The sequence below is a fragment of the Serratia sp. T13T92 genome (genome assembly GCF_047530105.1).
Classification (GTDB): domain Bacteria; phylum Pseudomonadota; class Gammaproteobacteria; order Enterobacterales; family Enterobacteriaceae; genus Chania; species Chania fonticola.
This window is the reverse complement of the sequence record NZ_JBLJAK010000033.1, coordinates 1-52,532: the sequence shown is the minus strand read 5'-3', so window position 1 is coordinate 52,532 and position 52,532 is coordinate 1. Positions and strand designations below refer to the sequence as shown.

General features: G+C 55.3%; 47 protein-coding genes and 1 pseudogene. 32 read left to right on the top strand and 16 right to left on the bottom strand.

From position 1 onward, the window contains the following. Positions 1-426: 426 nt before the first annotated feature. The 4 genes from ACMV5I_RS22385 to nagB all read right to left on the bottom strand — a co-directional run bounded on the left by ACMV5I_RS22385 (position 427) and on the right by nagB (position 4,452). Positions 427-1,179 carry an HAD-IIA family hydrolase gene (locus ACMV5I_RS22385; RefSeq protein WP_024483189.1) on the bottom strand — a complete coding sequence of 251 codons (753 nt, stop codon included), beginning with the start codon at positions 1,177-1,179 and terminating at the stop codon, positions 427-429. Positions 1,180-1,246: 67 nt separating this feature from the next. Continuing rightward, positions 1,247-2,467 carry a DNA-binding transcriptional regulator NagC gene (nagC, locus tag ACMV5I_RS22380; protein WP_065686412.1) on the bottom strand — a complete coding sequence of 407 codons (1,221 nt, stop codon included), beginning with the start codon at positions 2,465-2,467 and terminating at the stop codon, positions 1,247-1,249. Between the two features lie 26 nt (positions 2,468-2,493). Next, complete coding sequence (gene nagA / locus ACMV5I_RS22375; RefSeq protein WP_021805318.1) at positions 2,494-3,633, bottom strand: N-acetylglucosamine-6-phosphate deacetylase; 1,140 nt, start codon at positions 3,631-3,633, stop codon at positions 2,494-2,496. A gap of 18 nt (positions 3,634-3,651) precedes the next feature. Then, positions 3,652-4,452: a glucosamine-6-phosphate deaminase gene (gene nagB, locus ACMV5I_RS22370; RefSeq protein ID WP_021805317.1), complete on the bottom strand. Its 801-nt coding sequence runs from the start codon at positions 4,450-4,452 to the stop codon at positions 3,652-3,654. Between the two features lie 336 nt (positions 4,453-4,788). On the opposite strand from nagB, the gene nagE reads away from it, so the two are divergent. The 16 genes from nagE (at position 4,789) to ACMV5I_RS22290 (ending at position 25,981) form a co-directional block, all read left to right on the top strand. Beyond that, on the top strand, positions 4,789-6,822 hold the full coding sequence (gene nagE, locus ACMV5I_RS22365; RefSeq protein WP_414825289.1) for an N-acetylglucosamine-specific PTS transporter subunit IIBC: 2,034 nt from the start codon (positions 4,789-4,791) through the stop codon (positions 6,820-6,822). A 192-nt stretch (positions 6,823-7,014) separates the two neighbouring features. Continuing rightward, on the top strand, positions 7,015-8,679 hold the full coding sequence (glnS, locus tag ACMV5I_RS22360; RefSeq protein WP_121606192.1) for a glutamine--tRNA ligase: 1,665 nt from the start codon (positions 7,015-7,017) through the stop codon (positions 8,677-8,679). 517 nt (positions 8,680-9,196) lie between these two features. Then, positions 9,197-9,385 (top strand): DUF4762 family protein, encoded by a 189-nt coding sequence (locus ACMV5I_RS22355; RefSeq protein ID WP_024483185.1) that lies wholly within the window; start codon positions 9,197-9,199, stop codon positions 9,383-9,385. Positions 9,386-9,599: 214 nt separating this feature from the next. Next, positions 9,600-10,268: a thiol:disulfide interchange protein gene (locus ACMV5I_RS22350; protein ID WP_414825288.1), complete on the top strand. Its 669-nt coding sequence runs from the start codon at positions 9,600-9,602 to the stop codon at positions 10,266-10,268. Next, entirely contained in the window at positions 10,268-11,215 is a 948-nt protein-coding gene (locus ACMV5I_RS22345) for an ABC transporter (RefSeq protein ID WP_414825287.1), read from the top strand. The genes ACMV5I_RS22350 and ACMV5I_RS22345 overlap by 1 nt, the downstream gene beginning before the upstream one ends. A 24-nt stretch (positions 11,216-11,239) precedes the next feature. After that, the gene (locus ACMV5I_RS22340; RefSeq protein WP_414825286.1) at positions 11,240-13,378 is read left to right on the top strand and encodes a peptidase domain-containing ABC transporter; all 2,139 of its coding nucleotides are present in this window, start codon (positions 11,240-11,242) and stop codon (positions 13,376-13,378) included. After that, on the top strand, positions 13,375-14,538 hold the full coding sequence (locus tag ACMV5I_RS22335; RefSeq protein WP_414825285.1) for an efflux RND transporter periplasmic adaptor subunit: 1,164 nt from the start codon (positions 13,375-13,377) through the stop codon (positions 14,536-14,538). Before ACMV5I_RS22340 ends, ACMV5I_RS22335 begins: the two co-directional genes overlap by 4 nt. Beyond that, positions 14,531-16,486, top strand: a complete 1,956-nt coding sequence (locus tag ACMV5I_RS22330) for an ABC transporter permease (RefSeq protein ID WP_414825284.1) — start codon at positions 14,531-14,533, stop codon at positions 16,484-16,486. Before ACMV5I_RS22335 ends, ACMV5I_RS22330 begins: the two co-directional genes overlap by 8 nt. Then, positions 16,486-17,889 (top strand): efflux transporter outer membrane subunit, encoded by a 1,404-nt coding sequence (locus tag ACMV5I_RS22325; protein ID WP_414825291.1) that lies wholly within the window; start codon positions 16,486-16,488, stop codon positions 17,887-17,889. The genes ACMV5I_RS22330 and ACMV5I_RS22325 overlap by 1 nt, the downstream gene beginning before the upstream one ends. Further along, a complete protein-coding gene (locus ACMV5I_RS22320; RefSeq protein ID WP_202670860.1) occupies positions 17,882-19,132 on the top strand; it encodes a beta-ketoacyl-[acyl-carrier-protein] synthase family protein in 1,251 nt (416 codons plus the stop codon). Before ACMV5I_RS22325 ends, ACMV5I_RS22320 begins: the two co-directional genes overlap by 8 nt. 2 nt (positions 19,133-19,134) lie before the next feature. Continuing rightward, a complete protein-coding gene (locus ACMV5I_RS22315; protein WP_174333100.1) occupies positions 19,135-19,935 on the top strand; it encodes a MaoC/PaaZ C-terminal domain-containing protein in 801 nt (266 codons plus the stop codon). Positions 19,936-19,952: 17 nt separating this feature from the next. Next, complete coding sequence (locus ACMV5I_RS22310; RefSeq protein WP_024529318.1) at positions 19,953-20,201, top strand: acyl carrier protein; 249 nt, start codon at positions 19,953-19,955, stop codon at positions 20,199-20,201. A 4-nt stretch (positions 20,202-20,205) separates the two neighbouring features. Next, the gene (locus tag ACMV5I_RS22305) at positions 20,206-20,940 is read left to right on the top strand and encodes an SDR family oxidoreductase (protein ID WP_414825283.1); all 735 of its coding nucleotides are present in this window, start codon (positions 20,206-20,208) and stop codon (positions 20,938-20,940) included. A 593-nt stretch (positions 20,941-21,533) separates the two neighbouring features. Then, positions 21,534-22,922, top strand: coding sequence for a chitoporin ChiP (gene chiP / locus ACMV5I_RS22300; RefSeq protein WP_024483174.1), 1,389 nt, complete (start codon positions 21,534-21,536; stop codon positions 22,920-22,922). A gap of 50 nt (positions 22,923-22,972) precedes the next feature. Continuing rightward, entirely contained in the window at positions 22,973-23,299 is a 327-nt protein-coding gene (gene chiQ, locus ACMV5I_RS22295; protein WP_121606201.1) for a ChiQ/YbfN family lipoprotein, read from the top strand. Between the two features lie 18 nt (positions 23,300-23,317). Continuing rightward, positions 23,318-25,981 carry a beta-N-acetylhexosaminidase gene (locus ACMV5I_RS22290; protein WP_024483172.1) on the top strand — a complete coding sequence of 888 codons (2,664 nt, stop codon included), beginning with the start codon at positions 23,318-23,320 and terminating at the stop codon, positions 25,979-25,981. A gap of 181 nt (positions 25,982-26,162) precedes the next feature. On the opposite strand, the gene fur is transcribed toward ACMV5I_RS22290, so the two are convergent. From fur to ybfF, 4 genes are all read right to left on the bottom strand, one after another. Continuing rightward, on the bottom strand, positions 26,163-26,609 hold the full coding sequence (gene fur / locus ACMV5I_RS22285; RefSeq protein ID WP_021805300.1) for a ferric iron uptake transcriptional regulator: 447 nt from the start codon (positions 26,607-26,609) through the stop codon (positions 26,163-26,165). 325 nt (positions 26,610-26,934) lie between these two features. Then, positions 26,935-27,474, bottom strand: coding sequence for a flavodoxin FldA (gene fldA / locus ACMV5I_RS22280; protein WP_024483171.1), 540 nt, complete (start codon positions 27,472-27,474; stop codon positions 26,935-26,937). A gap of 203 nt (positions 27,475-27,677) precedes the next feature. Further along, on the bottom strand, positions 27,678-27,965 hold the full coding sequence (gene ybfE / locus ACMV5I_RS22275) for a LexA regulated protein (RefSeq protein ID WP_021805298.1): 288 nt from the start codon (positions 27,963-27,965) through the stop codon (positions 27,678-27,680). Between the two features lie 247 nt (positions 27,966-28,212). After that, positions 28,213-28,995, bottom strand: coding sequence for an esterase (gene ybfF, locus ACMV5I_RS22270; protein ID WP_024483170.1), 783 nt, complete (start codon positions 28,993-28,995; stop codon positions 28,213-28,215). A 240-nt stretch (positions 28,996-29,235) separates the two neighbouring features. Here ybfF and seqA point away from each other — a divergent pair, with 240 nt between their 5' ends. From seqA to ACMV5I_RS22250, 4 genes are all read left to right on the top strand, one after another. Next, positions 29,236-29,778, top strand: a complete 543-nt coding sequence (seqA, locus tag ACMV5I_RS22265) for a replication initiation negative regulator SeqA (protein WP_121606204.1) — start codon at positions 29,236-29,238, stop codon at positions 29,776-29,778. A 77-nt stretch (positions 29,779-29,855) separates the two neighbouring features. After that, a complete protein-coding gene (gene pgm, locus ACMV5I_RS22260; protein WP_024483168.1) occupies positions 29,856-31,499 on the top strand; it encodes a phosphoglucomutase (alpha-D-glucose-1,6-bisphosphate-dependent) in 1,644 nt (547 codons plus the stop codon). Positions 31,500-31,688: 189 nt separating this feature from the next. After that, positions 31,689-32,327 (top strand): PadR family transcriptional regulator, encoded by a 639-nt coding sequence (locus ACMV5I_RS22255; protein ID WP_024483167.1) that lies wholly within the window; start codon positions 31,689-31,691, stop codon positions 32,325-32,327. Beyond that, a complete protein-coding gene (locus tag ACMV5I_RS22250) occupies positions 32,327-32,635 on the top strand; it encodes a DUF3861 domain-containing protein (protein ID WP_284121052.1) in 309 nt (102 codons plus the stop codon). Before ACMV5I_RS22255 ends, ACMV5I_RS22250 begins: the two co-directional genes overlap by 1 nt. Here ACMV5I_RS22250 and kdpE read toward each other — a convergent pair. From kdpE to ACMV5I_RS22220, 6 genes are all read right to left on the bottom strand, one after another. Beyond that, a complete protein-coding gene (kdpE, locus tag ACMV5I_RS22245; protein ID WP_024483165.1) occupies positions 32,632-33,321 on the bottom strand; it encodes a two-component system response regulator KdpE in 690 nt (229 codons plus the stop codon). The genes ACMV5I_RS22250 and kdpE overlap by 4 nt on opposite strands. An 18-nt stretch (positions 33,322-33,339) precedes the next feature. Further along, entirely contained in the window at positions 33,340-36,033 is a 2,694-nt protein-coding gene (gene kdpD, locus ACMV5I_RS22240; protein ID WP_414825282.1) for a two-component system sensor histidine kinase KdpD, read from the bottom strand. An 80-nt stretch (positions 36,034-36,113) separates the two neighbouring features. Continuing rightward, positions 36,114-36,683 (bottom strand): potassium-transporting ATPase subunit KdpC, encoded by a 570-nt coding sequence (gene kdpC, locus ACMV5I_RS22235; protein ID WP_121606206.1) that lies wholly within the window; start codon positions 36,681-36,683, stop codon positions 36,114-36,116. Between the two features lie 18 nt (positions 36,684-36,701). Next, the gene (kdpB, locus tag ACMV5I_RS22230) at positions 36,702-38,771 is read right to left on the bottom strand and encodes a potassium-transporting ATPase subunit KdpB (RefSeq protein ID WP_121606207.1); all 2,070 of its coding nucleotides are present in this window, start codon (positions 38,769-38,771) and stop codon (positions 36,702-36,704) included. Between the two features lie 25 nt (positions 38,772-38,796). Continuing rightward, positions 38,797-40,485, bottom strand: coding sequence for a potassium-transporting ATPase subunit KdpA (gene kdpA / locus ACMV5I_RS22225; RefSeq protein ID WP_024483161.1), 1,689 nt, complete (start codon positions 40,483-40,485; stop codon positions 38,797-38,799). Then, on the bottom strand, positions 40,485-40,574 hold the full coding sequence (locus ACMV5I_RS22220) for a K(+)-transporting ATPase subunit F (RefSeq protein ID WP_037375124.1): 90 nt from the start codon (positions 40,572-40,574) through the stop codon (positions 40,485-40,487). The genes kdpA and ACMV5I_RS22220 overlap by 1 nt, the downstream gene beginning before the upstream one ends. Positions 40,575-41,006: 432 nt before the next feature. Between ACMV5I_RS22220 and ACMV5I_RS22215 the strand changes: the two genes are divergently transcribed. From ACMV5I_RS22215 to nei, 12 genes and pseudogenes are all read left to right on the top strand, one after another. Next, positions 41,007-41,213, top strand: a complete 207-nt coding sequence (locus ACMV5I_RS22215) for a YbfA family protein (RefSeq protein WP_024529334.1) — start codon at positions 41,007-41,009, stop codon at positions 41,211-41,213. A gap of 122 nt (positions 41,214-41,335) precedes the next feature. After that, the gene (locus ACMV5I_RS22210; protein WP_414825281.1) at positions 41,336-42,289 is read left to right on the top strand and encodes a YbgA family protein; all 954 of its coding nucleotides are present in this window, start codon (positions 41,336-41,338) and stop codon (positions 42,287-42,289) included. Positions 42,290-42,304: 15 nt separating this feature from the next. Next, positions 42,305-43,729 (top strand): deoxyribodipyrimidine photo-lyase, encoded by a 1,425-nt coding sequence (gene phrB, locus ACMV5I_RS22205; protein ID WP_414825280.1) that lies wholly within the window; start codon positions 42,305-42,307, stop codon positions 43,727-43,729. A 22-nt stretch (positions 43,730-43,751) separates the two neighbouring features. Continuing rightward, positions 43,752-44,732: pseudogene (locus tag ACMV5I_RS22200) on the top strand (MBL fold metallo-hydrolase). A gap of 17 nt (positions 44,733-44,749) precedes the next feature. Beyond that, positions 44,750-45,493: a type 2 GTP cyclohydrolase I gene (locus ACMV5I_RS22195; protein ID WP_414825290.1), complete on the top strand. Its 744-nt coding sequence runs from the start codon at positions 44,750-44,752 to the stop codon at positions 45,491-45,493. Between the two features lie 224 nt (positions 45,494-45,717). Beyond that, positions 45,718-46,374, top strand: a complete 657-nt coding sequence (gene pxpB / locus ACMV5I_RS22190; RefSeq protein ID WP_024483155.1) for a 5-oxoprolinase subunit PxpB — start codon at positions 45,718-45,720, stop codon at positions 46,372-46,374. Beyond that, on the top strand, positions 46,368-47,294 hold the full coding sequence (gene pxpC / locus ACMV5I_RS22185; RefSeq protein ID WP_024483154.1) for a 5-oxoprolinase subunit PxpC: 927 nt from the start codon (positions 46,368-46,370) through the stop codon (positions 47,292-47,294). Before pxpB ends, pxpC begins: the two co-directional genes overlap by 7 nt. After that, positions 47,291-48,028, top strand: a complete 738-nt coding sequence (pxpA, locus tag ACMV5I_RS22180; protein ID WP_248944951.1) for a 5-oxoprolinase subunit PxpA — start codon at positions 47,291-47,293, stop codon at positions 48,026-48,028. Before pxpC ends, pxpA begins: the two co-directional genes overlap by 4 nt. Positions 48,029-48,093: 65 nt before the next feature. Next, positions 48,094-48,825 (top strand): DUF969 domain-containing protein, encoded by a 732-nt coding sequence (locus ACMV5I_RS22175; RefSeq protein ID WP_021805279.1) that lies wholly within the window; start codon positions 48,094-48,096, stop codon positions 48,823-48,825. Further along, positions 48,822-49,829, top strand: coding sequence for a DUF979 domain-containing protein (locus ACMV5I_RS22170; RefSeq protein WP_024483152.1), 1,008 nt, complete (start codon positions 48,822-48,824; stop codon positions 49,827-49,829). Before ACMV5I_RS22175 ends, ACMV5I_RS22170 begins: the two co-directional genes overlap by 4 nt. Before the next feature lie 8 nt (positions 49,830-49,837). Further along, the gene (gene pcp, locus ACMV5I_RS22165; RefSeq protein WP_414825279.1) at positions 49,838-50,482 is read left to right on the top strand and encodes a pyroglutamyl-peptidase I; all 645 of its coding nucleotides are present in this window, start codon (positions 49,838-49,840) and stop codon (positions 50,480-50,482) included. Between the two features lie 73 nt (positions 50,483-50,555). Continuing rightward, positions 50,556-51,347 carry an endonuclease VIII gene (gene nei / locus ACMV5I_RS22160; RefSeq protein ID WP_260512743.1) on the top strand — a complete coding sequence of 264 codons (792 nt, stop codon included), beginning with the start codon at positions 50,556-50,558 and terminating at the stop codon, positions 51,345-51,347. Positions 51,348-51,370: 23 nt separating this feature from the next. On the opposite strand, the gene ACMV5I_RS22155 is transcribed toward nei, so the two are convergent. Both ACMV5I_RS22155 and ACMV5I_RS22150 read right to left on the bottom strand, forming a co-directional pair. Continuing rightward, positions 51,371-51,853: a GNAT family N-acetyltransferase gene (locus ACMV5I_RS22155; protein ID WP_414825278.1), complete on the bottom strand. Its 483-nt coding sequence runs from the start codon at positions 51,851-51,853 to the stop codon at positions 51,371-51,373. Then, positions 51,844-52,128, bottom strand: coding sequence for a DUF1778 domain-containing protein (locus ACMV5I_RS22150; protein WP_071683113.1), 285 nt, complete (start codon positions 52,126-52,128; stop codon positions 51,844-51,846). The genes ACMV5I_RS22155 and ACMV5I_RS22150 overlap by 10 nt, the downstream gene beginning before the upstream one ends. Positions 52,129-52,532: the final 404 nt, after the last annotated feature.

Sequence of the window (52,532 nt, the reverse complement as noted above, 5' to 3'; positions counted from 1 at the left end):
ACAGACCGGGAATAGTGAGACGGATGAATATAGTTAACATGCTGAAAAAGTTAGGGAATGAGTACAGTAATATGGTCATGGGATGCTGACCATATTACTGGGGATCACTCAGCCCACAGGGAGAGGGAGCTGGTAGACTCTGCACTTTTGGAAGTAAGGAGCTGATCAAGCAACTCGATCGTCACTTTAACCAGGATGAGCAGGTTCAATCAGCCGGTGCTTATGAAGAATCACTACACTTTCAATCTAACTGGATCGGTCCCCATAGGGAGAGGGAGCTGTCCGGAGATCTTGATTAGCTTGTGCGACTTCGGAAAGTAGAGTGTAAGAACAGAAAGGTAAGGTATTACGTCAAGCGATCAACGAGCTGGATCGGTCCCCTCTCCCTGTGGGAGAGGGTTAGGGTGAGGGGCCATTGCTTGCGGCTTAAAAAATGGTGATATCCGCCACGGAAGGGAAGATATAGCTCGGGCGGAACGGCATGGATTCAACATCGTTCAGGTTTGAGACGCCAGACAGCACCAGCACGGTTTCCAGCCCGGCCTGGAAGCCAGCGAGGATATCGGTGCGCAGGTTGTCCCCGACAATCACCGTTTCTTCCGAATGTCCCTGCATCTTGTTCAGTGCGGCTCGGATAATCCACGGGCTAGGCTTGCCGACATAAAACGGCTTACGGCCAGTGATCTTCTCGATCGGCGCGCACAGAGCCCCACAGGCCGGTGTGAAACCATGGCCATGGGTATCCGGGTTGGTGGCAATAAACCGTGCCCCGTTGTTCACGAAGAAGGCCGCTTTATGCATCATGTCCCAGTTGTAGGAACGGGTTTCACCCACGATCACGAAATCCGGGTTGATATCTGTGATGGTAAAGCCGGCTTTGTAGAGTTCGTGGATCAGTGCGCCTTCGCCCACCACATAGGCTTTTTTACCTTCCTGGCGGCGTAGGAAATCGGCCGTCGCCATCGCTGAGGTATAAAACGCGCTTTCTGGCACGTCCAGGCCTGCGGCGGCAAAGCGGTTGGCCAGATCCTGGGCGGTTTGTGAAGGGTAGTTGGTTAGCACCACCAGCGGCATCCCCTGCTCCTGAATACGAGCCAGGAACAGATCGGCTCCAGGGATCGGGGTATTGTCATGCAGCAGCACGCCGTCGATGTCACATATCACGTTTTTGATAGTCATTGTTGCTGGTCTCATGATAAACGGCAGGGCAAAAAAGCCAGAAGTGCATCCCTGCCAAACAGGCAGTTTAACTTTCTAGCAGCCGTTGGAGAAGTACACCGTTGAGCATTGCCCGTTTAGCCAGGGCAAAAGCACCGATCGCTGAACGATGGTTGAGTTCGGAAGTGACCACCGGCAGGTTTCTGCGGAAATCCTTCAGTACCTGGGTGTTGATGCAGCTTTGGATGGCGGGTAACAGCACTTTGTCCGCTTCGGTGATTTCACCGGCGATCACCACTTTTTGCGGGTTGAACAGGTTGATGGCGATGGCTACCGCCTTGCCCAGATAGCGGCCAACGTGTTCGATCACTTCGCTGGCCAGCAAATCTCCGCGATTGGCGGCTTTGCAGATGGCGGCAATGCTACAGTCGTCCAGCGTCATTTTGCTTGGGTAGCCCTGACTCAGCAGGTGGCGTACGCGTTGTTCGATAGCAGCGTTGGCTGCCACGGTTTCCAGACAGCCGAAGTTACCGCAGTGGCAGCGCTCGCCGAGGGGATCGATTTGAATATGACCAATCTCCCCCACGTTGCCGTTATTACCGAGGAAGATTTTGCCGTTGACGATGATCCCGGCGCCGGTGCCCCGGTGCAGGCGCACCAGAATGGAGTCTTCACAATCCCGGGTAGCCCCGAAGTAGTGCTCCGCCAAGGCCAGGCTGCGGATATCGTGGCCGACAAAACTGGTGACGTTGAAGCGTTGCTGAAGATGGTCGACTAACGCCCAGTTATCGACGCTGATGTGCGGCATGTAGCGCACTACGCCTAAAGCCGGATCGACCAGGCCAGGCAGGATCACGGCAATGGCGATCAGTTCGCGCAGTTTGCGCTGGTAGCTTTCGATAAACTGCGCAATGGCGTTGAGCAGTGCGTTTTCCAGTGTCTCCTGGGTGCGTTCCGGCAGAGGATAGTGCTCCTCTCCGAGCGACTTACCGCCCATATCGTACAGGGTGATAGTGGCATCATGGCGGCCGAGGCGGACGGCAACGGTGTGGAAATTGCGGGTTTCACTGACAATGGAAATGGCACGGCGGCCACCGGTGGAGGCTTGCTGATCGACCTCTTTGATCAGCCCGCGCTCCAACAGTTGGCGAGTAATTTTAGTGACGCTGGCGGGGGCAAGCTGGCTGAGTTCGGCAATCTGAATGCGCGAGATCGGGCCTTGCTGGTCGATCAGGCGATACACTGCTGCGCCGTTAAGTTGTTTAACTAAGTCAACATTCCCTATTTGTGCTTGTCCGCCAGTGCTCATCAATAATTCTACTCGCTGTTCATGGATTAAACCTCGTTGCCGTTAACGAGGGTCTTGGTGATTTGGTAATCACGGGTAAAGGCGGTCAGGTTGGCGACCTTGCCGGCTTCGATGGTGCCTAAACGTTGTTCGACACCGATAGCGCGAGCCGGGTAGAGCGTTGCCATACGCAGCGCTTCGTCCAGTGCGATACCGACATGCTCTACGCTGTTCTGCACCGCTTCGATCATGGTCAGTGCGGAGCCGCTCAGAGTGCCGTTTTCGTCAACGCACAGGCCGTCACGATAATAAATGGTTTTACCCGCAAAAATAAACTGATCGATATCCGCGCCTGCTGGTGCAGTAGCATCGGTAACCAGCACCAATTTATCACCTTTTACCCGCTTGGCGTTACGGATACTCGCCCAGGCCACGTGGTGCCCATCGGCAATGATGCCGGTATACACTTCTGGCGTGTCGAAGATCGCGCCCATCAGGCCCGGTTCGCGGCCACTGATGTACGGCATGGCATTGTACAGATGGGTGGCGAAGGTAATGCCTGCGGCGAAACCAACGCGTGCCTGATCGTAAGTGGCGTTGGAGTGGCCAGCGGACACTACGATACCGGCGTCGCTCAGCTGTTTGATAAAGTGTGGTTCCACCATTTCTGGCGCCAGGGTCACTTTGCTGATCACGTCGGCGTTGGCACACAGGTAGTCGATCATCTCGCTGGTAGGCTTGCGGATAAACGCCGGGTTGTGGGTGCCTTTCTTCTCCAGGCTCAGGTACGGCCCTTCCAGATGCAGGCCAAGGGCCTGATTGGGATGGTTCTTCAGATAAGCGCGCATCACGTTGATGCCGTGCTTCATATAATCGTCGCTGCAGGTGATCAGCGTTGGCAGATAGCTGGTACAGCCAGATTTCTCGTTGGCGCGCTGCATGATTTCCAGCGTGGTTTCCGAGATGGCTTCCAGTGAGTCGTTAAATTGCACGCCGCCGCAGCCGTTAAGCTGCACGTCGATAAAACCGGGGGCTAGGATGGCGCCACCCAGATCGCGCGTTTCGATGCCTGCTGGCAGCTCGGCCAGTGGGCAGACTCGTTCAATCAGGCCATCAGCAATCACTACCGCATGGTCATCAAGCACGTCGTGGCCGGTAAAAATCCGGCATTGGGTTAAAGCGAACATGTAGCCCCCTGCAAAAAATTAAAGACTATTAACGCTTTCCGCTTCCAACTCGCGGAAATACTTAACGGTTTTCACCTTCAGTTCCATGGTGGACGGTTCGTCACAAACCACCACGGCTTTGGCATGCAGCTGCAGGCAGCTAATGGTCCACAGATGGTTGATGCTGCCTTCCACTGCGGCTTCCAGCGCCTGTGCCTTGCCACGGCCAGTGACCAGGATCATCACTTCTTCCGCATCCAGCAGGGTACCTACGCCGACGGTCAGGGCATATTTTGGCACCTGGCTCACGTCACCGTCGAAGAAGCGGGAGTTGGCGATGCGGGTTTCTTCGGTCAGCGTTTTGATACGGGTGCGTGAAGCCAGGGAAGACGCTGGTTCGTTGAACGCAATGTGGCCATCGAAGCCTACGCCGCCCATGAACAGGTTAACTTTGCCGTAGGATTTCATCTTGGCTTCGTACTGACGGCACTCTTCGTCAACGTCTGGTGCGTTGCCGTTCAGCAGGTTGATATTTTCACGTGGGATATCAACGTGGTCGAAGAAGTTACGGTACATGAAGGTGTGGTAGCTTTCCGGGTGTTCCTGCGGCAGGCCAACATATTCATCCATGTTGAAGGTCACGACGTGCTTGAAGCTGACTTCACCGGCTTTATGCATCGCGATCAGGTGTTTGTAGGCTTCCAGCGGGGTGCCACCGGTTGGCAGGCCAAGGACGAACGGGCGATCTGCGGTCGGTTTGAAGGCGTTGATACGCTGAACGATATGGCGTGCGGCCCATTTGCCGACTTGAGTAGTGTCTTGTAGTGGGATAAGTCTCATCGTACACCTCTAGGTAGAATAAACTGTGTCTATACTGGTACGGGCAACAACCGTAGCTTAAAGCGTAACTCAGCTTTGTGAAGCTGGTATTCGGGATTACTGCCCGTTGATTTTTTGAATGATAAAATAAGTTTTGTGCGATGGCTAGCAATGTGGCAGTTTAACACTACTTTTTGGTGACATTTGTCACAAAAAAGGAGGTTTTAATTTGCGATACGAAATAATTTTTTTACACTCCGCATGAGTGATACGTGCCAAGCGTTATTTCTAAAAAGGTAGTGAGTTATCTCAATAAACTGCCAATAGGGTCCGGCATCGGACGAATAGGGGGAAAAGGTGAACATTCTTAGTTATTTACAAAAGGTGGGTCGGGCCTTGATGGTTCCGGTAGCCACACTGCCTGCCGCGGCCATCCTGATGGGTGTCGGCTACTGGATTGACCCGGTTAGCTGGGGTGGGGACAATGCTCTGGCAGCCTTGTTCATCAAATCTGGTTCGGCCATTATCGATCATATGTCGGTCCTGTTCGCCATTGGTGTGGCTTACGGTATGTCCAAAGACAAAGACGGTGCTGCTGCACTGACCGGTTTTGTCGGCTTCCTGGTAGTGACCACGCTGTGTTCACCTGCCGCCGTGTCAATGATTCAGAAGATCCCTCTCGATCAGGTTCCAGCCGCCTTTGGCAAAATCGAGAACCAGTTCGTGGGTATCCTGGTGGGTATCATTTCTGCCGAAGTCTACAACCGTTTCAGCGGTGTTGAACTGCCGAAAGCGCTGTCATTCTTCAGCGGCCGCCGTCTGGTGCCAATCCTGATCTCCTTCCTGATGATCCTGGTTGCCTTCATCCTGATGTACATCTGGCCGGTCGTGTTCAACGGTCTGGTCAGCTTCGGTGAGCAGATCCAAAAGCTCGGCTCTGCCGGTGCCGGTATCTACGCCTTCTTCAACCGTCTGTTGATTCCGGTCGGTCTGCACCATGCGCTGAACTCGGTATTCTGGTTTGACGTTGCCGGTATTAACGATATTCCTAACTTCCTGGGTGGTTCGCAGTCTATCGAAGCGGGTAAAGCGACTATCGGTATCACCGGTCGTTACCAGGCAGGCTTCTTCCCAATCATGATGTTCGGTCTGCCGGGTGCAGCACTGGCCATCTACCACTGCGCACGTCCAGAGAACAAAGCGAAAGTGCTGGGTATCATGATGGCGGGGGCGTTCGCTGCCTTCTTCACCGGGATCACCGAGCCGCTGGAATTCTCCTTCATGTTCGTTGCTCCTGTGCTGTATGTGATCCACGCTATTCTGACGGGTATCTCCGTGTACATCGCGGCCAGCATGCAGTGGATTGCCGGTTTTGGCTTCAGTGCCGGTCTGGTGGATATGGCGTTGTCAACGCGTAACCCACTGGCGACCCACTGGTTCATGCTGATCCCGCAAGGCCTGGTGTTCTTCGCTATCTACTACGTGGTCTTCCGCTTCACCATCAAAAAATTCAACCTGATGACCCCAGGCCGTGAACTGGCGGTTGCCGGTGACGAAACCGACGGTTATGACGTGGATACCGCTGCTAGTAAGAACGAAGATGAAACCACTACCCTGGCTCGTCGCTATGTGAGCGCCATCGGGGGTTCTGACAACCTGACCGGGATCGATGCCTGTATCACCCGTCTGCGTCTGAACGTTAAAGATTCTGCGTTGGTGAACGATGCTCTGGCTAAACGCCTGGGTGCTTCTGGCGTGATCCGTCTGAACAAACAAAGCGTGCAGGTGATTGTCGGGACTCGTGCCGAACTGATTGCCAGTGCGATGACTAAAGTGGTTGCAGCAGGCCCGGTAGCGGCAGCCTCTGCTCCAGCCGCCGCAGCCGCTGCGGCAGAAGTTAAACCGCAGGCCGTACCTAACGTCGCTAAAACCGTGTTGGAAGCGCTGGTGGCGCCGGTAACCGGTGAAGTGGTTGCTCTGGATCAGGTGCCGGACGAAGCCTTCGCCAGCAAAGCGGTCGGTGACGGTGTGGCGATTCGCCCAACCGATAAAACCGTCGTGGCGCCAGCTGATGGCACCGTGGTGAAGATCTTCAATACCAACCACGCTTTCTGCCTGGAAACAGACAAGGGCGCGGAGATCGTCGTGCACATGGGTATCGACACCGTGGCGCTGAACGGTCAGGGCTTCAAACGCCTGGTGGAAGAGGGTGCTGAGGTGAAAGCAGGTCAACCTATCCTGGAAATGGATCTGGAATACCTGAACGCCAATGCGCGCTCGATGATCAGCCCGGTAGTGGTCAGCAATGCTGATGACTATGCTGGCCTGACGGCGCTGGCAACCGGCAATGTCGTTGCTGGCCAGACCAAGCTGTTCGAGATCCAGAAATAAGTTGGGTTTAACCCTGGCTCCGCCCGGGCGTTAAACGGGCGGTAAGCAGTATCAGCGGGAAAAGAGCGATCTTTTCCCGCTTTTTTTGTTTTTGCACCATGGGAACTTGACGAATAACGGTTGTTTCTGGGCGCGGCTTATTGGAACATAGAAGGTTATATGTGTAGCGCTTTGCATTTGAGGAATAGTGACATGAGTGAGGCAGAAGCCCGCCCAACCAATTTTATCCGTCAGATCATTGATGAAGATCTGGCATCAGGGAAGCATACGTCGGTTCATACACGTTTCCCACCGGAGCCTAATGGCTATCTGCATATCGGCCATGCCAAGTCCATTTGCCTGAACTTTGGTATCGCCAAGGATTATCAGGGCCAATGTAACCTGCGCTTCGATGACACCAACCCGGTAAAAGAAGACATCGAATTTGTCGACTCCATCAAGCACGATGTGGAGTGGTTAGGCTTTACCTGGAGCGGCGACGTTCGTTATTCCTCGGACTATTTCGATCAACTGCACCAGTATGCGGTTGAGCTGATCAACAAAGGCCTGGCCTATGTTGACGAGCTTTCTCCCGAGCAGATCCGTGAATATCGTGGCTCGCTGACGGCTCCGGGCAAAGACAGCCCGTACCGTACCCGCACGGTTGAAGAGAACCTGGCGCTGTTTGAGAAGATGCGTAACGGCGAGTTTGCCGAGGGCACTGCTTGCCTGCGCGCCAAGATCGATATGGCCTCGCCGTTTATCGTGATGCGCGATCCGGTGATCTACCGCATCAAGTTTGCGGAACACCATCAGACTGGCAACAAATGGTGCATCTACCCGATGTACGATTTCACCCACTGCATTTCCGATGCGCTGGAAGGGATCACCCATTCGCTGTGTACCCTGGAGTTCCAGGATAACCGCCGCCTGTACGACTGGGTGCTGGATAACATCACCATCCCTTGCCATCCGCGTCAGTACGAGTTCTCACGCCTGAATCTCGAATACGCCATCATGTCCAAGCGCAAGCTGAGCCAGCTGGTCACCGAGAAGATTGTTGAAGGTTGGGATGACCCACGTATGCCAACCGTGTCCGGCCTGCGTCGTCGTGGCTATACGGCCGCCTCCATTCGCGAATTCTGCCTGCGTATCGGCGTCACCAAACAGGACAATAACGTCGAGATGATGGCGCTGGAGTCCTGTATTCGTGACGATCTGAATGAGCACGCACCGCGTGCCATGGCCGTGCTGGATCCGGTAAAGGTGATCATCGAGAACATGTCGCAAGACGTGGAAATGGTGACCATGCCTAACCACCCGAACCAGCCGGAAATGGGCAGCCGTGAAGTGCCGTTCAGCCGCGAAGTGTACATCGACCGTGCAGACTTCCGCGAAGAAGCCAACAAGCAGTACAAACGCCTGGTGCTGGGCAAAGAAGTGCGCCTGCGTAATGCGTATGTGATCAAGGCGGAACGTGTGGAGAAGGATGCGGAGGGTGAAATCACCACCATTTTCTGCACCTACGATCCAGATACACTGAGTAAAGATCCTGCCGATGGCCGCAAGGTGAAAGGCGTGATCCACTGGGTGTCTGCGGCACACGCCTTACCGGCAGAAATTCGCCTGTACGATCGTCTGTTCAGCGTGGCTAACCCGGCGGCGGCAGAGGACTTCCTCGCCACCATCAACCCGGAATCGCTGATTATCAAGCAAGGCTTTGTCGAGCCAAGCCTGGTAGCTGCCCAGCCGGAAAAAGCCTATCAGTTCGAACGTGAAGGTTATTTCTGCGCCGACAGCCGCTATTCTACAGCCGAGCGCTTGGTGTTTAACCGCACCGTAGGCCTGCGTGATACCTGGGCCAAGATTGGCGCTTAAGCTTAGCCAAGCCTAGCGCGTTTCCTTGCCTGTTTGTCTCTTGATCGGATCTTCTGGTCAAGAGACATCTCCAGTTTTGCTCTGAATACTACCCTCATGTCACTTCCCCTCCCGCTTACTGTCCCTGATTTTGGTTATTTAGCCCGCGTTTTTACCTGCAACCATAAGACCATAAGACAAATGTGGTAATAAATTCGTCGGATTTATCTGGCCTGCACTTAATATTGCGTAAATTCTGAGTCGTTCACCTTGGCTTATTCCTATTACTAAATATCGAAATGACGGGAGGTTGCGACCACTTATACTTATATTTTTTCGCTCTGCGTATTAGCCACAAATTTATTGATCTGCGTTAGTTGTTCGGCTATTCTTGCCAGAAATACAGGATGGTAAATAATAAAAATCAGCATGCTTTAATAAAGGCATAGTTTATTGTGCCTTTATACTAAGCATGGCTTTTTTCTATCGGATAGATATTGCCAAGGCTGATTTATACTCACTATATAAGGATTATGTTGTGAAAAAGCTTACTGTTTCTCAAGCCAACTCAATTGTCGGCGGTACCTGCAAAACCTGTTCTACCAAATATATCGCCTCTGGTTTCAAGTGCAATATGGTAACGACCTGTACCGATAAAACCGGTAAAGTCATCAGCCAGGACTCTAAACCTACCGCATTGGCCAATTGCGGTATCATTGAGAAGTAATACTGAGTAACGGTATCCTGTTGCCACCGTCCTTACTACCCTTGAGTAGATGGTTATTGAGCCAGAGTCACGCTCAACCCTGTGTCCAGTAAGGGCGGGTAAGGCATGGATCATTATTCAGCGTTTATTTCAGTGCTGATGCGAGGTTTTTTTCGTGTCAGCCTGTTTCGCAACAATAAAGCTCATTGCCAGGCCTTTTTAGGACGCGTTTTTTATGTTCAGAACCCCTCTGTTTATTACCCTGTATACGTTAGTGGTTATTATTGTCTCATCCCTCGTGACGACAGCCTATTTTCACTATTTTGTATTGAACACTAATGACGAACAGCAAAGCCTGGTCGCTTTCGATAATAACAATGCTAACAATAGTCCGATCAACGAAGACAATACCCTTATCGAGCTCTTCTCTTATGGCTGCCACTACTGCGCCCTGAATGAAGAAAATATCGATAAGCTGGAAGCGCGGATGCCTGCCGGGAGCAAGTTGATCCGTTTGCATATCAATAACGAGCAGATGAATGGTTTGGCCAGTTTTTCCTCATTGTTTGCGACGCTAACGGTGATGGGCATTGAACCGCAGCACCGTCAGAGCGCCTATGACGCGATTATCCGGGACAAGGTCGATCTGAGTAACCCTAAAAATCGTGATATCTGGCTTCAGGAACAAAACATCGATCTCGCGGAGTACAGCCGAGTTAGCCAGACCCCACAGGTTAAAGCTTTGCTGAGCTATATGACCGATGTCACCCGCTATTACAACATAGACGCAACGCCGAGCTTTATCGTCAACAGGAAATGGCTGGCATTACAGGATCGTGAGTTCCCCGAGTTTGCTGACCACCTGTTGTCGTTGTTACAGCATGATAAACCGCTGGAGCCCTAATGCGTTTCTTTGCTGTGTGGGCCTATCTGGCATGGCGAAATAGCCTGGCAACGCTGACGCGTAGTATGGCGCCCTTGCGCAAAGCGCAGAGGAGCACCGCCTGTTGGTTATTGCAGCACGGTGATTATCGTTGGTTTCTTGCGCTGGCGGCGTGGGGCAGAAGGTTGCGGCTGAGCGATCGAGGGGAGCGTAGGCGTGCTTTTGTAGCCGCCGCCAATAAGCAGTGCTTGCTTGGCGATGGCCGTAAATTGGATTTTGCCGGGGTGAGCTATCGTCGGCGGCTATTGGATCTGGCCGCTACCTATGGGCAAAGTCCACAGATACAGGATCAGATGGAGCGTTGTAAAGCACAGTTGAATGCCGTGGTGGAGCCTTTGCATCAAGCCGGTTCGCCGGTGGTGCTAGCTCCGTTGCATATGGTGTCCGATGTGTTGGCCGGGATGGTTGGGGGCGCGGCTTTCCCTGGCCAGGCAACGGTGATCGTTTCCAGCAGTGTGGAAATCTATCAGGAAAAAGTCCGTCAGCTAGGGAAGGTCAATCTTGCTTATTGTTCGATCCATGACGATAGCCGGGAAATTGCTGGCAACCTGATGGCGGCGATCATGGAGGCAGCGGATCATCGGCGGAACATCATGATCTTCCCTGATATCACCCCCGATTACACCGTCAATGCCAATACGGCAGCAACGGCAAAACTACCTTGTCGGCTTTTTGATCGCCCTGCCAATCTGCACAGCGGAGTGATACGCATTGCCCGGGCGTTATCGGCACAGGTGGTTTTTTATTACCTGTATTACGACCAGGAACTAAAAATCCATATTGAGCCGCCGGTGCAGGCTCGCAGCTTGAAAGCCAGGCTGCCGGAAATCATTGAAACGTCGATAGCCCGGCATCCTGAAGACTGGCTGTTATGGCACTCGCATTCGTTATTTTTTATCAATGAATAATCTGGAAATTGAAGAAGTCAGATCATGGAAAAGATAATCCCGACGCAGGTTTTTCAAGGTGAAACCAATGAGTGTGGGTTGGCCTGTATCGCCATGCTGGCGCAGACGCAGGGCATCGATGCCCCGCTGGAGAACTTGCGTGAACGCTATCCTGCGTCGCAGCATGGCACCTCGTTGACCACGTTATGCACCATTCTCTCTGAGCTGGCCATACCCGCTTACCCGGTGATTTTCGATCATGGTGAGCTGGCGGAGCTGCCCCTGCCTGCCATTTTACACTATGGTGCCAGCCACTATGTGCTGTTGGCGTACCGCCAAGGCAACTATGTCTGCGTGATGAACCCGGCGATAGGCCAGCAACTGTTGCCCATCGATGCATTAAAACTGGAAATCAGCGGCTACGCGCTGGTGCTGGACAGTGAAAACCAACCCGACCCACAGGCACAGGCTGATAAAAAGCGCAGTACGGGTTTCAAAGCCTTGGAGTGCATGAGCCTGAAAGAGACCGCCAGGATGCCGGGTATCTATCGGTTGATGGTGCTGGCCTTTCTGATTTCCTTAACCCTGTTCATCATGCCGACGATGGTGGGCAGCGCCATCAATCAGGTTTACTCCTCGGCGGGTGACGCCGACTTCCCGTATTTCTATTTCCTGCTGGCGTTTTTTGTTTCTACCCTGCTGGCCTTTGCCGTGCGTTGGGTTACGGAGCGGTTTATCAAACGCTTTGTGGTGGTCAACAGCGTAGCCGGTTTCTCGCGGTTACTCGGTAATTCGCTCAACTTCTTTGCCAAACGCGCACCGGGCGACGTGTTCAGCCGCTTCTCTAACTGGCAGCTGGCGTCAGGCATCAAGATCGAGCTGGATAACGGCCTGCGTACCGATTGGATTATCGGCGCTATCGCGTTAGGCGTCATGTGTTACATGAGCCCGCTGCTGGCGATGGTCTCTGGAGTTGGCGTTACGCTAATGGGATTGATCAGCGTCTGGGCCATCTACCGCGATCGCTATTACACCCAGCAGTTGCAGGTAAAAACGGCGGAGCAAAGCGACTTTATTCTGGAAAGCATTCAGGGTTTTTCCACCATCAAATCCGCTGGGTTGGATAGCCAGCGCAAAAGCGTGTTTGCCCGCTACGCGCTATCCCTGTTTACCTGCCAGCAACAGCAGAGGATCTATGAGCAGGTCAAAAGCAGCCTGTATCAGCTGATCGGCAGCCTGGAGATGGTGTTTTTCATGCTGCTGGCGTTGCCATTATTGAAAAAGGGTGTCCTGACGCTGGGGGAGTTTTTTGCCTACAGCTTTGTGCGGGAGATTTTCACCTCGTATATCACCAAAATATTCTACGCCATTTTGCAGAAGAACCAGCTGCACGTCATCGATACCCGTGCGCGGGATCTGTTTCCTGCCCACTCAGAGCATGAAGCGGCACCTAAAATGCTCCCGCAGTTCAGCTCTCGGTTGAGTTTTCGCCATATTGTCTTTGCCTACGATGCCCAACTGCCGGTGCTGCATGATTTGTCGATATCGCTGCAACCCGGCCAACGGATTGCCATTGTCGGTGAATCGGGCACCGGCAAAAGCACGCTGCTGAAAGTGATGACCGGCCTGATGGCACCGCAGCAAGGTGAGGTGGTGGTCGATGGTCAGCCGGTCGATTATCGGCAGATACACACCTTGTTCTTCCTGCAAAGTCAGGAAGATATTCTGTTCAATGCCTCGGTGCTAGAGAACATCACGCTGTTTGATGAGAACGTGGATGAGCATCAACACCAGCGGATTAAACGTTCCCTTGAGGGGCTGAATCTGCACTCGGTCGTTGAAAAACTGCCGGGTGGGCTCAATGCCCTGATCCGTGAAAGCCATGCCGGGTTGTCCCTGGGGCAGCGCCAACGCCTGTTATTAGCTCGGGCAATGTACAGCAATTGCCCGGTGCTGGTGCTGGATGAGCCCACGGCCAACCTGGATGAAAATACGGCGCATCAGGTGATGACGACCTTGCTGACCCATTGTCGTGAACAGCACAAAACGCTGATCACCGTGACACATAGCGAAAGTGTGCTGTCGATGTTTGATCGGGTTTATCGCATGGACAATGGAGGTATGGCGCAGGTTGATACCCTGTTCGCATCGCAACCAGACCTGACAGCGGCAGCATACTCATGAAAATTAAAATGACAGGGAAGAAGTTGCTGATGGCTGTGCTGGCATTGGCCGCATTGAGCGGTGCGGTTGTCTGGTATGCCATGACGCCAACCTCAGAGGGTGCCCTCAATACTGCCGAAATTACCCGTGGTGATATTGAGAAAACGGTGCTGGCTACCGGGATACTTAAACCATTGCTACAGGTCAGCGTCGGGGCGCAGGTCAACGGGCAACTGCAAAAGCTGTATGTGAAACAGGGGGATCGCGTCACTCGCGGGCAACTGTTGGCAGAGATTGACCCCACGTTGCAGCAGAATGCATTGCGTAAATCAGAAGCGGCATTACAAAGCGCGCAGGCGCAGAAGCAGGTCACTCAGGCGATACTCAAACAGTATCAGCAGGAACTGACCCGGCAGCGCAGAATGGATCGCGAAGGTTCCGGCGTAAAAAGTGAGTTGCAGAAAGCCCAGGCCCAGCTCCAGACGCAGGTCGCCCAGCTAAAGGTGAATGATGCCCAAATCGTTCAGGCACAGATGGAGCTGGAAACGGCCCGCGCCAACCTGGGCTTTACCCGCATTGTCGCGCCGATAGATGGCGAAGTGTTGGGGATTGTCACCAAAGAGGGGCAAACCATTGTCTCTTCTCAAACCGTACCCACCATTTTGGTATTGGCGGATGTCGACACCATGTCAGTGCATACCCGCATTTCAGAAACGGACATTCTCAAGGTTCGCGTTGGGCAGCCACTGTGGTTTTACGTGGTTGCCGATCCGAAAAAGCGCTATGAGAGTGTGATGGGCTCGATCCAGGATGCGCCTAGCGAGGCCTTGCTGGACGACAGCCTCGCGACTTCCTCCAGCCAACAAGCCTCTGCGGTGTATTACAACGGCGTATTTGTGATCGCCAACACCCAGCGTTTGCTTCGAACCTCAATGACTGCTCAGGTGTTTATCATCACCGAACAGGCCAGGAATATCCTGCGTGTGCCGGTTGCCGCCTTTGGTGCACAGCGGGATGCAGACCACTATCAGGTGCAGGTGATGAATGGCAAGCAGCTTGAGCTACGCTGGGTCCGTATTGGACTTAATGACCGGCAGTTTGCCGAAGTCAAAGAAGGGCTCAACGAGGGAGATCGCGTGGTGCTGAGCTCCTCGGTGACGGGAAGCGATCATCATGGCTGAACATAGTGAGCCTTTGATCGCCCTGCGCGGCGTATCTCGCCATTTTGTGTCCGGATTGCAGACGGTGGCGGTGCTGAAATCTATCTCACTCACCATTCAGCGGGGCGAAATGGTGGCGATCATTGGCGCTTCCGGATCGGGGAAATCCACGCTGATGAATATCATTGGCTGCCTGGATAAGCCGACGCAGGGGGAGATGTCCATCAAGGGTATTTCCACCCCAGAAGCCAGTAGCGAACAGCTGGCTCAATTACGCAGCCAGTACATTGGGTTTATTTTCCAGCGCTATCATCTGATGCCGTACCTCAGCGCCGCTGAAAACGTCGCCATCCCGGCTCTGTATACGGCGATGCCGACGGCTGAGCGTCAGCAACGGGCCGAGTATTTACTGACCCGGCTTGGGTTGCAGCAGCGTATTCATTACAAACCGGCCCAGCTTTCCGGTGGGCAGCAACAGCGGGTCAGTATCGCCCGGGCACTGATGAACGGGGCGGAAATCATTCTGGCTGACGAACCGACGGGGGCGCTCGATCGTGCCAGCGGCCAAGAGTTAATGGGGATCCTGCACGCACTGCACCAGGCAGGACACACTCTGATTATCGTGACCCACGATCGTGATATTGCCAATCAGGCACAGCGCATCATTGAAATCAGCGACGGTGAGATTATTTCCGACCAGGCCAACTATGCCGTCGCGCCGTTGGAGACCCCGCCAGCGCTGCCGGTTGCCGTGGCTACTGGCCGCACAAGGTTTTGGCAAAGCGTGAAAGAGGCCGTCAAGATGGCCTGGCGGGCCTTGTTAGGGCACCGTGCACGGGCCTTTCTGTCGATGCTGGGTATCATCATCGGTATCTCTTCGGTGGTGTCATCCATGGCGGTCGGGGAAGGGGCTAGGCAAAGTATTCTGAATGAAATCAGCCAACTGGGCACCAGCACGCTGGAGATCCGGCCGGGGCTGGGCTGGGATAATCTCCGCCCCGACTTTGCGCGGGCGCTTACGGTGTCTGATGTCGAACTGCTGGCGGAGCAACCTTATGTCGATAGCGTGTCGCCGTTGGTCAGCAATACGGTAAAAGCGGTACGTGGAGGCAAGCAGGCCATGGTATCGATTTCCGGCATCAGCAACGCGTATTTTCGCGTGCAGGGCCTGCATTTCCTCTCCGGCAACGGCTTTACCGGGCGTGATCTGGACGAGCGTGAACCGGTGGTGATCATCGATCCGGAACTGCGCGCCACGCTGTTTGAGCCAGATGAGCTGCCTGAGGGGGAGATCATCCAGTTGGCGGGTACGCCTTTCCGGGTGATCGGCATTGCCGAGCGTAAAGGCGGTAAGTTCAGCGGCATGATGCTTGGGGCGTGGATGCCTTACACCGCGTTGCTGGAGCGTATGTCCGGCAATATGCCGATCGAATCAATAACCCTGCGGGTCAACGACGGTATTTCATTGCGTGAGGTGCAAGGCCGGGTAGAAGCATTACTGGAGCAGGCGCATGGCCAGCGTGACTTTTTCACCCAGACCAATGACCAGATGACGCAGGCCATCCGTAAGGCGTCGGATTCCATGACGCTGCTGATCACCGCCATCGCCGGAATTTCCCTGCTGGTGGGGGGCGTTGGCGTGATGAATATCATGCTGGTATCCGTGACAGAACGAACCCATGAGATCGGCATCCGCCTGTCGGTTGGGGCGCGTCCTGCGGATATTATGCGCCAGTTCCTGATCGAAGCGATGGTGATCTGCTCGCTGGGTGGGCTGATTGGCATTATCGGTGCCGGGCTGGTCGGGGTGATTTTCTCCTGGGTAACGCAGGAATTTTCCATGATCTTTACCTGGCCACCGATGGTGCTGGCCTGCGGGTTCTCGGCGCTGATCGGCCTGGGGTTTGGCTTTTTCCCTGCGCGTAATGCAGCGCGCCTTCACCCTACGGAGGCGTTGGCACGCGAATGATGATGGGCAAACTTTCCTGGACACTGTTATTCCCCTTATTGCTGACGGGATGTGGCTCATTAGTCAAAAGCGACTATCAGCAGCCCATGCTTTCTGTGCCCTCCGAATGGCGGCAGCAGGAGAGCGGGGCAGGTTATTTACAGCACAGCCAACGTTGGTGGGACAGCTTTGACGATCCACAGCTCTCAAGCCTGATTGGCCAGGTGCTGACCAGTAACAACGATCTGGCGATTGCCGGATTGCAGCTACAGCAGGCGCGATTGACGGCGGGGTTAACCAATACCAACCTGACACCGGACGTTGCGGTTAGCGGCGGCGCAAGCAATGAAAAAAACCTGCGCAGCAATACCACCCCGACGGAGTCTTACCGTACCTCGCTGGATCTGAGCTATGAATTGGATTTGTGGGGCAAGCTGGCGCGGGCCAGAGAGCAGGCCCAGTGGCAGGTTGAGGCCTCGGAGCAGGATCGGCAAAACACCGCGTTGATATTGATCGGTGATACCGCGCGCTATTACTGGCAGATCGCCAGCCTCAATCAGCAGATCACGCAACAGCAGACCGGGCTGAAAATCAGTAAGCAGACGCTCGACATGGTGCAATCCCGCTACGCAGCGGGCGCGGCTGGGCAACTTGATGTATTGCAGGCGCAGCAATCGGTGATCGAGCGTGAAAACCGGCTGCGCCTGTTGCAACAACAGCGCGAGGAGGCCCGCAACGCGTTGGCCATCCTGTTCAACCGTTCGCCCACCGATCGTCAGGTAGAGCGATCTTCTCTGGACACCCACCAGGATGTGCCGATAGCCAGGATGCTGCCGGTTGAGGTTATCGCCCGCCGCCCGGATGTGAAAGCGGCGGAAAGCCAGCTGCGCGCGGCGTTGGCGGGTTCGGATGTAGCCCGCCTAGGCTTTTATCCGACGCTTTCGTTGAGTGCATCACTCGGGGCTGCCAGTAATGTTTTCCAGCAATGGTTCAGCAATCCGGCCAGAACATTGGGTGCTAACGCTGCCTTACCGTTTGTGGAATGGAACACCGTACAACTGACCATCGAAAAGTCGGATCTGGATGTCAAGCAAGCGGCGATTGTCTTTCGCAGCACGGTCTACAGCGCCTTGTCCGATGTAGATAACGCGATGACGCAGCGGCTTGGCTATCAGCAGCAAAGAAAAAACCAGCAGCAGAATCTGCAGCTAGGCCAGCAGCGTTTAGCGCTGGCGACTAGCCAATACCAGGCGGGAGCCGTTTCTTTCCAGACGCTGCTGGATGCAGAAGATGCCCTGCTGACCATTGAAAATAATCTGGCGGATCTGCAGTACAGCTACCTCAATGCCACCATGAAACTCTGGCTGGCATTGGGCGGTGGTGTGGCAAAAGACAATGACAAGGAAAGGGGAAATCATGAATAAAGGTTTAATGCCGCGCCGAGTGGTGGTCACCGGTTACGGGGCGGTGACGCCGCTGGGAATGAATGCAGCGCAAAGCTGGGCGGCGATCATGGATTATCAGCTAGGTTACCGTTATTACGATAAATCCAGCGTCGGGATCCAGTCACGTTTTCTGGGGCTGATCGACGAGGAGCCTAGCTTGAAAGGGGTTCCTGCGGCGATCCGTCGTCGCCTGCCGCGTTTTGCCCGGTTGGTGTTGGCAGCGGCCCGTGAGGCTATGGGCATGGCGTTTCAGGGTGAAAGCCCCGCGGCCTATTACGATCTGCTGGAGTGCGGCACGATTATGGGCAGCGGCTGGGCGGGGCAAGATGAAACCCATATGAATTATGAAGGCTATCTGCGCACGGGGCTGGGGTCACCGTTTGGCTGTTTCCTGTCGATGCCGAATGCGGCTACGGCGGCGTGCAGCCTGTTCTGGGGCCTGCGCGGTTATCAAAACAGCCCGATTGCGGCCTGTGCGACCGGGACGATCGCCATCGGGGATGCTTTTGAGGTGATCCGCAGTGGACGTGCCTCCATGATGCTTGCCGGGGCCGGGGAGTCGCTGCGTACCGATGCCGCAGTGTGGAACATCGACATCCTTCGCGCGTTGGCGAGCGAGCAGGAAGATATCCGCAAGGCCTGCTGCCCGTTCAGCCTGGATCGCAACGGTTTTGTGCTGTCAGAAGGGGCGGCCGTTTTGTGCCTGGAAGAACGGGAAGCCGCGCTGGCTCGCGGGGCAACTATCCTTGGCGAGATCAAAGGTTACGGTAATTATTCCGATGCCGTCGATTTTACTGCCCCAGCCGAAGACAAGCTTGCCCGGGTCAAGACTATCGCGCGAGCATTGGACCAGGCGGGATTGGCGGCGGCTGATATCGACTATATCAATGCGCATGGCACCTCTACGCCACTCAACGATCTGAACGAAACGCAGGCCATCAAACTGGCCTTCGGGGAAGCCGCTTTTAGCACACCGCTTTCCAGCACCAAATCTTATTCCGGGCATCTGATTGCGGCGGCGGGCAGTTTTGAATCCATTATTTGCCTGCAAGCCATACAACATCAGATGATGCCTGCGACCTGTCACCTGACGAATGCCGATCCACAATGCGATCTGGATTACATCGGTGAGGGGCATCGCTCTGCACCGTTACAAAACACGCTGAATCTGAGCTTTGGTTTTGGCGGAGCCAATGCGGCCTTGGTGATTGGGCAGGCATGAGTATGGATCTCACTTATAGCGTGCAAGATGCTGAAGCCTGGGCCGCATTTTCTGGTGATTACAATCCGATCCATTTTGACCTGCAACAGGCGCGCAAGATCGGTGTGGCGCAACTGAGCGTACATGGGATGCGTGCGATGCTGGATATGAAACGGCACCTGAGCACAGCCCTGTTGGCTACAGCGCCGGATCAGGAGGGCTGTACCTTCCGCGCACGTTTGCGCCAGCCAGTGTTGTGCCAGACGTCGTATCAGTTGCAAATTGCCAGCAAGGGAAGCTCGGTGACCGGTGCGCTGCTGGACAGTACCTCGCAGGAACGCTGTTTTAGCAGCACGCTGACTTCGGCCCCACTCTTGCCATCGAGTGCTGGCGTGAAGGAACACTCGCTAACGACTGCTGAAGTAATGGCACTAGCCCGCCTGTTTCCCGGAGAGGTCTCTGATATCACTCAGACTTGGGGGTTCTTTGATGCGCTGTTATTTCAGCTGTTGGTGCAATCCCCGGCAACGCTGGCGACGCTGAGCGCAGCATTTCCCGAACTGGCTGCCGAGACGCTGCTCGACGTGTTCGCACAGATCCCGGTGGTGCAGACACACCATGAAACCCACTTTAGCGCCCAACTTTTTACCCCCGATCCCCATTTTCACCTTGAAGAGCGGCTGTACTACCAGATTTCGCCCATGCTGATCATGGGGGATAAACACAGCGGCCTGGTGTTACGGGCGGAGATCCAGGCTAACACGCTGTCGCAGCCGCTGATAACAACGGCAGTCACCTTGAAAACCTGGCCGTTGGTCAGTTAACAACATAAGGACATACCATGGAAAAGTACCAACAAGTTTACCTCACCGTCAGCGAAATGATCTGTGATGCCAAAGATCTCGAGATGGACGACCTCTCGCCAGAGATGCCCTTGCATCAGCTCAAACTCGATAGCCTGGATTACGTCGAACTGATGGTGCTGGCCAAGCGTGAATTCGGGGCTACGTTGAGTGCCGAAATGTTTATCGATAAACCCAATATGACACTGGGTGAACTGTGCCAATCTCTGGCCGAACAGCAAAAATAAGCCTATGACCAGACAATGGGTATTAGTGACCGGCGGTAGCCGGGGGATTGGCCGCGCGCTGGTGGAAGAGTTGGCCAAACGGTGGAACGTAGTGTTGACCTGCCGTAGCGATCGGTCGTCCTCAGCCGAGGTGATTGAGGCCTGCGCCGGTTTGCCTGGCTGGGTGGAAAGCGTTGCTTGTGATGGCAGTGATGAACAGGCGGTGAACCTTGTAGCGCCAGATCTGTTGGCCCGCCTCGGTGCGCCTTTGGCGGTGATCCATAATGCAGGGATCGCCCAAGACAGTTTGCACATCCAACAAACGAGCGAGCGCTGGCGGCAGGTGATCGACACCAACCTCAATGCCGTATTCTACTGGAACCGCCACCTGCTGCCAGCCATGATGGGGCAGGGCGAAGGTGCCATCGTACTGATGTCTTCGATAACGGGGATCAAGGGCAATGTAGGGCAAACGGCTTACGCTGCCAGCAAATCGGCGATGATAGGCCTGGCCAAGTCGCTGGCGTTGGAGGTGGCGCGCTTTAACATCCGAGTGAATTGCCTGCTGCCTGGGATCATTCACAGCGAGATGACAGACGCGATCCCACCGGAGGCGCTGAAGGCGCTGCGCAAACAAATCCCATTGCGGCGTTTGGGCAAGGCCAGCGAAGTCGCCAGGGCGGCGGTATTTCTGATCGGCGATGACAGTCGTTATATGACAGGACAGAGCCTGATCCTCGACGGAGGGTTAACTGCCTGACCCACTTGGGACGAACATGTTCGTCCCTACAAATCCCGCACCTAAACCAGTGTACATGCTGCGTCCGTTTCGGCTTTTTTTATCCCTAAAACCAACCCTCCCTTGCGTTGGTGTTAGCGGTGATCACGCTTGTTTTTTTCTAAGAATTAACTTGGTTGTCACCGCGTATCATTTTTCATCATCTCGACTTATATATTCGCGATGCGAATTAATATCATTTGTAGAGCGCTCTCATTTTTGGCGCCAATCGGCGTATTCCGCTTGCTGAAACCTTTCAATCCACAGGGGATTAGCTTTTTTAAGCTTTTATTATATGATTTTATTGGTAATTATTTATAAATAGTGACCTTGCTCATTATTGTAACGAATTATCATCAATGTGTGCACCTTGTCATACTTTGACAAATCTCTCTCATTTTTCATTTGATAATTCGCGTCGCGAAAAATAGTCTAGCTACAGTATCAAGGCCGAGGTGAATTTTATCATCCGGCACAATTTTACCCGATTAGGGTTTTTTTATTAGCGACCGTGCAGGGCAGTGGTGAACGCAGGCGGGCGCACTTTAAAGTCAAAGTCAAAGAGGAATTTTCTTATGGGTACGCACGGTGCTCAGCGTAAAACGCTGGCGCTCGCTGTCGCGGGTGCAATATTAGGAAGCGGATTCGTCATGGCCCCAGAAGCGCAAGCCGAAGGGTTTATCGACGATTCTACGCTGACCGGTGGGGTCTATTACTGGCAACGTCAACGCGATCGCAAAGACGTTGAAACCGGTGATTTTAAAACCAACCTCTCTCACTCCACCTGGAACGCCAACCTGGATTTCAACTCCGGCTATGCGGCGGACATGTTTGGCATCGATGTGGCGGCGTTCACCGCCATCGAAATGGCCGAATCCAGCGAGAGTGGCCACCCGAACGAAATCGCGTTCTCCAGCCGTAACCGTACCTATGACGAAGATTACTCCGGCGATAAAAGTGGTATCAGCCTGTATAAAGCGGCCGGTAAGTTCAAGTACGGCCCGGTCTGGGCGCGTGCCGGTTATATCCAGCCAAGCGGGCAAACGTTGCTGGCCCCGCACTGGAGCTTTATGCCGGGTACCTACCAGGGTGCTGAAGCCGGTGCCAACTTTGACTATGGCGATTCAGGTGCGTTGAGTTTCTCCTACATGTGGACCAACAAGTACAAAGCGCCTTGGCACATCGAGATGGACGACTTCCGTCAGAACGATCGCAAAACAGACGTTTCCTACCTGCACTCGCTGGGTGCCAAATACGATTTCAAAAACGACCTGGTACTGGAAGCCGCATTTGGCCAGGCGCAAGGCTACGTGAATCAGTATTTCACCAAGGCGTCTTACAAGTTTGACCTGGCTGGTAACCCGATGACTACCAGCTACCAGTTCTACGGTGCTGAAGACCGTATCGGCGACAATAGCGATCCGAACAGCATCTATGATGGTCTGGCATGGTTGCAGGCGCTGACCTTCGGTTATACCACCGGCCAGTTCAACTGGCGCTTGGAAGGCACCATGGTCAAGGCGGAAGGTAACCAAGGCTTCTTCCTGCAGCGTATGACCCCGACTTATGCCTCCTCAAACGGCCGCCTCGATATCTGGTGGGATAACCGCTCCGACTTTAACGCCAACGGCGAAAAAGCCGTGTTTGGTGGCGTGATGTATGACCTGAGCAACTGGAACCTGCCTGGTATGGCCGTCGGCGCTTCCTACGTTTACGCCTGGGACGCCAAGCCAAGCACCAACCCGATTTACGATCAGAGCCAGCGCCTGAGAGAGAGCGCTTACAGCCTGGATGCGATGTACACCATGCAGGACGGTCGCGCCAAAGGCACCCTGTTCAAACTGCACTTCACGCAGTATGACAACCATTCCGATATTCCAAGCTGGGGCGGCGGTTACGGCAACATCTTCCAGGACGAGAAAGACGTCAAATTCATCGTTATCGCACCGTTCACCATCTTCTAATGCGCTCCCCGGTGGCCAGGCTGCCGGGGAAATGCCACAGGACTTTAACCATGAAAAAACTGATGCTGATTATGGTCGCGGTTGCCGGGCTTAGCGCCTGCTCGCAATCGGCCGCGCCACCGGAAGATGTCAAGCTGCGCCAGGCCTACAGCGCCTGTATCAATACCGCGGAAGGTTCACCAGAGAAATTGCAGGCCTGCCAGGCGGTGCTGAACGTGTTGAAGCAAGAGAAACAGCACCAACAGTTCGCTGAGCAGGAAACCGTGCGGGTGCTGGATTACCAAAGCTGCATCCAGGCCGCCCATACCGGCAATGGCCAGGCGTATGACGCCAAATGCGGCAAGATTTGGAAAGAAATTCGCGCAAACAACAACTGATTACGCAAGAGGTTGCAGATGAACAAGTTTAAGATGAGTGCTCTCGCCGCCCTGACGGCTACCGTTGGGCTATTGGGCAGCGTAGGTTCTGCCATGGCCAACCAGCAGGTGGTTGATCAACTCAGCCAGCTGCAGGTCAATCTGAAGATGTTGGACAACCGTGCCGCTGAGAACGGCGTGGACTGTGCCAAGCTGGGTGCCGACTGGGCGTCCTGCCACAAGGTGCTGATCACCTTGACCAACGGCAATCAGGAAATCAAAGATAAAGACTGGGCGATCTATTTCCACAGCCCGCGCCAAACGTTGAAGGTTGATAACGACCAGTTCAAAATCACCCACATTACCGGCGATCTGTATAAGCTGGAACCGACGGACAAATTCACCAGCTTCCCGGCCAATCAGGCGGTGGAAATCCCGATTATCGCTGAATACTGGCAGCTGTTCCGCACCGACTTCCTGCCGCGTTGGTATGCCACTTCCGGCGATGCTCAGCCGAAGATCCTGTCAAATACCGATACCGAAGATGTTAACCAGTTTGTGGCCCCGTTCACCGGTGACCAGTGGAAGCGTACCAAGGATGACAACAACATTCTGATGGTGCCGGAAAGCCGCTTCACCAAGAACCAGGATCTGAAAGTGTTGCCGATGGCATCGCTGCGTGGGCAAATCATCCCAACCCCGATGGAAGTTAAAGTCCATGCGAAGGATATTGACCTGAGCAAAGGCGTGGCGCTGGAGCTGAGCGCGTTGACCAAGCCAGCGGCAGATGCAGCAGCCGAGCGTTTTGCCTTGCTGGGCATTGAGAGCCAGGCGAACGGTTATCCGATCAAGACGGATATCAAGCCAGCGGCATTCAAAGGCGATCAGGCCGTGCCAGGTGCCTACCAGCTGAAGATTGGCGAGAAAGGTGCCGAGATCGTCGGTTTCGATCAGACTGGGGTGTTCTATGGTCTGCAATCCATCCTGTCGTTAATCCCTTCGGATGGCAGCAAGAAGATCGCCACCCTGGATGCCAAAGATGCACCGCGCTTCCAATACCGCGGCATCTTCCTGGACGTGGCGCGTAACTTCCACCAAAAAGACGCCGTATTGCGCCTGCTGGATCAAATGGCAGCCTACAAGCTGAACAAATTCCACTTCCACCTGACGGATGACGAAGGTTGGCGCATTGAGATCCCTGGCCTGCCAGAGTTGACCGAAGTGGGCGGCCAGCGTTGTCATGACCTGAGCGAGACCACCTGCCTGATGCCACAATACGGCTCTGGCCCGGCACCGCACGGTGGCTTCTTCTCCCGTCAGGACTATATCGACATCGTTAAATATGCTCAGGCACGCCAGATTGAAGTGATCCCTGAGATCGACATGCCGGCGCACGCCCGTGCGGCGATTACTTCCATGGAAGCTCGCTACAAGAAGCTGCTGGCCGAAGGGAAAGAGAAAGAGGCCAACGAGTTCCGCCTGGTGGATCCGACCGATACCTCCAATACCACCTCGGTGCAGTACTTCAACCGTCAGAGCTACCTGAACCCATGCCTGGATTCCTCCAAGAACTTCGTGGACAAAGTGATTGGCGAAGTGGCCCAGATGCACAAAGAGGCCGGTCAGCCGCTGAAAACCTGGCACTTTGGTGGGGACGAAGCGAAGAACATCCGTCTGGGCGCTGGCTATACCGACGTGAAAAACCCGGAAGCGGGCAAGGGCATCCTCGATCTGAGCAAAGAAGACAAGCCGTGGGCCAAATCGCAGGTTTGTCAGGCCATCATCAAAGACGGCAAAGTGGAAGATATGGAACACTTGCCAAGCTACTTCGGTCTGGAAGTCAGCCAGTTGGTGAAAGCGCACGGCATTGACAGAATGCAGGCGTGGCAGGACGGCCTGAAAGATGCCAAAGACTCGAAGGCCTTCGCGACCAAGCATGTGGCGGTGAACTTCTGGGATACCCTGTACTGGGGTGGTTTCGACTCGGCTAACGACTGGGCGAACAAGGGATATGACGTGGTGATCTCTAACCCGGACTACGTCTACATGGACTTCCCGTATGAAGTCAGCCCGGACGAGCACGGTTACTACTGGGGCACCCGTTTCAGCGACGAGCAGAAGATCTTCAGCTTTGCGCCGAACAACCTGCCGCAGAACGCCGAAACCTCGGTTGACCGTGACGGTAACCACTTCACCGCCAAGAGCGACAAACCATGGCCGGGCGCATATGGTCTTTCCGCCCAGCTGTGGAGCGAAGTGGTGCGTACCGACCAGCAGATGGAATACATGATTTACCCACGTGCCGTGTCGCTGGCAGAACGTGCATGGCACCGCGCCAGCTGGGAGCAGGATTACAAAGCTGGCCGTGAGTACAAAGGTGGCGAAACCCATCAGGTCGATACCAAAACTCTGGATCAGGACTGGCTGCGCTTTGCCAACCTGATTGGCCAACGTGAGCTGGCCAAGATGGATAAAGCGGGTGTGAGCTATCGCCTGCCGGTCCCAGGTGCACGCATCATCGGTGGCAAGTTGGAGGCGAATATCGCTCTGCCGGGCCTGGGAATTGAATATTCCACCGACGGCGGCAAACAGTGGCAGCGTTATGACGATAAAGCACGCCCATCGGTAGCGGGTGACGTGCAAATCCGTGCAATCAGCCCGGATGGCAAACGCTTCAGCCGTGCCGAGCCAGTGAAAGCGTAAGTGAGAACTCCGCCCACCTACGTGTCGGTAGAGGGGCGGAGATAGTGCGAGGTGAGAGCAAACTGCAATTGTGATAATTGAGTGGATATTTTTCCCCGGCCTGTCCGGGGATTTTTTTATCTGTCATCCGGGCATAAAAAAACCGCCATTTAGGCGGTTTTCGCGTTCTGGCTGGCCAGAATCAGTTCTTGTTGTGCAGCGTTTCGTTCTCGCGGCAATCACCGGTTTCACAGTGGCCGTACAGGTACAGGCTGTGGTTGGTGAGCTTGATACCGTGTTGCTTGGCGATATCACGCTGACGCACTTCGATGGATTCGTCGCTGAACTCGATCACTTTGCCGCAGTCCAGGCAAATCAGGTGATCGTGGTGGTGTTGCTGAGTCAGTTCGAAAACCGACTTGCCACCTTCAAAATTGTGGCGGGTCACAATACCTGCGTCGTCAAACTGGTTCAGCACGCGGTATACCGTGGCCAGGCCAATTTCTTCACCCATATCTATCAGTTTTTTGTACAGATCTTCCGCACTGACGTGATGGCATGCCGGATCCTGCAAGACTTCCAGGATTTTGAGTCGCGGAAGAGTGACTTTTAAGCCAGCCTTCTTCAATGCGGAGTTGTTATCAGTCATGCGGATTCAGTCCTGTTACTATGCTAATCAAGTTGAGGCGTTCTCGCCTATGGCATCGGTTGGCACAAAGCGTTAATTGCGTCTCATTATAGAACCGGTTGCTGCAAATAGAAACCGCCGGTTGTTAACAAACATATCTTTGCACGTTTACAGGGTAATCATGCAAAGCTTTGATGGATGGGATAAACCGATATCTCAGTCTACCGTGGCGAGGTAGGAAGTTACAAACTTGTAGCTTCTATTGCTCTAATCCGTGATGCCGATAACAGAAGGGCGCGCTCTACGGCGCCCTTACTATGTGTTACCTATCCGCCGGGGCAGAGGCTTAGCCGACGATCTCGGCCAGGCTCAGCTCTTCAGTGATTTGCTTGACCCAGGCGTCTACACGTTCGTTGGTCAGCTCAGGTTGACGATCTTCGTCAATGGCCAGCCCGACAAAGTGGTCATCGTCTGCCAGACCCTTGGAGGCTTCAAAATGGTAGCCTTTGGTTGGCCAGTGGCCGACGATGGCCGCACCGCGTGGTTCAATGATGTCGCGGATGGTGCCCATCGCATCGCAGAAATATTCCGCGTAGTCTTCCTGATCGCCACAGCCAAACAGCGCCACCAGCTTGCCGTTAAAGTCGATGTCTTCCAGCGTCGGGAAGAAATCATCCCAGTCGCACTGGGCTTCGCCATAGTACCAGGTTGGGATACCGAGCAGCAGGATATCAAACGCTGCCAGATCTTCTTTGCTGCTTTTGGCGATGTCGTGGATTTCTGCCACGTCGTTGCCGAATTTTTGCTGAAGCGTCTTTTGGATCATCTTGGCAATGTTTTCGGTATTGCCAGTGTCGCTGCCAAAGAAAATGCCTACATGAGCCATAGTAAAGATAACCTTTTAATTCAAATGAATGTGTTGCGTAAACGCGGCCTGAGGCGCTGCCAAGGGCAGGCTTGCTCAGCCGTAAATGCGTATCATGCCAGAAATTTGCCCTGAGGTTTTATCGCGTTTATGCGATGCCTCTGCGGAGGTGGAACCGATCTGGCGTCATCCTTAACGCCGTGCCGCCTATGCGACAGCAGAGATCAGTGTTCTGGCTGTTCTTCTGCCAGTTGAGCCAACAGCATTTGTTCGATCAATTCGCTGCGGCTGATATTGCGCTGGTCGGCCAGTTTGTTGAGAGCATCTACCGCGTCTGCGTTGATTTTCAGCTCCACACGCCGTAATCCACGCACTTTGTCCCGTCGTAGCTGATTGCGCTTATTAATTCTAAGCTGTTCATCACGGGAAAGCGGGTTGGTTTTCGGGCGCCCTGGACGGCGTTCATCTGCGAACAGATCCAGCGTCGTGCGATCCGTTTGTTCTTTTGCCATTGTTGCGCTACTGCAAGGGAGTTTGCATCAAAAAGCGGTTTACGCTTCCAGACGGTTCGATTTACACAATTCGGGCCAATAAACCCTAACCCAAATTCACCCCCAGCCAAGCGCAGCTTCACACCTGGACAGGGTGGCAAAATTATAGCGCGCCATATTACCCCAGCAGATGGAGCGACGACAATGCCTAACTTAGCTACAAACGCGCTAAGCTATTCTCTCTAGCGCGTTTTTTCGCCACTTGAGCTCAGGGCTGGTCAATAAAGCGGTGGATTGCCCGTAATACGGCGTCCGGTTTCTCCGCATGGACCCAGTGACCGGAGCCTGCAACCACATAGGCGCGCGCCTGCGGGAACTGGCGGGCGATGTCATCGCGGTAGCTATCCTGCACGTAAGGCGAGAGGCCACCACGGATAAACAGCGTCGGGTGCGGCCAGGGTGGAACCTCTTGCCAGCCGATAATGTTCTCATATTGCTCGATCAACACCGGCAGGTTGAACCGCCAACTGCCAGCATGGAAAGATTTCAACAGAAACTGGATCACGCCTTCTTCATCCAGCGTGGCCCGCATGAGCTGCGCAGCCTGTTGACGCTGGGTGATACCCGCATCGGTGACGGCTTGCAGTGCGGTAAAGATCTGGTCATGGCGGCGAGTGTCGTAATCCACCGGGGCGATATCGATCGCCACCAGCCGTTCAATCCGCTCCGGGGCTAGCGCGGTCAATGCCATCGCTGCTTTGCCGCCCATTGAGTGGCCGATCACGATGGCTCGCTCGATTTGCAAGTCGTCTAACAGCGTCAACAGATCCTGCGCCATCGCCGGGTAGGTCATCTCCGCCGCGCGCGGTGACAGCCCGTGATTGCGCAGATCGACCTTGATCACCGTATGCTGCTGGTTCAGGTCGCGCGCCAGCACGCCCAGATTATCCAGATTACCGAACAGACCGTGGATCAGCACGATTGGTAGGCTCGCTGGCGTAGCAGCCTCTGCGGCCAGTAATTGATAATGTAATTTCATGGTGAAGTTCATGATGTTGAGATAATGAGTTAGGTTATCATGATTGCAGAGATATTGGTTTGTTCGCAGAATTTTGCCGATATTTCATGGTATGGTGAGGGGTTGGCGGCCAAGGCGGTTGGCTAAAGTCTGCTTTTGCCGTTTGGGAGAACATTGTAGTGTTCGCACCCGCGCTTTTAACCTTATAATCCCATGGCTTGAATGCACCAATTGGCTTCAGGTTCATAAGTAGAAAAAACGTACTGGATAAAGATGAAAACTATTGAAGTCGACGAAGAACTTTACCGTTATATTGCCAGCCACACGCAACATATCGGTGAAAGTGCGTCTGATATTTTACGGCGTATGTTGAAGTTTACCGCAGGCCAGCCTGTGCGCACGGCCCCTGTGGTTGCCAGTGGCCAGGCAGAGCCGTCAGCGGCTGCCGTTGCAGCACAGCGTCCGCGCGATCGCGTGCGTGCGGTGCGCGAGCTGCTACTGTCGGACGAATATGCCGAACAGAACAAAGCTGTAAATCGTTTTATGCTGGTACTTTCCACCTTGTACACCCTCGATGCGGCGGGCTTTGCTGCGGCAACGGATTCGTTGCATGGCCGTACCCGTACCTATTTTGCTGGCGATCAGCAAACGCTGTTGGCCAACGGAACGCATACCAAGCCCAAGCATGTGCCAGGTACGCCTTACTGGGTGATCACCAATACCAACACTGGTCGTAAACGCAGCATGATCGAACACATCATGCAGGCCATGCAGTTCCCAGCGGAACTGATCGAGAAAGTTTGCGGCACCGTCTAATTTAGCGAACAGCCCGTCACGGTGGCCGTAAGCGACTCATTGCCCGGCCACAGTACTGGCATTTTAGGGAGTAGTCGATGGCTAATGACCCACGTGCCGGGCAACCCGCTCAGCAAAGTGATTTGATCAACGTAGCCCAGCTGACGTCGCAGTACTATGTGCTGCAACCAGAGGCCGGTAATGCTGCACATGCGGTAAAATTCGGTACCTCAGGGCATCGTGGCAGCGCGCTTCGTCAGAGCTTTAACGAAGCACATATCCTGGCGATCGCTCAGGCCATTGCCGAAGTGCGTCGTCAGCAGGGCACCACAGGCCCTTGCTACGTGGGTAAAGACACCCATGCGCTGTCCGAACCCGCCTTTATTTCCGTGCTGGAAGTGCTGACCGCCAACGGCGTTGACGTGGTGGTGCAGGAAAACAACGGCTTTACGCCAACCCCTGCCGTGTCACACGCTATCTTGTGCTTCAACCGTAAAGGGGGCGCGCAGGCAGACGGCATCGTGATTACGCCTTCGCATAACCCACCTGAAGACGGCGGCATCAAATATAACCCGCCAAACGGTGGCCCAGCCGATACCAACCTGACTTCCGTGATTGAAAAGCGTGCCAACGAACTGCTGAGCCTCAAGTTGCAGGGCGTGCAGCGTCAATCGCTGGATAAAGCCTGGACTGGTGGCCATCTGCATGCGCAGGATCTAGTGCAGCCTTACGTGGAAGGGCTGGTGGACATTGTCGATATGCCAGCCATTCAGCGTGCGGGCATGAAACTGGGCGTTGACCCGCTTGGCGGTTCCGGCATTGCCTACTGGCAGCGCATTGCCGAGCACTATAAGCTGGATCTGACGTTGGTGAATGATTCCATCGATCAGACCTTCCGCTTTATGCATCTGGACCATGACGGCATCATCCGTATGGACTGCTCGTCCGAATCGGCAATGGCTGGCCTGCTGGCCCTGCGCGACAAGTTCGATCTGGCGTTTGCCAACGATCCTGACTATGACCGCCACGGTATCGTCACGCCTGCGGGCCTGATGAACCCGAACCACTACCTGGCCGTTGCCATCAATTACCTGTTCCAGCATCGCCCGCAATGGGGTGCCAACGTTGCCGTAGGTAAAACGCTGGTTTCCAGCGCGATGATTGACCGCGTTGTGGCCGATCTGGGCCGCAAACTGGTGGAAGTGCCGGTCGGTTTCAAATGGTTTGTTGACGGCCTGTTCGACGGTAGCTTCGGCTTCGGCGGCGAAGAGAGTGCCGGGGCTTCGTTCCTGCGCTTCGACGGCACGCCTTGGTCTACCGATAAAGACGGCATCATCATGTGCCTGCTGGCGGCCGAGATCACCGCCGTTACCGGTGAAAACCCGCAGCATCACTATAACGATCTGGCCAAACGCTTCGGTGCACCAAGCTACAACCGTATCCAGGCTCCGGCAACCTCCGCGCAGAAAGCGGCGTTGTCCAAGCTGTCACCGGAAATGGTCAAGGCCAGCACGCTGGCGGGCGATCCTATTACCGCGCGTCTGACGGCAGCTCCGGGTAACGGCGCTTCCATCGGCGGTCTGAAAGTGATGACCGACAACGGCTGGTTTGCCGCTCGCCCATCGGGTACCGAAGAGGCTTACAAGATTTACTGCGAAAGCTTCCTGGGTGCCGAGCACCGTGAAAAGATCGAGCATGAAGCGGTCGAGATCGTCAGCGAAGTGTTAGCTTCAGCCAAGTAATCTCTCTTTCGATAATGAAAAGGCGCTGTTTTTACAGCGCTTTTTTTATGCCTTCAATTTAGATATATCTAATTTCAGGTTACCTCTTGCGCATTTAGATATATCGATCTAGATTAGAGCCATCGACGCGGTTTAGATATATCTAAATGCGTCGATACACATATCATTAATCAAGAGGTAACAACCATGATGTTTAATCGATTTGCACGCCACCACGACCAACGGGAAGAGGGGCATTGCCACCACCGCCGTGGCGGCCGTCATCATTTTGCTGGCCGCGGGGAACACGGCCGTGGTGGTGAAGAACATGGCCGGGGCGGTCGCGGGCGTCATCGCCTGTTTGAGCACGGCGATCTGCGTTTGGTGCTGCTGGCGCTGGTAGAGCGTAAACCTAGCCACGGCTACGAGCTGATCAAGGCGATCGAAGAGGCTTCTTCCGGCCTGTATGTGCCAAGCCCAGGCGTGATTTACCCAACCCTCACGCTGTTGGAAGAGCAAGACTTCCTGGAACCCGCGGTGGCTGGCAATGGCCGTAAGAGCTACCAAATTACCGAACTCGGCAAGCAGGAGTTGCAAAAGCATCAGGCGGCCATCGAAGTGATTTTTGCTCGCCTGGCTGGCGCAGGGCGTGACCATCGCCATGAGGGCAATCTGGCCGAAGGGATCTCCGAAGTGATGAATCGCCTGCGCTATCTGCTGCGCGGCAACATGATGCGTGCGGATTTGTCTCAGGAGCAGGTCGGGCGTATCAATCAGGCACTACTGACCGCCGTGGAGGCTATCGAAGCCGAAATGGTATCGCCAAAACAGCCACAGGAGGATAACTGATGCCAGGTCACCGTTTCCGCATTACCGTAGAAGCCCTGATAGACCGTAAAGGTGAACCCGTCGACAAGCCGGAGTTGGTGTTTGAGGTAGAAAATCACGACGATATTCTGGCCATTGTTGAGCGCATTCAAGGGCGAGAGGATCTGAACTTTGGCGAACAGAACAGCGCGGCCTTTGCCGTCGGGCTCAAGCTGTTCTCTGAAGTGATGATAGAAAACCGCAAGCATCCGCTGTTTGAGCCACTGCGTGACTCGTTTAAAGAATTTATGATCGGTCTGAAGAAAGGGCCCACATCGTCGCAGGATTAAGGCATAAACCGATAGCCGACGCCGGTCTCAGTGAGCAAATGCCTGGGCCGCGCCGGATCGGTTTCCAGCTTTTGCCGCAGATGGCCCATATAAATGCGCAGATAGTGGCTGTGTTCGACGTAATTGGGTCCCCAGACGTGGCTGAGTAGCTGCCGCTGGGTGATCACCTTACCGGAGTTGGCCAGCAACTCGGACAGTAAGCGGAACTCGATGGGCGTCAGATGCAGATCTTCACCGTTACGCAAGACGCTGCGGTTGATCAGATCGACGGTGATATCGGAGAAGCTGACCAACGGGCTTTCCTGTTGGCTATTGGCGTGGCGGCGAAGCGCAACCCGCACCCGAGCCAGCAGTTCACCAATGCCGAACGGCTTGCTGAGATAGTCATCGGCACCCGCATCCAGCGCGGCAATCTTGTCCTCTTCGGCATGACGAGCGGAAAGGACGATCACCGGCATGGCGCTCCATTGGCGCAGATCGCGAATGTAGTCCAGCCCGTCGCCATCGGGTAACCCTAAATCAAGAATGATCAGATCCGGCTTGCGCGTGCCGGCCTCTATCAGCCCACGCTGCAAGGTTTCACTTTCAAACACCCGTAACCCTTCGCTCTCCAGCGCGGTGCGCACGAAGCGACGGATCTCTTTCTCGTCTTCCACAATCAGAATGTTAGTCGGTGATGTGGTCACGGGGCCTCTACTCTTGGGTTACAAGTCAAAATCTGCTCCATCCAGTTCGGGTGGCTTTTCCAACGGCAGCATAAAGTGGAAACTGGCTCCGCCTTCGGCGCGGTTCTCCGCCCAGATGCGACCGCCGTGTACTTCAATAATGGCACGACAAATCGCTAACCCCAAGCCGACGCCAGGGATCGCCGATTCTTTATTGCCACGGGAGAACTTGTCAAATATCAGTTGGGTTTGTTCCTCCGGGATACCGGGGCCATTATCCCAAACCTCCACTTCCAGCCAGTCCTTTACTGCGTGGGCGCGGATCCCGATGATAGCATCGGTACCGGCATATTTATTGGCATTTTCCACCAGGTTGGTGAATACCCGCTCTAACAGGCTGCCATCACAGTTGATCAACACCATCTCTGGCGGCAACTCCACCTTAATTTCGTGTAATACCAGCAGTGGTTCCAGCATATGCAGCGATGCCCCGACGATCTCCTCCAGCGATTGCCACTCTTTACGCAGGTTAAAACCACCGGACTGAATGCGCGCCATATCCAGCAGATTGTTTACCAAGCGGGTGGTACTGAGCACCTGCTGGCGGATTTGGCTGGCCTGTGGGGCGTGGCTGGAGCCTTCGGTGGCCAGATCCAGCGTCAGGATCTCTGCCTGACCAAACAGCACGGTAAGCGGAGTACGCAGATCGTGAGAAAGGGCGGCCAGCAGCGAGTTACGTAGCTGTTCGCGTTCGGCATCCAGCTTGGCCTCTTCGGCGCTGCGGGCCAGATGCAGGCGCTCCAGCGCGCTGGCGATCAGCACCGCAAAGGTCTGTAACAGGCGCTGTTGCTCTGGCACCATCAGCTGACGCAGGTTGTTCGGTTCAATCGCCAGCAGGCCAAAGGTCTGTTTGGAGGTGCTGAGCGGCAGCAGTTGGTACGGCACGCCGGGCAGGGTGTCGGTACCGGCCCCGGCGGGTAAGCCTTTGCCATAGCTCCAGCGGGCGATGGCTTCATCCACCGACAGCAAGCCACCTTCTTCACCCACCATCTGTTGCAGGGAGCCATCCTCCTGCGGTAGCAGCAGCACGGTTTTGGCCTGGAAGCTGCTGGAGATAAAATGACGGCTGGTTTTGGCAATATCTTCTCTGCTCAACGCCTGGCTGAGCCCACGGGACATCTCATATAAATGGCGCGCCCGTTGTTCGCGATAGCGTGCCACCCGGGCCTGATAACGCACCCCGGCGGTCAGATTACCAATGGTGATACCGACGGTCAGCATCACGGCAAAGGTCAGAAGATATTGCATATCACTGACGGCGAACGACCATTCGGGCTGTACGAAGAACAGATCGAAGCTGGCGACGTTGATCACCGCGGCCAGCACCGAAGGCCAACGGCCAAAGAACAGGGCGACAAGTGCCACGCCCAACAGGTAAACCATCACCAGGTTGGCCGAATCAATGCCCGGCAGTAGCCATTGCGACAGCAGCGTGATGATGGCACATAAAATGACGGCAACGGCGCAGCCCCGCAGCTGGAATCGCCATTTTTCGCTAAAGGTGCGATTATCATGCTCTTTGGCCTGCGGCTGCGGTGTATCGTTTTCCAGCGCAACAATCACCAGATCGAGATCAGGTCCAAGCTGGCCAAGGCGATCGGCAAAGCTGCTGCGCAGCTTCCAGCGCTGTTCGCCACGGCGGCCAATAATGATTTTGCCCAGGTTATGTTCCCGGGCATAGCGCAGTACCGCGCGTTCTTCAGAAGGATCGGAAAGGGTGGCGGTTTCAGCCCCTAATTCTTGCGCCAGCCGCAAGGCCCGCAGAATGGCTCGCCGTTGGTTTTCCGGCAGACGGTGCAGCTTGGGGGTTTCGACATACACGGCATGCCAGTGGCAACCGAGGCGTGCCGCGAGCCTTGCCGCGATGCGCACCAGTTTTTCGCTACCGCTGTTATGGCCGACGCACAGCAGGATGCTGTCTCGGGTGTGCCAGACTTTTTCACGCCCCTGGTTATCGCGGAAGGCCCGCATTTGGTCGTCAACACGGTCGGCGGTACGGCGTAGTGCCAGCTCACGTAGAGCGATCAGGTTACCTTTACGGAAGAAATGCTCGATGGCGCGCTCGGCCTGGCCTGGGATATAGACCTTGCCTTCGTTGAGCCGCTGACGCAGATCGTCTGGGGGCAAGTCCACCAACACCACTTCGGTGGCCTCGTCAAACACGTGGTCAGGCACGGTTTCCCTGACCCGCACCCCGGTGATACCGCCGACAACGTCGTTCAGGCTTTCCAGATGCTGGACGTTAACCGTGGTCAGCACATCGATACCGGCATCCAGCAGTTCGTCTACATCCTGCCAACGTTTGGGATGGCGTGAACCCTGGGCGTTACTGTGTGCCAGCTCATCCATCAGGATCAGGGCCGGGTGGCGTGCTAAAGCGGCATCGAGATCGAACTCCTGTACCTGGCGGCCACGATGTTGGATGCGTTTTGCTGGCAGGATCGACAGCCCTTGCAGCAACGCCGCCGTTTCCTGGCGGCCGTGGGTTTCCACCACGCCAATCAGCACGTCCAGCCCCTGCGCCCGTTGCCGCTGGGCCTCCTGCAACATGGCGTAGGTTTTACCTACCCCGGCGCAGGCCCCGAAGAAGACCTTTAGCTTACCGCGTGGCTTTTCATTGGCTAACGCCAGCAGGCTGTCTGGGTCGGGGCGTTGCAGTTCGTCATCCACCATCAGAGTTCCTTGTTTACCCATGCAAAGCGGGTTCGGCAATGCCGAACCCTTTATTTAGCTACGTTTTATCACGTCTTTAGTTATTTCAACGCATCCAGCGCCATATTCAGCTTCAGCACGTTGACCACCGATTCCCCCATAAAATTGGGCGTGGCGCGCTCGGTGTTTTCATCAATCAGCTTGGCAATTTGTTCCTGTGGCAACTGACGAGCGTTGGCGACACGCGCTAACTGGTACTTGGCGGCGGCCAGCGAAATCTGCGGATCCAGGCCACTGCCGGAAGCGGTCAGCAGATCGACCGGGATCGGCCCGCTCATCGTCGGATTAGCCTGGCGCAGCTGCGTAGCCCGCTCACCGATTGCTTTATCCAGCGCCGGGTTGGTGGCGGCCAGATTACTGCCGCCGGATGCCATCGCATTATAGGCCGAATCGCTGGTGGCAGAAGGGCGCCCCCAGAAATAACCCGGTTGGGTAAAATTCTGGCCAATCAACGCCGAGCCGACAGCTTTATCCCCTTGATAGAGCAACGAGCCGTTGGCCGCCCCGCTGAACAGCAACTGTGACAGCCCAGTGGTGAGTAATGGATAAGCAATACCGGTGATCGCCGTCAGCAGGATCAGCATAACTAAAGAAGGACGTAAATAAGACATCATGAATTCCTTATTTTCTTAGCCGGCCATATTCAGCGCGGTCAGCAGCAGGTCGATCAGCTTGATACCTACGAACGGTACCAGCAGGCCACCCACACCATACAGCCACAGGTTACGACGCAGCAGTGCGGCGGCGCTCATTGCCTTATAGCTCACCCCTTTCAACGCCAGTGGGATCAGGAAGACGATCACCAGAGCGTTGAAGATCACCGCCGACATAATCGCCGAGGCGGGGGAGTGCAGTTGCATTACGTTCAGCGCATTCAACTGCGGATAGGTTGCCGCGAAGGCCGCCGGGATAATGGCAAAGTACTTCGCCACATCGTTGGCGATACTGAAGGTGGTCAGTGAACCGCGTGTCATCAGCATCTGCTTGCCGATATGCACCACTTCGATCAGCTTGGTCGGGTTGGAGTCCAGATCGACCATGTTGCCCGCTTCCTTGGCTGCCTGCGTCCCCGAGTTCATGGCAACCGCCACGTCGGCCTGCGCCAGTGCTGGGGCGTCGTTGGTGCCGTCGCCGGTCATCGCGACCAGGCGTCCTTCCGCCTGATACTGACGGATCAGCGCCAGTTTGGCCTCTGGTGTGGCTTCCGACAGGAAGTCATCCACACCGGCTTCGGCTGCAATGGCGGCGGCGGTCAGGCGGTTATCCCCGGTGATCATCACCGTCTTGATGCCCATCTTGCGCAGTTCGGCAAAGCGTTCTTTAATCCCGCCTTTGACGATGTCTTTCAGCGCCACCACCCCTAATACGCGTGGCCCTTCGGCGACTACCAACGGCGTACCGCCGGTACGAGCGACGCTTTCCACCAACTCATCTACCGCACGCGGGAAGTGGCCATTGTTGGATTCGACGTGGCGGCGAATGGCGTCCACCGCCCCTTTACGGATCATCCGGTCCTGCACGTTGACGCCGCTCATGCGGGTTTGCGCAGAGAAAGGCACGAAGGTGGCATTCAACGCCTGCAAATCGCGTTCGCGCAGGTTGAAGCGCTGCTTGGCCAGCACCACGATACTGCGGCCTTCCGGCGTTTCATCGGCTAACGAAGAGAGTTGGGCGGCATCGGCCAGCTCTTGCTCTTTTACCCCGGGTGCCGGCAGGAATTCTGATGCCTGACGGTTACCGAGGGTGATGGTACCGGTCTTGTCCAACAGCAATACGTCAACATCACCGGCGGCCTCAACGGCGCGCCCGCTGGTGGCGATCACGTTGGCACCCAGCATACGGCTCATCCCGGCGACGCCGATAGCGGACAACAGCCCACCGATGGTGGTCGGGATCAGGCAGACCAGCAAGGCCACCAACACGGTGATCGACACTATGCTGCCGCTGCCTGCGGCTTCCACACTGTATTGCGAGTAAGGGAACAGGGTAGCGGTCGCCAGTACAAACACGATAGTCAACGCCACCAGCAAAATGGTCAGCGCCACTTCGTTTGGGGTTTTACGGCGTTTAGCGCCTTCGACCATAGCGATCATGCGATCGAGGAAGGTTTCCCCCGGGTTGACGCTGCACTGCACCACCAGCCAGTCGGACAGGATACGCGTCCCGCCGGTCACGGAGGAGAAGTCACCGCCGGATTCACGGATCACCGGTGCAGATTCACCGGTGATGGCGCTTTCATCGACCGAGGCGCCGCCTTCCAGCACTTCGCCATCGCAAGGGATGGTGTCACCGGCTTCCACCAGCACGATATCCCCTTTACGCAGGCTCTCGGCCGAGACTTTCTCGGTGGCCCCATCACGTTTCGGCGTGGCGAGTTTCTTCGCCCAACTGGTTTTCTTGGTGCCCTTCAGGCTTTCCGCCTGAGCCTTGCTGCGTCCTTCCGCCAGCGCTTCGGCGAAGTTGGCGAACAGTACGGTAAACCACAGCCACATAGCGATGCTGCCGGTAAAGGCAGCGCTACCTTCGGCGTTGCCTGAAAGCACCGCCAGCCAAATGGCTGAAGTCAGGATACTGCCGAGGTACACCACGAACATCACCGGGTTACGCCACTGAACGCGTGGGTCCAGCTTTTTCACCGCATCGATCAGCGCGGTACGCATCAGTGCCGGTTCAAACAGTGCGCGTTGTTTGCGAGTCATCTTGTTCTTCTCTCTGTTATGACTGTTAATTGGCCAACCACAGTTGTAAATGTTCGGCTACCGGGCCTAGTGCCAGTGCAGGAACGAAGGTCAAGGCACCGACCAGCAGGATGGTACCGACCAACAGGCCGATAAACAGTGGCCCGTAGGTTGGCAGCGTGCCGTTGCCCGCCGGTTGGCGTTTTTTGACACACAGCGAACCCGCAATGGCCAGCACCGGCAGGATCACCCCGAAGCGGCCAACAAACATCGCCAAGGCCAGCAGCAGGTTGTAGAACGGCGTGTTGACGCTCAGGCCAGCAAAGGCGCTACCGTTGTTGTTGGCTGCCGAAGAGAAGGCATACAGCACTTCACTGAAGCCATGCGCCCCTGGGTTGAGGATGCCAGCACGGCCAGCGTCGGTAGCAATCGCCAACGCGGTGCCCAGCAGTACCAAGGTTGGCGTCACCAGGATTGCCAGCGCGGTCATCTTCATGTCATAAACATCGATCTTCTTGCCGAGATATTCCGGCGTGCGGCCAATCATCAGCCCGGCGATAAATACCGTCAGCAGTACGAACAGCAGCATGCCGTACAGGCCGGAACCGACGCCGCCGAACACCACTTCGCCAATCTGCATCAGCCACATCGGCACCATGCCACCCAGCGCGGTAAAGGAATCATGCATGGCGTTGACGGCACCGCAGGAGGCCGCAGTGGTTACCACCGAGAACATGCTGCTAGCGAGAATGCCAAAGCGGGACTCTTTACCTTCCATATTGATGTTGCTGCTACTGCCAAGTGCGCTCAGATGCGGGTTGCCAGCCAGTTCAGCATTCATCACCACGATCACCGCAACGATAAAGATCAGCGCCATGGCCCAGATCAGCGCGTGACCCTGACGGTTTTCACCGGCCACCTGACCAAAGGCGAAGCACAGGGCGCAAGGGATCAGGAAGATCGCCAGCATCTGTACAAAGTTGGTCAATACGGTTGGGTTTTCAAACGGATGCGCCGAGTTGGCACCGAAGAAGCCGCCACCGTTGGTGCCTAGCATCTTGATTGCTTCCTGCGAGGCCACTGGCCCCATCGGCAAGGTCTGCTGTGCCCCTTCCAGCGTGGTCACATGCAGGTAAGGCAGAAAGTTCTGCAATGTCCCCTGGCTGACGAAGAACAGCGCGATCAGCAGCGACAGTGGCAACAGCACATACAGGGTAATGCGCAGGATATCGATCCAGGCGTTACCGATGGTGGCGCTGGAACGACGTGCAAAGGCCCGGATCAGGGCAAAGGCAACGGCGATACCGGTGGCGGCAGACAGGAAGTTCTGTACCGTTAACCCGGCCATCTGGCTGAGATAGCTGAGGGTATTTTCCCCACTGTAGGCCTGCCAGTTGGTATTGGTGACGAAGCTGACGGCGGTATTGAACGCCAGATCCCAAGATAAACCGGGGAACCCTTGCGGGTTGAGCGGTAAGGAACCCTGTGCCATCAGCAGCACCAACAGCAGCACCAAACCGAGGATATTGAACCACAGGATCGCCAGTGCGTATTGCCACCAGGTCATCTCGGCGGTGTCATTACCGCAGCAACGCCAGACGGCTGCTTCCACATGGCGCAGCACCGGTAGTGGCTCTCCCTCGATCAGGCGAGCTATAAAGCTGCCCAGGGGACGAGCCAGCACCAGAAGCACCAGCACAAAGCTGGCGATCAACAAGAAGGCTGAAGCTGCCATCAGAAGTCCTCCGCATTAAACAGGGCATAAACCAGATAGCCCAACAGCAGCAGGACCAACAGCGCACCACCAATAACGCTGAAACTCACGGGACACCTCCAGAGGTGTTGTTTTTGATAGCCTGAGTGTAGGGGGGGCAGTAGAAAGAAGATGAAAAAATAGCGGGGCCGGGTGTAAAAAAAGTATAAAAATGATTGAAATAACGGCAGAAAATGGCGATTTTACACGCAGTGAGGGTGTGGGCGGATGGGTTGTTGGCGTAAAATCCGTTAAATGACCCCTAGCAACGCCAAGAAACCACAATGTAACCAATGTTAAGTTAGTTATTAACCTTGATGTAACAAAATTACGTTGCGGAGGCCTTCTTTGTGCTCTTTTTGCGCAATTTAGTGGTCGGATGAGTTGTAAAATTACACCATGTGCGGTAATATTTTGCTCAGTTTCCAATTGACCATCATTTATCGTTTTTGCATTGCGTCAGGTCCTGACAACCTGGCGCGGATGTTTTTAAGGAGGTTCGTATGTCTAACTACCAAGCCTATCCGTTGCATCGGGTCCTCCTGCGCCGTAGCGCAGTGATTCTGGTCGGTGTTCTTGCTTTGCCGGTGATGCTGTTCCGTGCCGATCGCGCACGTTTTTACAGCTATTTACACCGCGTCTGGTCAAAAACCAGCAATAAACCGGTCTGGCTGCAACAGGCAGAAACGGCGTCCTGCGATTTTTATTAATCCTGGCCCGTCGCACTACTACGAACCCTCGCCCCTCTGGCGGGGGTTTTTGCGTTTTAAGCCGCAGTAACGCATTAACTCCTCTACACTTCTAGCATTAACCGGTTGATGGGAGACAAGATATGAGCAACAAGATCCCTATCGGGATCAGCGCCTGCCTGTTGGGCAGCGCAGTGCGTTTCGATGGTGGCCATAAACGCTGCGAATTTGCCGTGGAACAATTGGCACCCTATGTAGAGTTTGAGCCGATTTGTCCCGAAATGGCGATTGGCTTGCCAACGCCACGGCCTGCGCTGCGTTTGGTTAAAAGCCAACAGCAGACGCGGCTGCTCCACAGCAATGACCCCAATGCAGATCTTACCGAACGGATGCAACAGTTCTCCGAGCTTCGGGTTAGTCAGTTGCAACATTTATGCGGCTACATAGTCTGCGCAAAATCGCCTACTTGCGGTATGGAAAGGGTCAAGCTCTGGGACGAGAACGGCCAGGGGGCGCATAAAAGTGGCGTCGGGCTGTTTGCCGCCGAGCTGCTCCAGCAAATGCCGTGGTTGCCGGTAGAAGAAGACGGTCGTCTGACCGATCCCGTGCTGCGGGAAAACTTTGTCGAACGGGTGTTTGCCCTTTATGAACTGAATATGCTGTGGCGCCAGGGGTTAACTCGTGGCGGGCTAATTGCTTTTCATAGTCGTTATAAACTTTCACTGCTGGCGCATTCACAGCCAGAGTACCGGGAGCTGGGGCGTTTCGTCGCAGATATCGAACGCTGGGAATCGCTGGAGGCTTTTGCGGTGGAATATCGCCAGCGCCTGATGAGGCTGTTGCAACACAAGGCGACCCGGCGCAACCACACCAACGTCTTGATGCATGTGCAGGGCTACTTCCGCCGCCAGCTCAGCAGCTCTCAGCGCCAGGAACTGGCCAGGCTTATCGACCACTATCGCCAGGGCATGCAACCGCTGCTGGCACCGATTACGCTGTTAAAACATTACATGGCCGAATATCCTGATAGCTATCTGGCGCAACAGCGCTATTTTGAGCCCTACCCGGAGGCGCTGCGCCTGCGCTACGGCCATTAACCCGCAAGGAGTGTTATGACCACGCATCTGGTCTGGTTGCGTAACGATCTGCGCATTACGGATAATAAAGCCCTCTCTGCCGCCTGTAGCGATCCGCAAGCCAAGGTGCTGGCGGTATTTATCGCCACCCCCGCGCAATGGCGCCAGCACCATATGGCACCACGTCAGGCGGCGTTTATCCACGCCAATTTGCTGCATGTGCAAGCGGCTCTGGCAGCTCGGGGCATTGAAATGATTTGCCATCAGGGCGACGATTTTGCCGGTTCGATTAACTGGCTGGTGGAGTTCTGCCAGCGCCAGCAGGTCACGGCCCTGTTTTATAACCGTCAGTATGAAATCAATGAGCGCCAACGTGACGCCCGCCTTGAGCAGGCATTGACCGGGCAGGTGAGTTGCCACAGCTTTGATGATAGCCTGCTGTTGCCCCCTGGCAGTGTGCAAACCGGCAACGGCGAGATGTACAAGGTGTATACGCCTTTTCGCAAAGCCTTTCTCCAGCGGTTGACCGAGTCCGACGTGAGCTCTCTGCCAGCCCCACGCCCGCGTGGGGAAGCCGTTGGTTTTACCGCAGCAGTGGCATTCGATTATCCTTTGGCTGAGGTGGGAGAGAGTTATCCCGCAGGCGAAGAGGCTGCATTGCACAGGCTGCGTGCTTTCTGCCGCGAGCAGGTGCAAGACTATGCGACACAGCGCGATTTGCCCGCCATTGCCGGCACCAGCAATCTGTCACCCTATCTGGCTATTGGCGTTATCTCCCCCCGCCAGTGCGTCAACCGCCTGCGCGTCGAGTGCCCCGATGTGCTGGAAGATCCGCAAAGCGGTGCTTTCTGTTGGCTTAATGAGCTGATCTGGCGAGAATTTTATCGTCACCTGATGGTGGCGTATCCTGCGTTATGCAAGCACCGTCCCTTTATCACCTGGACGGATAAGGTATGCTGGCAAAGCAACGACGCGGGATTACTCGCTTGGCAACAGGGCAATACCGGTTACCCGATTGTCGATGCTGCCATGCGTCAGCTCAATCAAACCGGCTGGATGCATAATCGCCTGCGGATGATCGTGGCCAGTTTCCTGGTCAAGGATTTGCTGATCGACTGGCGCGCCGGTGAACAGTATTTCATGTCCCAATTGCTGGATGGCGATCTGGCTGCCAACAACGGTGGCTGGCAGTGGGCCGCTTCTACCGGTACCGATGCCGCACCTTATTTCCGCATCTTTAACCCGACCACTCAGGGCGAACGTTTTGATCCAAAAGGCACTTTTATCCGTAAATGGTTGCCTGAACTGGCGGATGTACCGGACAATGAACTCCATCAACCCCATCGCTGGGCGGAAAAGCAGCAGCAGGTTCTGCATTATCCGCCGCCGATAGTCCAACACCAGCAGGCTCGGCTGGAGACGTTGGCGGCTTTTGAAGCGGCCAAGCGAGGGGGACTTTAAAGTAACAGCAAGGAGCTTCCTGATGATGAAGAAACTACTGGCCCTGTGCCTGGGCGGCTATTCCGCGTTGGCCGTGGCCGGTTTTGACGTAGTGGCGCTGGGCGTCGACGGTGGCGTCAGCGACGGCAATCTGACTTCTTATCTGATCCGCAGTGATAGCCAGACGCAGTATCTGGCACTGGATGCCGGAACGCTGCTGCCGGGGATTGCCAAAGGGCTGGAAAAGGGCAGTTTTCCACAGGTCACGCCCGAGCTGGCCGCTCCCTTCACCCCTCAGGGCTATATTTTCCGTCAGCTGATTGGCGGTTACTTCATTAGCCACGGCCATCTGGATCACGTCGCTGGGTTGATCCTCGGTTCACCGGAAGACAGTAAGAAAACCGTTTATGCGCAGGCCGATACCGTATTGACGCTGCGCAATCATTATTTTAACTGGAAAGCTTGGCCTAACTTTACCGATGCCGGTAATGGCTCGCGGCTGGGTACTTACCGCTTGCAAACGGTGCGCCCGCTGCAGCGAGTCACCCTGGGCCTGACCGGTTTGAGCGGGGTGATGTATCCACTTAGCCACGATCGCTACCCCTCTTCGATGTTGCTGGTGGCCGACCGTGAAGGATCATTTGCCTACTTTGGCGATACCGGGCCGGACGCGCTGGAGCAGTCACGTAATCTGGATAGCGCCTGGCGCGAGCTGGGGCCGCTGGTTGAGCAGAAGAAACTAAAGGGCATGATTATCGAAACCTCTTACCCGAACGAGGTGGATGACAAACACCTGTATGGTCATCTGACCCCGGCCTGGCTACTGAAGGAGCTGAAAAACCTCCAGCAGTACAGCGGCGGAGAGGGATCGTTAAAAGATCTGCCGGTGATCATCAGCCACATTAAGCCCAGCCTGAAATAGGGGGAAGATGTGCGTGCTACCATCAAGCAACAGCTGGATCAGGGCAACGATCTGGGCGTGAAATTTATCCTGATGGAACAGGGCGATCGGCAACAATTTTGAATGAGAGTGAGATGACTATGCGTAACCTCGATCTGGAACATCTGATCAACAGCGAACTCAACTGTGCGGCCTTCCAGGACTACGCGCCAAATGGCTTGCAAGTGGAAGGGCGGGCACATGTGCAGCGCATCGTGACGGGAGTGACGGCCTGCCAGGCGTTGTTGGATGCGGCGGTGGAACATCAGGCGGATGCCATACTGGTGCATCATGGTTACTTCTGGAAAAACGAAGCACCCGCGGTACGCGGCATGAAGCGTAACCGGCTGAAAACTCTGCTGAGCAACGATATCAACCTGTATGGCTACCACTTGCCGCTGGATGCACACCCGGAACTGGGTAATAACGCGCAGTTGGCAAAGGAGCTGGGCATCCGCGTGATCGGCGAGATCGAGCCTTTGGTGCCGCACGGAGAATTTGAGCAACCGCTCAGCGCGGGTGAACTGCAACAGCGTATCGAAAGCCGTCTTGGCCGCGCGGTGTTGCACTGTGGCGATAATGCTCCGCAGGCAATCCGTCGGGTGGCCTGGTGTACCGGTGGCGGCCAGGGATTTATCGACAGCGCGGCGCGATTTGGCGTTGATGCGTTTATCAGCGGTGAAGTTTCTGAGCAAACTATTCATACGGCGCGGGAGATGGGGGTGCACTTTTTTGCCGCCGGCCATCACGCGACGGAACGTGGTGGGATCAAGGCGTTAGGTGAGTGGTTAGCGCAACATCACGGCTTTGACGTCACCTTTATCGATATCCCCAATCCGGCCTGATTTGCCTATGGGTTCGGTAAAACGAACCCTTTAGCGCTGCTAATCCCTTATATTCCCGAAGGTTGCTCTCTTGACAGCCGACGTTACGTCCCGCATAACTGATACGCTTTTCAAATAATAAAATACCCTGTGAACTTCAAGTTGCTACCCAGCGACCCGCTCATTCGTTCGTGAGCGGTCAGTCATGCTGCGGCTTGAAACACGACGAGTATAAGGAGATAGGGGTGCAACGAGCACAATATTACCTGCTAGGGGAACGCGCTGTAGTGCTTGAATTGGCACCCCCGGTGACGCTGCAAAGTCAGCAGCGCATCTGGGCATTGGCAGAAAAGTTGAATCACCATACTGACGTACGGGAAGTGGTGCCGGGAATGAATAACCTGACGCTGTTGCTGTATACGCCGCAGGCTGATGCCGAGGCGATGCTGGAACTGCTGCGTCAAGGATGGGAGGGTAACGAAAGCCTGGTGCCAGAGTCCCGCGATGTCGATATCCCGGTGATCTATGGCGGCGAATATGGCCCCGACCTGGATGAGGTGGCGCGCCATACCGGCATGACGCCGCAACAGGTGGTGGAATGCCATTCGTCCACCGCGTATGTGGTTTATTTCCTGGGCTTTCAACCTGGTTTTACCTATCTGGGGGGGATGCCGGAGCGTCTGGCCACTCCTCGCCGAGCGGAACCGCGCCTGTCTGTTGCTGCGGGTTCTGTGGGGATCGGTGGCGGCCAGACGGGGATCTATCCGCTGGTTACACCAGGTGGTTGGCAACTGATTGGCCGCACGCCGCTGGCGCTGTTTAATCCTAATGAAATGCCGCCGACGCTGCTGCGCCCAGGCGACAACGTGCGCTTTGTGCCGCAAAAGGGGGGCGTATGCTGAAGATCTTGCGAGCCGGTATTTACACCACCGTCCAGGACCTGGGGCGTAACGGTTTTCGGCGTTTGGGTATCAGCCAGGGCGGTGCTCTAGATATCCCCGCGCTGAAAATAGCCAACCTGCTGGTGGGCAACTCGCCCGAAGCGGCCGGGTTGGAGATCACGCTGGGGCAATTCAGTGCCGAATTTACCCATAATGGGTGGATTGCGCTGACCGGCGCGGGCTGCGATGCTCAGTTGGACGGCAAATCTTTGTGGACGGGCTGGCGCTATCCGGTAAAAAAAGGCCAGCAACTGACGCTGAAAATGCCTAAACGCGGGATGCGCAGCTATCTGGCGGTGTCTGGCGGCATCAACGTGCCGGAGATGCTGGGCTCACGCAGCACCGATCTGAAAGCGGGCTTTGGTGGACTGGAAGGCCGACAGTTGAAGGAAGGCGACCTGCTGCCAGCGGGTAAGCCGCAGGCGCTGCCGACTACGGTTATCGGCGTGAAACAGCCGCTGTTCAGCAACCGGATCAGGGTGTTGACCGGGCCGGAATATGACGAGTTCAGCCAACAGGCACAGGATGACTTCTGGCGTACCGCCTGGCAGCTCAGCCCGCAGAGTAACCGCATGGGTTATCGCCTGCACGGTGGCAGCGCTCTGACGCGCACCACTGAACGGGAAATGCTCTCCCATGGCCTGATACCCGGTGTCATCCAGGTTCCACACAACGGCCAGCCGATCGTCTTGATGGCCGATGCTCAGACTACCGGGGGGTATCCGCGGATTGCCTGTGTGATCGAGGCCGATCTGTTCCACTTGGCGCAGATCCGTCTGGGGGATGCGCTTCACTTTATCCCCTGCACCCTGGCAGAGGCGCAGCGCGCCAAGGCCGAGCAGGATCACTTTATTCAACAGATTGCCTGGGGGGTTCAATGATCGTCGATTTAAATGCCGATCTCGGTGAAGGTTGCGCCAATGATGAAGCGTTGTTGCAGTTGGTCAGCTCGGCCAATATTGCCTGCGGTTTCCATGCTGGGGATGCCCAGACCATGCGCCAATCGGTGCGCTGGGCGTTGCAATACGGTGTGGCGATTGGTGCCCATCCCAGTTTCCCGGATCGGGAAAACTTCGGCCGCACCCGGATGCAGTTACCGGTAGAAACGGTGTATGCCCAAGTGGTGTATCAGTTGGGTGCATTGGCTGCCATTACCCGTGCTGAAGGCGGCGTGATGGTCCATGTGAAACCGCACGGCATGCTCTACAACCAGGCGGCGGTGGAGCCGGAATTGGCCGAAGCCATTGCTCGCGCAGTGTATGCGGTAGATCCTTCGTTACGCTTGGTAGGGTTGGCTGGCAGTGAGCTGATCCGCGCAGGTGAAAAACTGGGGTTGGCGACGCGGCAGGAAGTGTTTGCCGATCGCGGCTATCAGGCCGATGGAACATTGGTGCCTCGTGGGCAACCAGGAGCACTGATCGCCAGTGATGAACTGGCATTGCAACAGACGCTGGAAATGGTTCGCCACCAGCGTGTACGAACCGTTGAGGGGGGCTGGGCCTCCGTTAAGGCTGAAACCGTTTGCCTGCACGGCGACGGGGAACATGCACTGGCCTATGCCAGGAAGCTGAGAGAGAGCTTTGCTCAGCAGCAGATTGGCGTTAGCGCCGCATAAAAAATAATGACTACAGCAAACACAACATTGCCCGCAAGACCGAGGGCGACAAGAGGGAAGTGAATATGGAACAAGCGGTAAACCTCTGGCCACTGATAGGCATCGCTGCCATCGTGGTTGGATTTGTATTACGTTTTAACCCGGTGCTGGTGGTGATCGCCGCCGGTATTATCACCGGGCTGGCGGCGTTGATGCCGCTGGATGTCATTTTGGAAAAGCTCGGCGAGGGCTTCCTCAATACCCGTAATCTGCCGCTGATCCTGCTGTTACCGCTGCCGATTATCGGGCTGTTAGAGCGCCACGGTTTGAAAGAACGTGCGCAGGCGTGGATTGCCAAAATCAAAAGCGCCACCGCCGGGCGTTTACTGATCGTCTACCTGTTTGTGCGTGAAGTAACGGCGGCAATGGGGCTGACCAGCCTGGGCGGCCAACCTCAGATGGTACGTCCGCTGTTGGCACCGATGGCGGAGGGGGCTACGGAAAACCGCTATGGGGAACTGCCGGAGCGTGTGCGCTATCGTCTGCGGGCAATGTCTGCCGCGACCGATAACGTCGGGCTGTTCTTTGGTGAAGATATTTTTGTCGCCTTTGGCGCGATCATCTTTATGCATAACTTTATGCTGGAATCCGGCGGCATTCAGACCGAACCGCTGCACATTGCGCTGTGGGGGATCCCAACGGCGATCTTTGCCTTCCTGATCCACTCGTTCCGTTTGTACCGCATGGACAAACAACTCAACGCTGAACTGAGCAAACTTAACCAGGCTGCGTTGCAGGCCAAGGGAGAAGGCCAATGATATTCCAACAACAATATCTCTATTGGCTGGCGGGTGCGGTATTACTGATCGTCGCCGCGATGTCGTTTGGCGATAAGGCCAACCCACGTCGTATCTCTACCGGTCTGTTCTGGGCCTTGTATGGATTGATCTTCCTGGTGGGGGATTGGACCTATGGGCTATTTGGCTCAGGGGCTGAAGCCAAACGTCAACTGCATATCACCGTGGGCGTGCTGGTGGTGGTGATGGCTTTAATCGCCGGTTTTGGCGGTGTGCGTCTTGGTAGCTATCATCAGCGCAGCCAGCAGGAGCGGGAAACCAGTGCCAAACGCCTGGGCAACCGTCTGTTTATCCCGGCTCTGGCGATCCCTGTCGTCACGGTGATTGGCGTGCTGCTGTTCAATAACATCCCAGCCTTGCAACAGGCGGTGTTTGGCAGCGGTAACCACTCCACCTTGATCACGTTGTTCTCCATGACCCTCGGCTGTTTGCTTGGCCTGGTTATTGCGGTGAAGATGACCCGTGAGAAAATGTCGCAGCCAGTGCAGGAAGCTCGTCGTCTGCTGGATTCCATCGGCTGGGCCTTCATCCTGCCGCAAATCCTGGCTACTCTTGGCCTGCTGTTCACCGTTGCGGGCGTCGGCACGGCTATCTCCCATTTAACGCAGGAATACCTGGCGGTAGATAACCGCTTTATCGCCGTAGCGGTGTATGCCATCGGCATGGCCGTGTTGACCATGATCATGGGGAACGCGTTTGCGGCTTTCCCGATTGTCACTGCGGGTATCGGTATCCCGATCCTGGTACTGCAACACGGCGGTAACCCCGCGGTGATGGCGGCTATCGGCATGTTCTCCGGCTATTGCGGCACGTTGATGACGCCAATGGCTGCTAACTTTAATATTGTACCGGCGGCGTTACTGGAGTTGCCGGACAAGAATGCGGTCATCAAGGCGCAGATACCGACCGGGGTCACGTTGCTGCTGGTTAACGTATTCCTGCTTTATTTCCTGATGTTCCTCTAGGAGAACGCATGCAGAAAGTATTGATTACCGGCTTTGAGCCGTTTGGCGGCGAGCGTGTCAACCCATCCTGGGAGGTGGTGAAGCAGCTTAACGATCTGGAGCTTGGTGGGGCGCACATTATCGCGCGCCAGCTACCTTGCGTCTTCGGAGAGGCGTTGACGGTGCTGAACGCGGCCATTGACGAAGTTCAGCCAGCGATGGTGTTGGCGATCGGCCAGGCGGGGGGGCGCACCGACATCACGCTGGAGCGCGTCGCTATTAACGTCGATGATGCGCGTATTCCCGATAATCAGGGACAGCAGCCGATCGATCAGGCCATTGTGGCAGATGGCCCGGCGGCCTATTTCAGCACCTTGCCGATCAAGGCGGTGGTGAATGCGATGCGTGAAGCTGGCATTCCGGCCTCGATATCACAAACTGCCGGGACCTATGTCTGCAACCATGTGATGTACGGTCTGTTGCACCGCTTAAGCGGGCAGCAGGCGGTGAAGGGCGGCTTTATCCATATCCCTTACCTGCCTGAGCAAGCGGCACAGCATCCTGGTGCCCCGAGCATGGCAGCACAGACGGTGCTGTTTGCTTTGGAAATGGCAATTTCGATTGCCTTGCAGGTAGAGCATGACTTGAAAGTGGTGGGTGGCGCCACGCACTGAGGTCATTTATGCTACCTCCATGTTAACCCTAGGGTTCGGCTTGCCGGACCCTTTTCAATCAAGGAGTTTGTCCATGCCAGAAGGGCCGGAGATCCGCCGGGCGGCAGATAAGCTGGCGGCGGTGATGATCGAGCAACCACTGACCGAAGTCTGGTTTGCTTTCCCGCAACTGAAACACTATCAGGCCGAGCTGGTCGGTGAACGTATCACCGCCATCGAACCGCGTGGTAAAGCCTTGTTAACCGATTTCTCCAACGGTTTGACCATGTATAGCCACAACCAGCTCTATGGCGTGTGGAAGGTGGTGCTAGCTGGCGAAACGCCAGAAACCAAGCGCGATCTGCGGGTGCGATTGGAGACGGCCGAGTGGGCGATTTTGTTGTACAGCGCTTCGGATATCACCATTGCGCCGCGCGGTGAGATCGAGCAACACCCGTTTTTAAAACGTATTGGCCCTGACGTGCTGGATATGGCTCTGACCGTAGAGCAGGTGGAACAGCGGTTGTTATCGCCGGCGTTTTGTAAGCGCCAGTTAGGCGGGATGCTGCTGGATCAGTCTTTTCTGGCTGGCCTGGGCAACTACCTGCGAGCCGAGATTTTGTGGCAGGCAGAACTGGCACCCAAGCATAAACCGCAGGATCTCACCCCTGATGCGCTGCATCAATTGGCGCAGGCGCTGTTGGATATTCCACGTATTTCATATCAGACCCGTGGTCAGGTAGATGAAAATCGCCATCACGGCACGCTGTTCAGCTTCAAGGTGTTTCATCGCAGCGGTGAGCCTTGTCCGCGCTGTGGGGCAATGATCGAGAAAACTGCGCTATCTTCTCGACCGTTTTATTGGTGCCCGGTTTGCCAGCGGTGATAGAACTTACAGATTAGCTGAACTCAAATTTTGTAGAAGAGTGTGTTTGCAGCGATGGGAGACTGGACGAAGCCGAAGTACTCATAGAATGCTCTCGCTTGATCATCTATCGCGTGCACCATGATGGCTTTAATACCCACTTGGTCTGCCAGATTGGCAACACGCCTTACAGCATCATTAAGCATCCACTTGCCAAAGCGATGGCCTTGGGTACATACATCAACGGCCAGACGTCCCAGCAGGACGATGGGAACAGGATCTGGCATGTTTTGGCGAAGGCTACGGCCTAAATCGGCGTGACTGACGGAACCAGTTGCAATGGAGTAATAACCCACAACACGCTTGGTGCCTTCCAGACAAATAACGAAAGTGCGGGAGGCATTCAGGAGTTGGTTTTTCATGGCTCGACGGCGTAACCAGTCGCTCAACACCTCATTTCCGCAGTCGAATGGCTGGAGAATATGTTCTTCTGTCAGCAGTTCCGGCGCGGTAATGATTATTTCCATTCAGGCTTCACATCCATTAAACGCTTGCGCCCTTCGACGTTTTGCACAGGAGCTTCAAGCTGTTCAATGAATGCCTGATAGCGTGCATCATCAAGGACGAATACACGCTGATCCAGGATGATGTTCTGTGCTTCATGAACCGCCTTCTCAATGATGAAGTCGGTCCGGTTCTTATTGACCAGACTCGCAGCATAGTCGATTACTGCACGCTCTTCTTCCGTCGCCCGGACATTAATCTGTTTGTCACGAGTCGGTTTACGAACGGTTTTCTGCATGGTACCCACCTTATGGTAACAAAATGCTATACATTGATAATACCTAAAAAGGTAACGGATTGCTATACGCCAAACGCAATGATGACAATGACATTCATAAAAGTTACCCCTCACCCCAACCCACTCCCACAGGGAGAGGGAGCTGTACGGTGTTGCGTTCGGGTGTGGAAGTTGAGCTGTAACAGGGGGATGCAGAAACCCATTTTCAGCAGGTCAGATTTGAGGGAACTGTGTGGTGCTGCGGTCTGGCGCGGGGGTTAATTCGTGGCACGGTAGATCCCCTCTCCCTGTGGGCTGAGTGATCCCCAGTAATATGGTCAGCATCCCATGACCATATTACTGTACTCATTCCCTAACTTTTTCAGCATGTTAACTATATTCATCCGTCTCACTATTCCCGGTCT

What these genes read in the sequence shown, in the direction of transcription:
- ACMV5I_RS22385 (WP_024483189.1), bottom strand. Translation starts at nt 1,179, where the DNA reads ATGACTATCAAAAACGTGATATGTGACATCGACGGCGTGCTGCTGCAT.
- nagC (WP_065686412.1), bottom strand. Translation starts at nt 2,467, where the DNA reads ATGAGCACTGGCGGACAAGCACAAATAGGGAATGTTGACTTAGTTAAA.
- nagA (WP_021805318.1), bottom strand. Translation starts at nt 3,633, where the DNA reads ATGTTCGCTTTAACCCAATGCCGGATTTTTACCGGCCACGACGTGCTT.
- nagB (WP_021805317.1), bottom strand. Translation starts at nt 4,452, where the DNA reads ATGAGACTTATCCCACTACAAGACACTACTCAAGTCGGCAAATGGGCC.
- glnS (WP_121606192.1), top strand. Translation starts at nt 7,015, where the DNA reads ATGAGTGAGGCAGAAGCCCGCCCAACCAATTTTATCCGTCAGATCATT.
- ACMV5I_RS22350 (WP_414825288.1), top strand. Translation starts at nt 9,600, where the DNA reads ATGTTCAGAACCCCTCTGTTTATTACCCTGTATACGTTAGTGGTTATT.
- ACMV5I_RS22345 (WP_414825287.1), top strand. Translation starts at nt 10,268, where the DNA reads ATGCGTTTCTTTGCTGTGTGGGCCTATCTGGCATGGCGAAATAGCCTG.
- ACMV5I_RS22340 (WP_414825286.1), top strand. Translation starts at nt 11,240, where the DNA reads ATGGAAAAGATAATCCCGACGCAGGTTTTTCAAGGTGAAACCAATGAG.
- ACMV5I_RS22335 (WP_414825285.1), top strand. Translation starts at nt 13,375, where the DNA reads ATGAAAATTAAAATGACAGGGAAGAAGTTGCTGATGGCTGTGCTGGCA.
- ACMV5I_RS22330 (WP_414825284.1), top strand. Translation starts at nt 14,531, where the DNA reads ATGGCTGAACATAGTGAGCCTTTGATCGCCCTGCGCGGCGTATCTCGC.
- ACMV5I_RS22325 (WP_414825291.1), top strand. Translation starts at nt 16,486, where the DNA reads ATGATGGGCAAACTTTCCTGGACACTGTTATTCCCCTTATTGCTGACG.
- ACMV5I_RS22320 (WP_202670860.1), top strand. Translation starts at nt 17,882, where the DNA reads ATGAATAAAGGTTTAATGCCGCGCCGAGTGGTGGTCACCGGTTACGGG.
- ACMV5I_RS22315 (WP_174333100.1), top strand. Translation starts at nt 19,135, where the DNA reads ATGGATCTCACTTATAGCGTGCAAGATGCTGAAGCCTGGGCCGCATTT.
- ACMV5I_RS22310 (WP_024529318.1), top strand. Translation starts at nt 19,953, where the DNA reads ATGGAAAAGTACCAACAAGTTTACCTCACCGTCAGCGAAATGATCTGT.
- ACMV5I_RS22305 (WP_414825283.1), top strand. Translation starts at nt 20,206, where the DNA reads ATGACCAGACAATGGGTATTAGTGACCGGCGGTAGCCGGGGGATTGGC.
- chiP (WP_024483174.1), top strand. Translation starts at nt 21,534, where the DNA reads ATGGGTACGCACGGTGCTCAGCGTAAAACGCTGGCGCTCGCTGTCGCG.
- chiQ (WP_121606201.1), top strand. Translation starts at nt 22,973, where the DNA reads ATGAAAAAACTGATGCTGATTATGGTCGCGGTTGCCGGGCTTAGCGCC.
- ACMV5I_RS22290 (WP_024483172.1), top strand. Translation starts at nt 23,318, where the DNA reads ATGAACAAGTTTAAGATGAGTGCTCTCGCCGCCCTGACGGCTACCGTT.
- fur (WP_021805300.1), bottom strand. Translation starts at nt 26,609, where the DNA reads ATGACTGATAACAACTCCGCATTGAAGAAGGCTGGCTTAAAAGTCACT.
- fldA (WP_024483171.1), bottom strand. Translation starts at nt 27,474, where the DNA reads ATGGCTCATGTAGGCATTTTCTTTGGCAGCGACACTGGCAATACCGAA.
- ybfE (WP_021805298.1), bottom strand. Translation starts at nt 27,965, where the DNA reads ATGGCAAAAGAACAAACGGATCGCACGACGCTGGATCTGTTCGCAGAT.
- ybfF (WP_024483170.1), bottom strand. Translation starts at nt 28,995, where the DNA reads ATGAACTTCACCATGAAATTACATTATCAATTACTGGCCGCAGAGGCT.
- seqA (WP_121606204.1), top strand. Translation starts at nt 29,236, where the DNA reads ATGAAAACTATTGAAGTCGACGAAGAACTTTACCGTTATATTGCCAGC.
- pgm (WP_024483168.1), top strand. Translation starts at nt 29,856, where the DNA reads ATGGCTAATGACCCACGTGCCGGGCAACCCGCTCAGCAAAGTGATTTG.
- ACMV5I_RS22255 (WP_024483167.1), top strand. Translation starts at nt 31,689, where the DNA reads ATGTTTAATCGATTTGCACGCCACCACGACCAACGGGAAGAGGGGCAT.
- ACMV5I_RS22250 (WP_284121052.1), top strand. Translation starts at nt 32,327, where the DNA reads ATGCCAGGTCACCGTTTCCGCATTACCGTAGAAGCCCTGATAGACCGT.
- kdpD (WP_414825282.1), bottom strand. Translation starts at nt 36,033, where the DNA reads ATGGTGGATGACGAACTGCAACGCCCCGACCCAGACAGCCTGCTGGCG.
- kdpC (WP_121606206.1), bottom strand. Translation starts at nt 36,683, where the DNA reads ATGTCTTATTTACGTCCTTCTTTAGTTATGCTGATCCTGCTGACGGCG.
- kdpB (WP_121606207.1), bottom strand. Translation starts at nt 38,771, where the DNA reads ATGACTCGCAAACAACGCGCACTGTTTGAACCGGCACTGATGCGTACC.
- kdpA (WP_024483161.1), bottom strand. Translation starts at nt 40,485, where the DNA reads ATGGCAGCTTCAGCCTTCTTGTTGATCGCCAGCTTTGTGCTGGTGCTT.
- ACMV5I_RS22215 (WP_024529334.1), top strand. Translation starts at nt 41,007, where the DNA reads ATGTCTAACTACCAAGCCTATCCGTTGCATCGGGTCCTCCTGCGCCGT.
- ACMV5I_RS22210 (WP_414825281.1), top strand. Translation starts at nt 41,336, where the DNA reads ATGAGCAACAAGATCCCTATCGGGATCAGCGCCTGCCTGTTGGGCAGC.
- phrB (WP_414825280.1), top strand. Translation starts at nt 42,305, where the DNA reads ATGACCACGCATCTGGTCTGGTTGCGTAACGATCTGCGCATTACGGAT.
- ACMV5I_RS22195 (WP_414825290.1), top strand. Translation starts at nt 44,750, where the DNA reads ATGCGTAACCTCGATCTGGAACATCTGATCAACAGCGAACTCAACTGT.
- pxpC (WP_024483154.1), top strand. Translation starts at nt 46,368, where the DNA reads ATGCTGAAGATCTTGCGAGCCGGTATTTACACCACCGTCCAGGACCTG.
- pxpA (WP_248944951.1), top strand. Translation starts at nt 47,291, where the DNA reads ATGATCGTCGATTTAAATGCCGATCTCGGTGAAGGTTGCGCCAATGAT.
- ACMV5I_RS22175 (WP_021805279.1), top strand. Translation starts at nt 48,094, where the DNA reads ATGGAACAAGCGGTAAACCTCTGGCCACTGATAGGCATCGCTGCCATC.
- ACMV5I_RS22170 (WP_024483152.1), top strand. Translation starts at nt 48,822, where the DNA reads ATGATATTCCAACAACAATATCTCTATTGGCTGGCGGGTGCGGTATTA.
- pcp (WP_414825279.1), top strand. Translation starts at nt 49,838, where the DNA reads ATGCAGAAAGTATTGATTACCGGCTTTGAGCCGTTTGGCGGCGAGCGT.
- nei (WP_260512743.1), top strand. Translation starts at nt 50,556, where the DNA reads ATGCCAGAAGGGCCGGAGATCCGCCGGGCGGCAGATAAGCTGGCGGCG.
- ACMV5I_RS22155 (WP_414825278.1), bottom strand. Translation starts at nt 51,853, where the DNA reads ATGGAAATAATCATTACCGCGCCGGAACTGCTGACAGAAGAACATATT.
- ACMV5I_RS22150 (WP_071683113.1), bottom strand. Translation starts at nt 52,128, where the DNA reads ATGCAGAAAACCGTTCGTAAACCGACTCGTGACAAACAGATTAATGTC.